49 protein-coding genes (1 of these 49 only partly in view) are annotated in these 54639 nt (G+C 71.3%); 18 read left to right on the top strand and 31 right to left on the bottom strand.

Annotated elements, in window-relative coordinates:
- Positions 1 to 143: 143 nt before the first annotated feature.
- The 6 genes from typA to ACFW3L_RS19555 form a co-directional block, all read right to left on the bottom strand.
- Positions 144 to 2036 carry a translational GTPase TypA gene (typA, locus tag ACFW3L_RS19580; RefSeq protein ID WP_378742445.1) on the bottom strand — a complete coding sequence of 631 codons (1893 nt, stop codon included), beginning with the start codon at positions 2034 to 2036 and terminating at the stop codon, positions 144 to 146.
- A gap of 168 nt (positions 2037 to 2204) precedes the next feature.
- Positions 2205 to 2633, bottom strand: a complete 429-nt coding sequence (locus tag ACFW3L_RS19575) for a (deoxy)nucleoside triphosphate pyrophosphohydrolase (protein WP_378742443.1) — start codon at positions 2631 to 2633, stop codon at positions 2205 to 2207.
- Between the two features lie 136 nt (positions 2634 to 2769).
- Positions 2770 to 4677 (bottom strand): YncE family protein, encoded by a 1908-nt coding sequence (locus ACFW3L_RS19570; protein ID WP_378742441.1) that lies wholly within the window; start codon positions 4675 to 4677, stop codon positions 2770 to 2772.
- Between the two features lie 79 nt (positions 4678 to 4756).
- Positions 4757 to 5212, bottom strand: a complete 456-nt coding sequence (locus tag ACFW3L_RS19565; RefSeq protein ID WP_378742439.1) for a hypothetical protein — start codon at positions 5210 to 5212, stop codon at positions 4757 to 4759.
- A gap of 463 nt (positions 5213 to 5675) precedes the next feature.
- The gene (locus tag ACFW3L_RS19560; protein ID WP_378742437.1) at positions 5676 to 7901 is read right to left on the bottom strand and encodes an ATP-dependent RecD-like DNA helicase; all 2226 of its coding nucleotides are present in this window, start codon (positions 7899 to 7901) and stop codon (positions 5676 to 5678) included.
- Between the two features lie 16 nt (positions 7902 to 7917).
- Positions 7918 to 8325 (bottom strand): MmcQ/YjbR family DNA-binding protein, encoded by a 408-nt coding sequence (locus ACFW3L_RS19555; protein WP_352388416.1) that lies wholly within the window; start codon positions 8323 to 8325, stop codon positions 7918 to 7920.
- A gap of 164 nt (positions 8326 to 8489) precedes the next feature.
- Here ACFW3L_RS19555 and ACFW3L_RS19550 point away from each other — a divergent pair, with 164 nt between their 5' ends.
- Positions 8490 to 9569: a serine/threonine-protein kinase gene (locus ACFW3L_RS19550; protein ID WP_378742435.1), complete on the top strand. Its 1080-nt coding sequence runs from the start codon at positions 8490 to 8492 to the stop codon at positions 9567 to 9569.
- On the opposite strand, the gene ACFW3L_RS19545 is transcribed toward ACFW3L_RS19550, so the two are convergent.
- On the bottom strand, positions 9526 to 10017 hold the full coding sequence (locus tag ACFW3L_RS19545; RefSeq protein ID WP_378742433.1) for a hypothetical protein: 492 nt from the start codon (positions 10015 to 10017) through the stop codon (positions 9526 to 9528). The genes ACFW3L_RS19550 and ACFW3L_RS19545 overlap by 44 nt on opposite strands.
- 381 nt (positions 10018 to 10398) lie before the next feature.
- Between ACFW3L_RS19545 and ACFW3L_RS19540 the strand changes: the two genes are divergently transcribed.
- Positions 10399 to 12543, top strand: coding sequence for a 5'-nucleotidase C-terminal domain-containing protein (locus ACFW3L_RS19540; protein ID WP_378742431.1), 2145 nt, complete (start codon positions 10399 to 10401; stop codon positions 12541 to 12543).
- 103 nt (positions 12544 to 12646) lie between these two features.
- Here ACFW3L_RS19540 and ACFW3L_RS19535 read toward each other — a convergent pair whose 3' ends face one another.
- Both ACFW3L_RS19535 and ACFW3L_RS19530 read right to left on the bottom strand, forming a co-directional pair.
- On the bottom strand, positions 12647 to 13378 hold the full coding sequence (locus ACFW3L_RS19535; RefSeq protein WP_378742429.1) for a hypothetical protein: 732 nt from the start codon (positions 13376 to 13378) through the stop codon (positions 12647 to 12649).
- 178 nt (positions 13379 to 13556) lie between these two features.
- Positions 13557 to 14243: a hypothetical protein gene (locus tag ACFW3L_RS19530; protein WP_378742427.1), complete on the bottom strand. Its 687-nt coding sequence runs from the start codon at positions 14241 to 14243 to the stop codon at positions 13557 to 13559.
- Between the two features lie 217 nt (positions 14244 to 14460).
- On the opposite strand from ACFW3L_RS19530, the gene ACFW3L_RS19525 reads away from it, so the two are divergent.
- Entirely contained in the window at positions 14461 to 15129 is a 669-nt protein-coding gene (locus ACFW3L_RS19525) for a response regulator transcription factor (protein WP_026128827.1), read from the top strand.
- Between the two features lie 65 nt (positions 15130 to 15194).
- Positions 15195 to 16481, top strand: a complete 1287-nt coding sequence (locus tag ACFW3L_RS19520; RefSeq protein ID WP_378742424.1) for a sensor histidine kinase — start codon at positions 15195 to 15197, stop codon at positions 16479 to 16481.
- A gap of 51 nt (positions 16482 to 16532) precedes the next feature.
- On the opposite strand, the gene ACFW3L_RS19515 is transcribed toward ACFW3L_RS19520, so the two are convergent.
- From ACFW3L_RS19515 to wecB, 3 genes are all read right to left on the bottom strand, one after another.
- Entirely contained in the window at positions 16533 to 18722 is a 2190-nt protein-coding gene (locus ACFW3L_RS19515; RefSeq protein ID WP_378742483.1) for a glycosyltransferase, read from the bottom strand.
- Between the two features lie 136 nt (positions 18723 to 18858).
- The gene (locus ACFW3L_RS19510; protein ID WP_378742422.1) at positions 18859 to 20604 is read right to left on the bottom strand and encodes a hypothetical protein; all 1746 of its coding nucleotides are present in this window, start codon (positions 20602 to 20604) and stop codon (positions 18859 to 18861) included.
- Between the two features lie 109 nt (positions 20605 to 20713).
- Positions 20714 to 21823, bottom strand: coding sequence for a non-hydrolyzing UDP-N-acetylglucosamine 2-epimerase (wecB, locus tag ACFW3L_RS19505; protein WP_378742420.1), 1110 nt, complete (start codon positions 21821 to 21823; stop codon positions 20714 to 20716).
- Between the two features lie 235 nt (positions 21824 to 22058).
- Here wecB and ACFW3L_RS19500 point away from each other — a divergent pair, with 235 nt between their 5' ends.
- The 4 genes from ACFW3L_RS19500 to ACFW3L_RS19485 all read left to right on the top strand — a co-directional run bounded on the left by ACFW3L_RS19500 (position 22059) and on the right by ACFW3L_RS19485 (position 27448).
- Positions 22059 to 23813, top strand: a complete 1755-nt coding sequence (locus ACFW3L_RS19500; RefSeq protein ID WP_378742418.1) for a glycosyltransferase family 4 protein — start codon at positions 22059 to 22061, stop codon at positions 23811 to 23813.
- A gap of 112 nt (positions 23814 to 23925) precedes the next feature.
- Complete coding sequence (locus ACFW3L_RS19495; RefSeq protein WP_378742416.1) at positions 23926 to 25296, top strand: nucleotide sugar dehydrogenase; 1371 nt, start codon at positions 23926 to 23928, stop codon at positions 25294 to 25296.
- Between the two features lie 250 nt (positions 25297 to 25546).
- On the top strand, positions 25547 to 26728 hold the full coding sequence (locus ACFW3L_RS19490) for a glycosyltransferase (RefSeq protein ID WP_378742414.1): 1182 nt from the start codon (positions 25547 to 25549) through the stop codon (positions 26726 to 26728).
- A gap of 114 nt (positions 26729 to 26842) precedes the next feature.
- The gene (locus ACFW3L_RS19485; protein ID WP_378742412.1) at positions 26843 to 27448 is read left to right on the top strand and encodes a malonic semialdehyde reductase; all 606 of its coding nucleotides are present in this window, start codon (positions 26843 to 26845) and stop codon (positions 27446 to 27448) included.
- Positions 27449 to 27502: 54 nt separating this feature from the next.
- Here the strand turns inward: ACFW3L_RS19485 and ACFW3L_RS19480 are convergent, their stop codons facing one another.
- From ACFW3L_RS19480 to ACFW3L_RS19455, 6 genes are all read right to left on the bottom strand, one after another.
- Positions 27503 to 29176 carry a PP2C family protein-serine/threonine phosphatase gene (locus tag ACFW3L_RS19480; protein WP_378742410.1) on the bottom strand — a complete coding sequence of 558 codons (1674 nt, stop codon included), beginning with the start codon at positions 29174 to 29176 and terminating at the stop codon, positions 27503 to 27505.
- Positions 29173 to 30219 (bottom strand): SpoIIE family protein phosphatase, encoded by a 1047-nt coding sequence (locus tag ACFW3L_RS19475; protein ID WP_378742408.1) that lies wholly within the window; start codon positions 30217 to 30219, stop codon positions 29173 to 29175. Before ACFW3L_RS19475 ends, ACFW3L_RS19480 begins: the two co-directional genes overlap by 4 nt.
- On the bottom strand, positions 30216 to 30653 hold the full coding sequence (locus tag ACFW3L_RS19470) for an anti-sigma regulatory factor (RefSeq protein WP_378742407.1): 438 nt from the start codon (positions 30651 to 30653) through the stop codon (positions 30216 to 30218). The genes ACFW3L_RS19475 and ACFW3L_RS19470 overlap by 4 nt, the downstream gene beginning before the upstream one ends.
- Positions 30650 to 31066, bottom strand: a complete 417-nt coding sequence (locus tag ACFW3L_RS19465; RefSeq protein WP_352388145.1) for an STAS domain-containing protein — start codon at positions 31064 to 31066, stop codon at positions 30650 to 30652. The genes ACFW3L_RS19470 and ACFW3L_RS19465 overlap by 4 nt, the downstream gene beginning before the upstream one ends.
- Positions 31067 to 31086: 20 nt before the next feature.
- Positions 31087 to 31965, bottom strand: coding sequence for an STAS domain-containing protein (locus tag ACFW3L_RS19460; protein WP_378742404.1), 879 nt, complete (start codon positions 31963 to 31965; stop codon positions 31087 to 31089).
- A 105-nt stretch (positions 31966 to 32070) separates the two neighbouring features.
- Complete coding sequence (locus ACFW3L_RS19455) at positions 32071 to 33237, bottom strand: PP2C family protein-serine/threonine phosphatase (protein ID WP_378742481.1); 1167 nt, start codon at positions 33235 to 33237, stop codon at positions 32071 to 32073.
- 169 nt (positions 33238 to 33406) lie between these two features.
- Between ACFW3L_RS19455 and ACFW3L_RS19450 the strand changes: the two genes are divergently transcribed.
- Positions 33407 to 33904, top strand: a complete 498-nt coding sequence (locus ACFW3L_RS19450) for a MarR family winged helix-turn-helix transcriptional regulator (protein WP_378742402.1) — start codon at positions 33407 to 33409, stop codon at positions 33902 to 33904.
- Between the two features lie 253 nt (positions 33905 to 34157).
- Here ACFW3L_RS19450 and ACFW3L_RS19445 read toward each other — a convergent pair whose 3' ends face one another.
- The 8 genes from ACFW3L_RS19445 to ACFW3L_RS19410 all read right to left on the bottom strand — a co-directional run bounded on the left by ACFW3L_RS19445 (position 34158) and on the right by ACFW3L_RS19410 (position 41246).
- Positions 34158 to 34988 (bottom strand): glycosyltransferase family 2 protein, encoded by an 831-nt coding sequence (locus tag ACFW3L_RS19445; RefSeq protein WP_378742479.1) that lies wholly within the window; start codon positions 34986 to 34988, stop codon positions 34158 to 34160.
- Positions 34989 to 35277: 289 nt separating this feature from the next.
- Positions 35278 to 36048: a CDP-alcohol phosphatidyltransferase family protein gene (locus ACFW3L_RS19440; RefSeq protein WP_378742400.1), complete on the bottom strand. Its 771-nt coding sequence runs from the start codon at positions 36046 to 36048 to the stop codon at positions 35278 to 35280.
- The gene (locus ACFW3L_RS19435; RefSeq protein WP_378742398.1) at positions 36026 to 37075 is read right to left on the bottom strand and encodes an iron-containing alcohol dehydrogenase family protein; all 1050 of its coding nucleotides are present in this window, start codon (positions 37073 to 37075) and stop codon (positions 36026 to 36028) included. The genes ACFW3L_RS19440 and ACFW3L_RS19435 overlap by 23 nt, the downstream gene beginning before the upstream one ends.
- A 5-nt stretch (positions 37076 to 37080) precedes the next feature.
- On the bottom strand, positions 37081 to 37812 hold the full coding sequence (locus ACFW3L_RS19430; protein ID WP_378742396.1) for a sugar phosphate nucleotidyltransferase: 732 nt from the start codon (positions 37810 to 37812) through the stop codon (positions 37081 to 37083).
- A 33-nt stretch (positions 37813 to 37845) separates the two neighbouring features.
- The gene (locus tag ACFW3L_RS19425) at positions 37846 to 38487 is read right to left on the bottom strand and encodes a DUF5941 domain-containing protein (protein WP_378742477.1); all 642 of its coding nucleotides are present in this window, start codon (positions 38485 to 38487) and stop codon (positions 37846 to 37848) included.
- Positions 38488 to 38564: 77 nt separating this feature from the next.
- Complete coding sequence (locus tag ACFW3L_RS19420) at positions 38565 to 39302, bottom strand: hypothetical protein (RefSeq protein WP_378742394.1); 738 nt, start codon at positions 39300 to 39302, stop codon at positions 38565 to 38567.
- A 172-nt stretch (positions 39303 to 39474) separates the two neighbouring features.
- The gene (locus ACFW3L_RS19415) at positions 39475 to 40401 is read right to left on the bottom strand and encodes an ABC transporter ATP-binding protein (RefSeq protein ID WP_378742392.1); all 927 of its coding nucleotides are present in this window, start codon (positions 40399 to 40401) and stop codon (positions 39475 to 39477) included.
- Entirely contained in the window at positions 40401 to 41246 is an 846-nt protein-coding gene (locus tag ACFW3L_RS19410; RefSeq protein ID WP_378742390.1) for an ABC transporter permease, read from the bottom strand. Before ACFW3L_RS19410 ends, ACFW3L_RS19415 begins: the two co-directional genes overlap by 1 nt.
- Before the next feature lie 492 nt (positions 41247 to 41738).
- Between ACFW3L_RS19410 and ACFW3L_RS19405 the strand changes: the two genes are divergently transcribed.
- On the top strand, positions 41739 to 42485 hold the full coding sequence (locus ACFW3L_RS19405) for a 2-C-methyl-D-erythritol 4-phosphate cytidylyltransferase (protein ID WP_378742388.1): 747 nt from the start codon (positions 41739 to 41741) through the stop codon (positions 42483 to 42485).
- Positions 42482 to 43279: a glycerophosphodiester phosphodiesterase gene (locus ACFW3L_RS19400; RefSeq protein ID WP_378742386.1), complete on the top strand. Its 798-nt coding sequence runs from the start codon at positions 42482 to 42484 to the stop codon at positions 43277 to 43279. Before ACFW3L_RS19405 ends, ACFW3L_RS19400 begins: the two co-directional genes overlap by 4 nt.
- Positions 43280 to 43287: 8 nt before the next feature.
- Here ACFW3L_RS19400 and ACFW3L_RS19395 read toward each other — a convergent pair whose 3' ends face one another.
- A complete protein-coding gene (locus ACFW3L_RS19395; RefSeq protein ID WP_378742384.1) occupies positions 43288 to 44343 on the bottom strand; it encodes a DUF4429 domain-containing protein in 1056 nt (351 codons plus the stop codon).
- Positions 44344 to 44509: 166 nt separating this feature from the next.
- Positions 44510 to 45529 (bottom strand): glycosyltransferase family 2 protein, encoded by a 1020-nt coding sequence (locus ACFW3L_RS19390; RefSeq protein WP_378742382.1) that lies wholly within the window; start codon positions 45527 to 45529, stop codon positions 44510 to 44512.
- A gap of 341 nt (positions 45530 to 45870) precedes the next feature.
- On the opposite strand from ACFW3L_RS19390, the gene ACFW3L_RS19385 reads away from it, so the two are divergent.
- The 6 genes from ACFW3L_RS19385 (at position 45871) to ACFW3L_RS19360 (ending at position 52024) form a co-directional block, all read left to right on the top strand.
- Complete coding sequence (locus tag ACFW3L_RS19385) at positions 45871 to 47382, top strand: LCP family protein (RefSeq protein ID WP_378742380.1); 1512 nt, start codon at positions 45871 to 45873, stop codon at positions 47380 to 47382.
- Positions 47383 to 47402: 20 nt separating this feature from the next.
- A complete protein-coding gene (locus tag ACFW3L_RS19380; RefSeq protein ID WP_378742378.1) occupies positions 47403 to 48122 on the top strand; it encodes a YIP1 family protein in 720 nt (239 codons plus the stop codon).
- A gap of 403 nt (positions 48123 to 48525) precedes the next feature.
- Positions 48526 to 49857, top strand: a complete 1332-nt coding sequence (locus tag ACFW3L_RS19375; RefSeq protein WP_378742376.1) for a UDP-glucose dehydrogenase family protein — start codon at positions 48526 to 48528, stop codon at positions 49855 to 49857.
- Positions 49858 to 49988: 131 nt separating this feature from the next.
- Positions 49989 to 50687 (top strand): TNT domain-containing protein, encoded by a 699-nt coding sequence (locus tag ACFW3L_RS19370; protein ID WP_378742374.1) that lies wholly within the window; start codon positions 49989 to 49991, stop codon positions 50685 to 50687.
- Between the two features lie 141 nt (positions 50688 to 50828).
- Positions 50829 to 51254, top strand: a complete 426-nt coding sequence (locus ACFW3L_RS19365; protein ID WP_378742372.1) for an OsmC family protein — start codon at positions 50829 to 50831, stop codon at positions 51252 to 51254.
- A gap of 203 nt (positions 51255 to 51457) precedes the next feature.
- Positions 51458 to 52024: a TetR/AcrR family transcriptional regulator gene (locus ACFW3L_RS19360; RefSeq protein WP_378742370.1), complete on the top strand. Its 567-nt coding sequence runs from the start codon at positions 51458 to 51460 to the stop codon at positions 52022 to 52024.
- Positions 52025 to 52030: 6 nt separating this feature from the next.
- On the opposite strand, the gene purE is transcribed toward ACFW3L_RS19360, so the two are convergent.
- Entirely contained in the window at positions 52031 to 52564 is a 534-nt protein-coding gene (purE, locus tag ACFW3L_RS19355; protein WP_378742368.1) for a 5-(carboxyamino)imidazole ribonucleotide mutase, read from the bottom strand.
- Complete coding sequence (locus ACFW3L_RS19350) at positions 52561 to 53718, bottom strand: 5-(carboxyamino)imidazole ribonucleotide synthase (RefSeq protein ID WP_378742367.1); 1158 nt, start codon at positions 53716 to 53718, stop codon at positions 52561 to 52563. Before ACFW3L_RS19350 ends, purE begins: the two co-directional genes overlap by 4 nt.
- A gap of 198 nt (positions 53719 to 53916) precedes the next feature.
- On the opposite strand from ACFW3L_RS19350, the gene ACFW3L_RS19345 reads away from it, so the two are divergent.
- Positions 53917 to 54378 carry a GtrA family protein gene (locus ACFW3L_RS19345; RefSeq protein WP_378742475.1) on the top strand — a complete coding sequence of 154 codons (462 nt, stop codon included), beginning with the start codon at positions 53917 to 53919 and terminating at the stop codon, positions 54376 to 54378.
- Here the strand turns inward: ACFW3L_RS19345 and ACFW3L_RS19340 are convergent.
- Positions 54369 to 54639, bottom strand: partial view of a CPBP family intramembrane glutamic endopeptidase gene (locus tag ACFW3L_RS19340; RefSeq protein ID WP_378742366.1) — the 3' end only. 731 nt of this gene lie beyond the right edge of the window; the window shows 271 of its 1002 coding nt (coding positions 732-1002); its start codon lies beyond the right edge, outside the window; it ends in the stop codon at positions 54369 to 54371. The genes ACFW3L_RS19345 and ACFW3L_RS19340 overlap by 10 nt on opposite strands.

The raw sequence follows: 54639 nt of genomic DNA, 5'->3' as shown, positions 1-54639 counted from the left end.
GTCGTGGCCCGGTTCTTTTTTTAAAACTACAACGTCATCTTTTTTCCCCTGTGGTGTGTCTGCCCCCCGGGGGGGGGGGGGGGGGCCCCCCCCCCCCCCCCCCGCTCCGGGAACCGGAGGACCGACCGTCCCCCGTCCGCCGCCTACTGCTGCTGGCGCTTCCGGTTCGCCGTGATCCGGCCGCGCTCCTTCTGGTCGAGGATGACCTTGCGGATGCGGACGTTCTCGGGCGTCACCTCGACGCACTCGTCCTCGCGGCAGAACTCCAGGGCCTGCTCCAGGGAGAGCTTGCGCGGCGGCACCAGGCGGACGAGCTCGTCGCCGGTGGCCGAACGCATGTTGGTGAGCTTCTTCTCCTTGGTGATGTTGACGTCCATGTCGTCGGAGCGCGAGTTCTCGCCGACGATCATGCCCTCGTACACCTCGGTGGTGGGCTCGACGAACAGCGTGCCGCGCTCCTGGAGGTTGAACATCGCGAACGCGACGGCCACACCGGCGCGGTCGGCGACCAGGGAGCCGTTCGGCCGGGAACGGATGTCACCGAACCAGGGCTCGAACTTCTCGAAGACGTGGTTGGCGATGCCGGTGCCGCGCGTCTCGGTGAGGAACTCGGTCCGGAAGCCGATGAGGCCGCGGGACGGGACCAGCCAGTCCATGCGGACCCAGCCGGTGCCGTGGTTGACCATGTTCTCCATACGGCCCTTGCGGACGCTCAGGAGCTGGGTGATGGCGCCCATGTACTCCTCGGGCGCGTCCACGGTGAGGCGCTCGACCGGCTCGTGCACCTTGCCGTCGATGTTCTTGGTGACCACCTGGGGCTTGCCCACGGTCAGCTCGTAGCCCTCACGGCGCATCTGCTCGACCAGGATGGCCAGCGCCAGCTCGCCACGGCCCTGCACCTCCCAGGTGTCGGGACGCTCGGTCGGGAGCACGCGCAGGGAGACGTTGCCGATGAGCTCCTTCTCCAGGCGGTCCTTGACCAGGCGGGCCGTGACCTTGGCGCCCTTGACCTTGCCGACCAGCGGCGAGTTGTTGGTGCCGATGGTCATGGAGATGGCGGGCTCGTCCACCTTGATGAGCGGCAGCGCCACGGGGTTCTCGGGGTCGGCGAGGGTCTCACCGATCATGATCTCCTCGATGCCCGCGATGGCCGCGATGTCACCGGGGCCGGCCTTCTCGGCGGGCTTGCGCTCCAGACCCTCGGTCATGAGCAGCTCGGTGATCTTGACCTGCTGGGTGGTGCCGTCGGTGCGGATCCACGCGACCTGCTGGCCCTTGCGGAGCTCGCCCTGCTGGACCCGGACCAGGGCCAGACGGCCGAGGAAGGGGGAGGCGTCCAGGTTGGTGACGTGGGCCTGGAGGGGCGCGTCGGGGACGTACTCGGGGGCCGGGATCGTGTCCAGGATGGTGGAGAACAGCGGGACGAGGTTGTCGTTGTCGGGCACGGTGCCGTTGGCGGGGCGCTCCAGGGAGGCCTTGCCGTCACGGGCGCACGTGTAGACGATCGGGAACTCGATCTGCGACTCGTCGGCGTCCAGGTCCATGAACAGCTCGTAGGTGTCGTCCACGACCTCGGCGATCCGGCTGTCGGGCCGGTCCACCTTGTTGATCACGAGGATGACGGGGAGCTTGGCCGCGAGGGCCTTGCGGAGCACGAAGCGGGTCTGCGGGAGGGGGCCCTCACTGGCGTCGACGAGGAGGACGACACCGTCCACCATCGACAGACCGCGCTCGACCTCGCCACCGAAGTCGGCGTGGCCGGGGGTGTCGATGATGTTGATGACCACGTCCTCGCCCTCGGGCGTGGTGTAGTGCACCGCCGTGTTCTTCGCGAGAATGGTGATGCCCTTCTCGCGCTCCAGGTCGTTGGAGTCCATCACACGGTCGTCGACATCCTGGTTCTCCCGGAAGACTCCGGACTGCCAGAGCATGGCGTCAACGAGGGTCGTCTTGCCGTGGTCGACGTGAGCCACGATGGCGACGTTGCGCAGGTCACTGCGGCGGGCGGAGCCCTCGACGGGCGTAGCGCTGGACATGCTTAAGTCTCGATCTCCTGTACTGGGTAGAGACCGCAGAGTGCCACGGCCCGTAGCCAGTTTATGCGGTCATAGCGGGCTGGTTGGGATACGTACAGGCCACCCCGGTTAGTTTCGTCACCCTGGAAGGGGTGCGGCCCGGGGTCCTCGGATCGCCCGGAAACCCTGTCAGTACGGGGTTTCGCGCGTCCGGAGGAGCGGTGAGAGAGCCGCCAGGAAGGGGACGTCGGCGGGCATCCAGTCGAGGTCCCGGAGCCCCTCGTCGGGCACCCAGCGGACCGCCCGGTGCTCCAGCGCCCGGGGCTCCCCGGCGAGCAGCTCGGCCCGCAGCAGGCGCAGGACGGCGGGGCGGGTGTGGCCGTCGGAGGGCGCGGGGAAGGGCACGTCGGCGCCGACCGGTTCCCCGGCCCGGACGGTGACGCCCAGTTCCTCCCGGCACTCGCGCACCAACGCCTGGGCGGGGGTCTCCCCCGGCTCGGTCTTGCCGCCGGGGAACTCCCACAGGCCGCGCAGGCGCTCGGGTTCGGCTCGCTGGGCGGCCAGGACGTGTCCGTCTCGGATGATGGCCGCGCCCACCACGATCAGTGTCTCTCCCACGGGAAACCACCCTAGGGCCTCGCGGCCCGCCCGGGGCGTGGTCGGGAAACCCGTCCACCGGGTTCCCCGACCTCCGATCCCCTGTGGTGTCGGTGGGCTTCCGTGAGAAGCCGCGACGACGACCCAGGACCGCCCTCTACGCCTCCGGAGCGGAGGCGTTCAACACCCCGGAGATCCGCAGCAGCCTGCCCTGCCGGCTGCTGACGTACACAACGTCGCGGGCGTGGTCCAGCCCGACTCCGCAGACCGCTCCGAGGTCCTCGGCCGCGGCCCGCTGGAGGCCCCTGTCCTCGCCTTCGGTCAGGACGACCTCGTGCAGCCTGCCGCCCGCCGGATCGGCGACGTAGGCGTGGGCCGCGCCGTCCGAGGCCACACGGACGCTCTGTCCCAGGGCGGTGGCCACCCTCAGTGGGGTGGGGTCCTCCGCCGTCAGATCGATCTCGTAGAGCTCGCCCCTGTCGTACTGGCCGACATAGGCCCTGCCACCGCTCAGCGTCACCCCGGCGGCCCTCGGCACCGGCCAACCGCGCCGCTCCTCGACCGCACCGCCGCTCAGGTCGTACTCGATCAGCCTCCCGGCCGCGAGGTCACTGACGTACAGCCGCTCGTGTGACGGGTCCAGTGCGACGCCGTAGGCGTACGGACCCTCGACGACCGTGACGGGGGCGGCGGAGTGGTCGGAGAGGTTCACCGTGATCACGCGCCGGTGGTTGTGGTCGGCGAGGAAGGCCCTGTCCCGGGGCAGGTCCAGCGCCACGTCGTTGGTGTCTCCCAGGCCCTCCGCGACCCACTCCGTCGCGCCGCTGTCGAGGTCCACCTTGTGGAGCCGTCCACCGCGACCGCGCTCGACCACGTACGCCCTCCGTCCGTCCGGGTCCAGGGCGAGGCCCTCGGCCCTGCCCAGCCCCGTGGCGACCTCGTCGGGGGTCGCCTTCGGGGCCTCCGGTCGTGCCAGGTCGACCTGGTGGAGGGGGTGGTGCTTCTCCTCGAAGACGAGGTTCTCCAGCTCGAAGACCTCGTGCTCCCCCGCCAGGGTGGAGACGACCTCGGCCTCGCCCCTCTGCATGAAGGGCCTGCCGTCATCGGTGAGGTCGAAGGCCTCCGTCTCCTTGCCGGTCTCGTTGATCCTCCACGCGAGCACGTTGGAGTACCGGGGGTTCGTGGACTGCGGCCCGGCGGGACGCACCTCCTTCACCTCCACCGGCTCGGGATAGTACAGAGCGACCCAGCCGCCGAAGGTGATGGGGAACTCGTAGTCGAACCGGCGCACCTGGCGCCGTTGTGTGGCCAGCACGTCGACCCGGCTGCCGACCTCACCGCTCAGGGTGGAGGACGTCGTGAACCCGGTGGTCAGTGAGCCGCTGACCGAGCCGGTGATCCCGAGCATCAGCTGGGCCGACACCTCCCCGGTGCCCGTCGCGGTCCCCGTGGCCGTGGTCGTGCTCGTCGTCTGCGACTGGGACTCCGTGTCGACGCCCTGGTTGTCCTTGCTGTTCTTCAGGGTGGTCTTCTGGGAGTTGTTCAGGGCCATGCTCTTCTGGAGCTGCTGCTGCAGGGAGGCGGTGGCCTTCGCGCCGAAGGTGAGCTGGACCTGCCCCTGGAGCGACCAGCTGATCGTGTTCGAGATCGAGAACTGGACCGTGTGCGACCAGGTCGTGGGGGTGGGGTCGGTCCGGTTGACGTACGTCTGCTTGGAGACGACGTCAGGCGGCGGCTGCGTGATGTCCCCGCGCTCCTCGACGAGAGGCACACCCACCGTCATGTAGGCGCGCCACTCGCGTTGGTGGGCCGTGTCCTCCCGGCCCGGGTAGTCCCCGAACCGCCCCTTGTTCAGGGAGAAGCCGGTGGGGTACACGTACCGGTCCTTGCCGTCGGAGGTCCTGCGCTCCGCCCTGCGCCTCAGCTTCTCCCGGTCCCGCTCCAGGATGACCGGCGCCTTGGCGGCGATGTCGAGCTCCCTCAGATTCCGCCCCGTCATCGGGTGGCGGATGAAGCGTTCTCCCAGACGGGTCGTACTCACATGGTTCTTCGTGGGGCCGCCCATGGCCTTCTCCTTCTATGGTGACGGGACGCGATGTCAGTCGGTGCTGCCGGGGCCGTTCGCGAACGGCGCGGCCGCTGGGTCACTGTCCGGGCGGCCTGCGGTCGGAGCCACGGACGTTCGCTGTCGACTCCTCGTTGTCCTTCTTCAGCCCCTCCCGCTCCTCGGCGCTGATCCTCGGCTCGTCCTCCTCCTCGACCCGCACGCGCACCTTCGTGAAGGCCTGGTCCTTGGCGGAGGAGGCCATTCCGGTGGTCGACTCGGGGTTCTCGCTGGCGTCCCGCTGCTCGGTCGCGACCGTCCGGGTGTTCCCGAACAGGGGGGTGACGAAGTTGGTCAGGATCTCCAGCGCCTCCGGCGAGGTCTCGCGGACGAGCTTCGGATCGCGCTGGATCTCGGGGATCCCGTCGAGGAGCTCGGGGTCGACGCCCTCCCACTCGGGGCGGGCCCCCGGAACCCTGTCGTGCAGGTTCCGGGCGGACTCCTCGGCGGACCCCGCCTCGTTTCCTCCGTTGCCGAATATGTTCTTGAAGGTCATGGCGCTCCCTTTGTTGCGGCATTCCCTCATCGGCCCACTTCCACGAGGAAGGGGCCCGTTCGAGGCGCCGGGGGTCTTATGGAACGTGGGGTGCGATTCTCTTCGGTGGTTCCCGATCGACCCGGGGAACGGCGAAGGCCTGGGGTCGCCTCAGCCGAGACCACCACGGTGTTCGGGGGTCGAGGGGCCACCGCGAACCTCGGGGTCATCCGCGAACGTCGCGCGGACCAACCCGAACAGTCGTGGGCACTGCTCCTTGGCTTCATTTCCCGGACGGGGGTTCGAGTCCGTCCATACCCCCATGATGAACCATGTAATCGGAACAGTCAGGCGTTTCCCGGACAGAAATTCTCGGCACTGGAAAGTGGCGCACAAAGTCTGGAATAGGAAACTCACGAATGAAATACGCCTATGTCCATGAATGCGAGTTTCGGGACGGGTGAAGGGCTCCCCTGGGCGGGGCTCAGGCGGAGACGTCGGCCGGGGGTCCGATCAGTCGGTGGGCGAGGGAGGTGTACCGCCGTCCCGAGGAGGCGTTGGCGACCGCGCGGTCCAGGGCCCGGCGGGATCCCACCAGCACGACCAGTCTCCTGGCCCGGGTGATCCCGGTGTAGAGCAGGTTGCGTTGGAGCATCATCCAGGCCGAGGTGGTGACGGGGATGACCACGGCCGGGTACTCACTGCCCTGGGAACGGTGGACGGTGACGGCGTAGGCGTGGGCGAGTTCGTCGAGCTCCGCGAAGTCGTAGGTGACCTCCTCGTCCTCGTCCGTGCGCACGGTCAGTTCCTGGGCCACCTGGTCGATGCCGGTGACCACCCCCAGGGTCCCGTTGAAGACCCCGTTCGCTCCCTTGTCGTAGTTGTTGCGTACCTGGGTGACCTTGTCCCCCACCCGGTACACCCGGCCGCCCAGTCGGCGCTCGGGAACGTGTTCTCCCGGCGGGGTCAGAGCGTCCTGGAGCGCGGCGTTGAGGTTGACGGCACCGGCCGGTCCGCCCTTCATGGGGGTGAGGACCTGCACGTCACGACGGGGGTCCAGGGAGAAGCGGCGGGGGATGCGACGGGCGACCACGTCCACCACGGTCTCGGCGGCGTCCTCGGCCTCGTCGCAGTCGAACAGGAAGAAGTCGGACATCCCCTGGAACTCGGGCGCCTCCCCCTGGTTGATCCGGTGGGCGTTGGTGACCACACCGGACTGCTGGGCCTGGCGGAACACGTGGGTCAGGCGCACCCGCGGGACGGGGGAGCCCTCCTCCATCAGGTCGCGCAGGACCTGTCCGGCGCCCACCGACGGCAGCTGGTCCACGTCACCGACGAACACCACGTGCGCCCCGGGGGGAACCGCCTTGACCAGCTTGTTGGCCAGGATCAGGTCGAGCATCGAGGCCTCGTCCACCACGAGGAGGTCGCAGTCCAGGGGGTGGTCGCGGTCGTGCGCCGCCTCGCCGCCGGGGCGCAGTTCGAGGAGTCGGTGGACGGTGGAGGCCTCGTGGCCGGTCAGCTCCGTCAGCCGCTTGGCGGCGCGTCCGGTGGGTGCCGCCAGGATGATCCTGGCGTCCTTGACCGACGCCATGGCGACGATGGAGGCCACCGTGTAGGACTTGCCGCAGCCCGGGCCTCCGGTGAGCACGCAGACCTTCCTGGTCAGCGCGGTGCGCACCGCCTCACGCTGAGCCTCCGCCAGGGTGGCGTCGGAGCGCCGGTCGAGCCAGTCGAGGGCCCGGGGCCAGTCCACGTCGGTGAAGGCGGGCAGCCGCTCCAGCGGCGTCTCCAGCAGGGAGCGCAGCCCGGAGGCCAGGCCGATCTCGGCGCGGTGGAAGGGGAGCAGGTAGACCGCGCGGACCGGCGCGCCCCCCGGGTCGGGCACGGTCTCACGGACCACGCCCTCGGCGGCGACCAGCTCCGCAAGGCACTCGATCACCAGCCCCGCCTCCACCTGGAGGATCTTCACGGCGGCGGAGATGAGCCGTTCCTCGGGCAGGAAGCAGTGCCCGTCGCCGGCGGACTCCGAGAGGGTGAACTGGATGCCCGCCATCACCCGTTGCGGGCTGTCGTGCGGGACCCCGACCGCCCGGGCGATGGTGTCGGCGGTCCGGAAACCGATCCCCCACACGTCCGAGGCCAGCCGGTAGGGCTCCTCCTGGACGACCCGGATGGAGTCGTCGCCGTACCGCTTGTAGACCCGCACCGCCAACGAGGTGCTGACCTGGACCCCCTGGAGGAAGACCATCACCTCCTTGATCGCCTTCTGCTCCTCCCAGGCGTCGGTGATGAGCCCGGTGCGCTTGGGGCCCAGCCCGGGGACCTCGATCAGCCGGGCGGGGTCCTCCTCGATGACGTCGAGGGCGTCGACTCCGAAGTGGTCGACGATCCGCTCGGCCATCCGTGGCCCGATTCCCTTGATCAGACCGGAACCGAGGTAGCGGCGGATGCCCTGCACCGTGGCGGGCAGCACCGTGGTGAAGTCGTCCACGTGGAACTGGCCGCCGTACTGGGGGTGCGATCCCCAGCGGCCGTACATCCGCAGTGACTCGCCGGGTTGGGCGCCGGGAAGGGAGCCGACCACGGTCAGCAGGTCGTGGCCCCCGCGCCCGGTGTCGACCTTGGCGACGGTGTAGCCGTTCTCCTCGTTGGCGAAGGTGATCCGTTCCAGGACGCCCTGGACCACCGCCCCCGCGGGTGTCGGCATGGCGTTCCCCGTCCTCTCAGCGGCCGTCCGTGCCTGGGAGCGGCGGTGCCTCGTCCCCGAGGACGGCCAGCACGCGGTCGCGGTCCGCTCTGCGCAGCCCTCCGGCCACCCGGGTGTAGGAGTGCGCCAGCATCTCCAGCAGTTCGTCGTCGGGAACGGTGCCGTCCAGCCGCACGGAGTTCCAGTGCCGCTTGTTCATGTGCCAGCCCGGTGTGACGGCGGGGTACCGCCCGCGCAGCTCCAGGGCGAGTTCGGGGTCGCACTTGAGGTTGACGGTCGCACGCTCGCCGCCCGTGCCACCGGTGAGCAGGGCGAACATCTTCTGGTCGGCCACCTTGTAGACGAGTGCTCCCGGCCCGAAGGGCTCGCTCTCCCGGGCCTCGGGAAACCACAGCGCCGCGTCGATGAACTGTTCCGGTGTCATGTCCCTCCCCCTGTCCCCTTCGAGCCTGTCAGACCGCACCGACCTTCGGGAGTCCCCTCCCCCGGCCTGTGGACGACTCTCCCGGGGCCGCGCGGGGGCGGGCGCCGAACGGGGCGCGCGGATATGATCCGGCTCGAACCTCCCCACGTCCGGTTGGAGTGCCCATGAAGGCGCGCGGTGTACGCAGGCTCGCTCCGCTCGTACCGGGGGACCCCTGGGAAGTCGGCGGGCACCGGGTGCGCGGCCGGGTCGGCGCGGGGGGCATGGGCACCGTGTACGCCGCCGAGTCACCCGGTGCCCACGGCTACCTGGCCGTCAAGGTGGCCCACCCGGAGCTCGCCCACGACCGGCGCTTCCGAGAGCGGTTCACACACGAGGCGCGCCTGCTCGCCAGGGTGGACAGCCCCTGTGTGGCGCGGTTCGTACGTGCCGACGTGGGCGCGGAGCCACCGTGGATGATCACCGAGTACGTGCCGGGGCCGACGCTGCGCCACCACGTGGAACGGTTCGGGCGGCTGCGGGGCGGGATGCTGCTCGGGCTGGCGGCGGGCGTGGCGGAGGCCCTGCGCGCCGTGCACGCGGCAGGAGTGGTGCACCGCGACCTCAAGCCCGGCAACGTGGTGCTGTCCGCGCGGGGGCCCAAGCTCCTGGACTTCGGGATCGCGCACGCCGTGGAGGACCCCGACCCCACCAAGTGGCGGCGGCTGCGGCGGATGCGCCGGGCCTACCGGGCGCTCGGACTGCCCTCACCGGCGGGGCTGTCCGACGAGCGCACCGCCCGGATGCTCGACCGCCGGGGCACCCCCGGGTGGATCAGCCCGGAGCAGTACCGGCGCCGACCCACCACGCACGGGTCCGACGTGTTCCTGTGGGGCGCCACGGTGGCCTTCGCCTCCGTGGGCCACGATCCGTTCGGGACCGCGCCGCCGAGGGAGATGGCCCGGAGGGTGACCACCGAGGAGCCCGACCTGCGCTACCTGCCCGTGGGGCTGGAGAAGCTGGTGGTGGCGGCGTTGAGCAAGGACCCCGACGACCGCCCGCGCTCCGGGGAGCTGCTGCGCGCCGTCCTCGACCTGGAGGGCCCGGAGGGCGGGGTCCGTACCCCGGCGGGCGCCGGGGAAGCGGGGGTGCGCGGATTGCTGGACCGCCACTGGACCAGGGTCGCGGTGCGGCAGCCGCTGCCGCCCCGCGAGTGGTCGCTCAGAGCAGGCCGAAGTAGGCGCGGCTCTCCTTGGACCACATGAAGGCCAGCATGGCGGCGGCGAAGCCCAGCGGGACGATCGCGAGGAGCTCGCCCGAGAGCAGGGCCCACAGCAGGATGCCCGCGGCGGCCCCCTGGAACAGCAGGGCGCTCCAGAAGACCCCCACGGTGCGGCGGCGCAGCCGGGTGGCGACGAGCACCGACAGCGTCCCGTAGACGCCGGTCACCAGGGCCATCAGCCCCATGTACGAACGCATCATGTCGGCGTCGAAGGCCAGCGCCACGCCCTGCTCGGCGGCGAGCGCGGCCTGCTCGTCCAGGGCCTCCTCCATCACCTCGGCGGGCGCGGACAGCCCCATCACGAAGAGGAGCAGGAGCAGGAGGCCGCTGACGCCGCCGACGAGCATCAGCGTGCGGACGGTCACGACCCGGCGGGGCATGGGGGCGTCGGGACGCAGGGCCTCCAGATGAGGGGCGTCGAAGTCGGGCATCCCGCGTTGCGAGGGCACCCCACCCTGTCCCGAGTCGGGGTCGTACGGGTCCTGGCCAGAGGGAAACACGGACGTCCTCCGAGGGAATCGAGCCGACTGTCCCCTCCATGGTAGGGGCGTACCGTCGTGGGGGCGCGGGCCCGTGGGTGGCGCGGGCCCGGTTCGGTCCGAAACCAACTACGGAACGAGACCGCAATCGAACCCAGGTGACCCTGGGCTACCGTCTCGGGTCGAGAACCAGCACGCACACGGAGATTCCGCAAATCGTAACCCCCCGGCCCGTGTCCCCACACCCGTCCCCATCTAGGGTGAAAAAACTCCGACCCCTCCCGCCCCCGGGGCGGAATCCCCGCACAGTCCCCCAAAGGAGTCACAGCAGACATGTCCAGACTCGTGCGCGCGACCGGCGCACTGATCCTGACGGGCGCGCTGGTGGTGCCCCTGGCCCCCGCGGCCAGCGCGTACGCACCCACGGACACCCCTGTGGGCGAAGCCGCGTTCACCCTCACCCTGCTGCACGGCAACGACCCCGAGTCCGCGCTCCTGCACGCCTCGGCCGACCCGGACTTCGGCGGAGCCGCGCGGTACACGACGCTGCTCGACCAGCTCCGCGACAGCGAGAACGCGGGCACCGAGGCCGGAGACGGCGAGTCGGCCCACCGCGGCGTGGTCGCCGTGAACTCCGGAGACCTCTACCTGCCCGGTCCGGAGTTCGCCGCCTCCCGGGAGGAGGGCGCGCCGTTCTACGACGCGATCGCCACCTCCCACGCGGAGTACGACGCGATCTCCATGGGCAACCACGAGTTCGACTTCGGCCCCGACGTGTACGCCGAGTTCATCGGCGCCCTGCCCGAGAGCACCCCCGTGGTCGCCGCCAACGTGGACGTCTCCGGTGAGGCCGCACTGGCCGCCCTGGAGGCCGAGGGCCGGATCGCCCCGAGCACCGTCGCCGAGGTCGAGGGCGAGCGGATCGGCATCGTCGGCGCGCTGTACCCGCCGCTGGCCTCCATCACCAGCCCGCGCGACGTCGTGGTCGACGAGGTCGTCGGCCCGGTCCAGGCCGAGGTGGACCGTCTCACGGCGGAGGACGTCGACAAGATCATCCTCATCTCGCACCTCCAGAACATCACCTACGAGGAGCGGGTCGCCAAGGAACTGACGGGTGTGGACGCCATGGTGGCCGGGGGCGGCCACGAGGTGATGGCCAACCCCGACGACGCCCTGGTCCCCGGCGACGAGGTCACCGTCCACCCGGGCTCCGGCGAGCCGCTGTCCTACCCGCTGGTGGTGGACAACGCCGACGGCGACGCGGTGCCGATCGTCACCGCGGGCTCCAACTACAAGTACGTGGGCCGTCTGGTCCTCAACTTCGACGCCGCTGGCGACCTCCTGACCGTGGGCGACCGCTCCGGCCCGGTGCGGGTCTCCGGCACGGGCGACGACGCCGTGGAACCGCACCCCGAGGTCGAGGCGCAGGTGACCAAGCCGGTCACCGACTACGTCGCGGAGCTGGCCGAGACCGAGGTGGCGCGGAGCGAGGTCGCCCTGGACGGCACCCAGAACCCGGGCGTGCGCACGCAGGAGACCAACCTGGGCAGCCTCATGGCCGACGCCCTGCTGGACACCGGCAGGCGCAACGCTGACGAGTACGGCGTCCCCGAGCCGCGGATCGGTATCCAGAACGGCGGCGGCATCCGCAACGCGTCGGTGATCCCGGCCGGTCCGCTCACCGTGCTGGACACCTACTCGGTCGCGCCGTTCGCCAACCAGGTCGCCGTGGTCCCCGAGATCCCGCGCGGCCAGATCAAGGAGCTCCTGGAGCGCGGGGTGGCCTCCGCACCCGCCGCCGACGGCGGGTTCATGCAGGTCGCCGGGGTCAACTTCGCCTACGACCCGGAGCGGACCGCGCAGGTCGTCACCGAGGACGGCGAGGTGACGACCCCGGGAGAGCGGGTGCGCAACGCGATCCTGCACGACGGCACGGTCATCGTCGAGGACGGCGAGGTCGTGGACGGTGACGCCATCTCGGTCGTCACCAACGACTTCTCGGCGGCCGGTGGCGACATGTACCCGTTCCGCGACGCCGACTTCACCGTGGTGGGCTCCACCTACCAGGGGGCGCTGGAGCGCTTCCTCACCGGAACCCTCGACGGCCGGATCAGCGCCGAGGACTACCCGGAGGGCGGCGCCGGTCGCATCGTGATCGGGGAGAAGGCCACCGTGCCCTCCGGAGGTGACGACGGCGGTGACGACACGGACCCGACCGAACCGCCCGCTTCACCCAGCCCGAGCCCCAGTCCGAGTCCGAGCCCGACCGACGGCCCCACGGGTGGTCCCACCGACGGCCCGGGCAGCGGGAAGCCCGGAAGCCCGGACGACGGGAAGGGCGGCACCCTGCCGGTCACCGGTGGGGCCCTGACCAGCCTGATCGTCGCCGCCGTGCTCGCCATCGGCGCCGGTGGCGGCGCCCTCTACCTGAGCCGCAAGCGCCGGTCGGCCACGGGCACCGGGGAGATCGGGGGCTGATCCCCCACCGTCCGCCGCCGAGCGCGGGCGCACAGTGAACGCGGGCCCGCCCGAGTGGTGACTCGGGCGGGCCCGCGTCGTCGTGCTCGGGGCCGGGGAGGGATCAGCAGTGCGGCAGTCCCTCGATCGGCTTCCAGGGCTCGTTGTCCCGGAAGGCGGTGGCGCTGACGAAGACGTCGCGGTTGCCGGTGTCGTCGTCGGTCAGCGCCCACCAGGTCGAGTAGGCGTCCTCACCGTCGGAGTGCGGTTCGCCCTCCACCTGGCAGAAGAAGTAGTGGCGTCCGGTCCAGAGCCAGCCGCCCGTGGGGTACCGGCTCTCCTGGGACCAGTAGGTCCGCGCGTCACGCCAGGTGGTGTAGTAGTGGCGGCGGGAGAACGTCGTGGCCGCCGGCTCGTTGGCCGGTTGCGCGGTCGGTGCGGCCGTCGGCTCGGCGACCGGTGCGTCCGGTGGCGCCGTCGGCTCCGAGGACGGTCGAACCGGCGGTGGGGTGGTCGGTTCCGCCGAGGGCTCCGTCGACTGAGGGGGCGACCCGCCGGGGGATCCGTTGGTCGGCCCGGTGGGACGTCCGGTGGGTGGTCCGTTGGTCGGTTCGTCGTCCCGGGGGTTCACCGGGGTCTCGACCCGGACGGCCTCCGCCACGGTGAGCCCGGCGGCCGGGGACGCGAGAACGGTCGGCAGGCAGACCGCCAGGGCCAGGGCCAGCGTGAGTGCGCGGGGAGCGCCCCGACGCGTGCTCGGCTCCGGGAACGCCCCCTGTTCCCGCCACCCCCTCGGGCGGGTCGGCCCCTTCGGGCCGCCGGGTCGGTTTCCGGCCTTCTCGTCGCGACGCACCATCCGCACTCCTCGCGTGTCCCCGGACCGGGATCGGGGTCCGAGTTGAGTGACGGGCCCGGCGGGGACGACGCGTGCCCTGGGGCCCGTCAACCACCACCAACACCACCATTGCCACCCCTATCATCACCCAGAGTGTTCAAGTGGACACGTCACGACGCGGCGGATCATCGGAAGCGGCTCAGCAACCAGCGAAGGACCTGGCGTCCCGGGTCATGTCGTCGCGCTCGGACTGGTCCGTGTCGCCGCCCTCGAACCAGATGAACACGATGTGGCAGGCGTTCTGGGCGTCGACCATGTCGTTGTCGTCCTCCTCCGCCTGGGAGCGCAGGTTCACGATGACGATCGAGGCGGTCAGGATGTCGTCGAAGTCGATGACGCGGGCGACGTTGGTGTCCATCGCGCTCGTGCAGGAGAGGGTCTCCTCCTCGCCGCCGTCGCAGAGGTCGTCGGTCACGTCCCGACCCCCGTTCATGCCGTAGTCACCGCTGAGCTCGGAGATGACCTCCTCGACGGTCACCTTCTCCCGGGGCTCCTCCGTGGGGAGGTCACTCGGCTCCTCGGCCGGCTCCGATCCGGGGAGGGGGTCCTCGGTCGGACTCGGGGACTCCTCGGGTGCGGGCGAGGGGGAGGGTGACGGCGAGGGTCGCGGATCGGACTCCCGATCGGCGGCGATCCGGCTGGTCACGACGCCGCCCAGCGCGAGCCCGCCGCCGAGGAAGGAGGCCCCGGCGAGGATGGCGATGACGGCGAGCACCGCGACGAGGCCGGTGCCGTACCGGCCCCGGGGAGGAGGTGGGCCCTGCGGCGCGCCCCGGGGCGGAGAGCCGAATGCGTTTCCGCCCGGCGGCGGCGGGTGGGGATTCACGTCCTGGGGCTCCTCTGCTGTCCTGGAGTTCTTTCGAAGGGCACTCCTACACCCCGCCGTCGAGCCTCCCAGTTTCACCAAGAACATGCAAAGAAAGAGCTCCTGGTAACCATTTGCACTATTTGACCGGTATGTGATTCGCGTATTTTCGGCCAACCTTGGGCCATCCGGCGCGCATAATAGGGAAATGCGCCACCCTGGACCTACGATCGGCTCCATGACCTGCGTTTTGCTGGCCGAAGACGATGTCTCGATCTCCGAGCCTCTCGCGCGCGCACTACGACGCGAGGGCTACACGGTGGATGTGACCGTCAACGGCATTGAGACACTCGACCGCGCCCGTGCGGGAGACATCGACCTCATGGTCCTGGATCTCGGGCTCCCCGAAATGGACGGCCTTGAGGTGGCACGTCGGCTCCGCGCCGAGGGTCACGGAACGCCGATCCTCATCCTGACCGCCCGAGCGGACGAGGTCGACACAGTCGTCGGCCTCGACGCCGGAGCCGACGACTACGTGACCAAGCCGTTCAGGCTCGCCGAACTCCTGGCCCGCGTCCGCGCCCTGCTGCGGCGTGGCGGGGCCGAGGTGCCGGTGGTCCACGGAGTCCGCATCGACAACGACTCGCGCCGTGCCTGGCTGGGCGACCGCGAGCTCCAACTGACCACCAAGGAGTTCGACCTGCTGCGCGTGCTCGTGCGCGACGCGGGCAAGGTGGTCACCCGTGAACAGATCATGCGGGAGGTGTGGGACACCAACTGGTGGGGGTCGACCAAGACCCTCGACATGCACATCTCGTGGCTGCGCCGCAAACTCGGTGACGACGCCAACCAGCCTTCCTACATCACGACCGTCCGGGGCGTGGGGTTCCGGTTCGAACGAGACTGACACGACCTTGGGTTCGACGCGCTTGCCCGTCGACCGCCCAGGGGGTCGGACGGACGTGAGGTGACATGCGCAGGCGGATGGTTTTCTCCACCCTGGTGGTGACCGTCATCGCCGTCATGCTGCTCGGGCTGCCCCTGGGTGCGCTCACCTACAAACTGGTGCATGACGAGGCCAGCCGGCAGCTTGAGGGCGAGGCCGAGCTGATCGGTGCCGAGAGCGACAACATGCTGGAGCTCCACGGCGAGCTGGACCTGGCCGAGTTCGATCGGGAACACCCGAACCGGTTCGTCCGCATCACACCCGCGGGCGAACCGACCGCCGTGACGGCGGGAGATCCCGCGTTGAACCCCGAGGCCGTGGACTCACCGCGCCTGCTCAGGGCCACCGTCACCACCGGCCGCGACACGAGGGTCGAGGTGTGGAGTGACGGCGAGGAGGTCCAGGAGAGCGTGGTCCGCGCCTGGCTGGGCATCGCCTCGCTGTCCCTGCTGGCCATCGGGGTCGCCGTGGGCCTGTCCATGTTCCAGGCCCGGCGCCTCACCCTGCCGCTGGTCGACCTGGCCGCAACCGCCGAACGGCTCGGCTCCGGAGTCACCACGCCCTGGGGGCACCGCTACGGCATCCCGGAGGCCGACCGCGTCGCGGAGGTCCTGGACCGCAGCGCCGAACGCATCGCCGGGCTCATCGCCACCGAACGCCACTTCGCCACCGACGCCTCGCACCAGCTCCGCACACCGCTCACCGCGCTCACCATGCGGTTGGAGGAGATCATCGCGGAGTCCGACAACGCCCAGGTGGTCAGGGAGGAGGGCGAGGCCGCCCTCGCCCAGACCGAACGCCTCGTGGAGACCGTCGAGAGCCTGCTCGGCCGCGCTCGCAAGAGTCAGAACCCCGAGGTGGAACCGGTGGAGCTCGACCCGGTCCTCAACCACCTCCAGGCCGAGTGGTCGCCCGTCTTCCAACAGGAGAAGCGCCGGCTCCTCGTCACCGGAGACCCCGGACTGACCGCCATGACCGTCCCCACCGACCTCGCCCAGATCCTGGCCACACTGGTGGAGAACGCCTACAAGCACGGTGCGGGGACGGTGACCATCCGCCGACTCGACACCGGCCAGTCCGTGCGCGTCGAGGTCAGCGACGAGGGCGAGGGAGTCCCCGAGCACCTGTCCGGTCGCATCTTCGAGCGCGAGGTCAGCGGCGGCGGCGGTACCGGCCTCGGACTCGCCCTGGCCCGCCACATCGCCGAGTCGGAGGGCGCGAGGGTCGAGCTGGTCCAGACCCGGCCGACCACCTTCGCACTGTTCCTGCCCGCCGGGGCCGGAGGCCTGTCGAAGATGACGGGGCCGGTGTAGCTGTGTCTCTTTGGACCTCCGCTGCGCGGAGGCCCAAAGAGGTACGGACTCCTAGTTGGCGCTCGCGTGCGCCGTGGAACCCTGGGCGGCGGGGACCTCGCCCCGGACGACCAGATCACTCCACAGCCCCCGGACCCGCTCCAACCCGTAGACGGCCGTCACCTCCGCGCGGGCGCGCTCGCTCTCCTCACCGAACCGGCCCTCGGAGACGGTCGCGTGGATGGACTCGGCCATGGCCACCGCGTCGTCGTGGATCCAGTGCGGGTCGTAGATGGTGTCCGAGCCCGGCCACGCGAGGAGTGCCGGGAGCCCGCCGGAGGCCGCGCACTCGGCGGGGGCCAGGTGGAAGGACTCGTCGTCACTGGTGGAGAGCACGATCCCGACCCGGCGCAGCCAGGTGGCCACGTCCGGCCCGAATCCGTCGAAGACCACCCCGGAGGCCAGGCTCTCGTCACGCTGGATACGCCGGTACACCCGCTCGAAGTAGGCGCGCTCCTCCGGCCGGTTCCAGATCCACCAGTACTCCCACGGCTGCTTGGTCTTGACCGACAGCGTGTATCGGGGGTCCATCCGGCGCAGCTCCGAGAGCACGTCGAGTCCCCGGTCCAGGCGCTTGCGGGACGGCGCGATGCCGATCATGCCGAGCGAGTACTCGGCCCCGGCGAGCTTGGGGCGGTCCAGCTGGCGGTCGTCCACCCAGTTGGGCAGGACCACGACCTTCTCGGCGGGCCAGCCGGTGATCTCGCGGGTGAGGTCGGCGTAGTGCGGGCTCACGCAGACGACCGCGTCGACCTTGGCGATCTCCAGGCGGCGCGGCCACTCCGCGTACAGTTCGAAGCGGTGCAGACGGACGATCAGCCGCTGGTCCGGGCGCTTCCACTTGGCGTAGAAGAGCGCGTTGGGACCGCACCACTCGCAGATGACCACGTCGGCCCAGGCGGCGAGTTCCCGGGACCGGTACTGGTCGTGGGTGCTCAGCCCCTCCCACTCGTCGATGCGCACGTCCAGGCCGGGCAGCGAGTCCAGGTACTCGGCCAGGCGGGTGAAGAACTTGAGGTCGTGCCCGGCGATGACCACCTTGAGCGGACGTTCGGGGTCGGTGCCCTCGGGAGCGGCGGGGATGGCCTCGGCCAGGTATCCGCGCAGGCGCTCGGCCGCGCGTTCCAGGGTGTGGTTCGCGGCGGCGGCGCGGCAGCGTTCGGCGGCCTCGGCGTAGACGGAGCGGTCGTGGTAGGCGCGGGCGATCACGGCGGCCACGGAACCGGTGTCCTCACCGGCGAACAGCGGGTAGTCGGCGCCGAGCAGGGCCTCGTGCATGGGGGTGCGGTTGAGGACCACGGGCAGGCCGAGCGCACCCAGTTCCAGGACCTTGGTGGACAGCTCCAGGCTGGCGTCCATGTCCGGGTCGCGCCAGGAGAGTCCGAAGTCGCACTCGGCGGACTGGCGGAGGGCGTCGGCCCGCGCCATGCCGCCGCGCCAGTCCACGTGCGGGGTGCTCTCCAGGGCCCTGCGCATGCGCTTGGCCCAGTCGGCGGGCTCGGCGTGGATCTTGTCACCGATCATCACCAGTTCGGAGTCCACCCCGAGGCGGGCCAGCTCCTCGGGCAGGCCGGTCATCTCCAGGGTGTTCCAGCGGGGCGCGAACTTGCCGGTGTAGGCCAGGCGTGTGCGCGCGCGGGTCCGGCCGTCGGCGGCGATGCCCTCGGGCACCACCGCGACGGGCGGGAACAGGACGGAACGGCCACAGGCGGCGGGGACCGTGGACTCCAGGAAGGCCCGCAGCTCCTCGGTCTGGCAGAGCACGAACCGTGAGGCCAGCGCGATGTCGGTGAGCTCGGCGGTGGCGGTCGCGGAGAGTTCCCCGACGCTGTGCGGGAAGTCCGTGAGGTAGGTCCACAGCTTCCCGGACAGGCTCTCCTCCTGTGCGGCCAGACCAGCGAGTCGGCGGCCCCGGACCACGACGAGGTCGAAGGGCCTGCGTGAGTGCAGCCCGCCCATGAGCTCCACGGCCTGCTCGGGCGTGAGGCCGCGCGGTCCGAGGTCGGACAGGAGCTTGTCCTCGTAGGGGCGGATCAGTCTGACCCCGGGGGTCGCGGTGAGCGGCGCCGTCAGCCGGTCGGTGCGGACCTGGGCCTTGAGCAGCAGGGTGACCTCGCAACCCGCCGCCGCCAGGGCCTGCGCCATCGACTGCGCCCAGATCGCCGAGCCGTCGATGATGTTCAGGTCCACGTCCCCGTACAAGAGTGCGCGCGGAGGAGCTGTGCTCACGTTCTTCCCTTCGGATGCTGATGGGTGGCCCGAGTCTTGCGTACTACCGCGCCGCGCGCGTCCGTCGGGGGCGGACCGGCCGACGACTGGTCGGGCGTCGTCGGGGTGGTCAACCGACCGCGCCCGTCGAGGCGTCGGCGTGGGCGGGTCCCTCGTTGTCGCCGTCGGTGCCGGAGCCGTGGTCCGGGCCCAGGGCCAGGAGCCGGGTACCGCGCCGGTTCCACTCCGCCGGGAGCCAGCCCCGGCGCAGGAGGTCGGTGCGCGCCAGCTCCGGGGTGACGGAGGTGACGAACACGTACTGTCTGCCCCCGGTGTCGCGGTCGAAAAAGCCCCGCTCCCCCAGGCCCGGGACCCCGGGGTCGTCGGAGTCGGGGGTGCCGACCGCGTCCGCGTCCGAGCACTCGGCGGCGCAGGCGAGGTCGGCCAGGCGGTGGCGGCCGACCGGGCCGGTCCACAGGTGCGACCACGGTGAGGTGGCCCGTTCGGCCAGGGCCGCCCAGTGCTCCGGTTCGAACCCGCCGACCTGGGAGCGGGTGCCCTCCCGGGTGAGTTCCTCGGGAGTGTCGGGCGCGGTCGAGCGGACGGTGCGCACGGTGAGGCCCTCGGCCCGCAGGCGCTGGACCCCGGGCATGCGCGCGGCGGTGTCGGGGACGACCACCTCGGCGGGGCGCAGGCGTGAGCCGAGGAGGTCGGCGGCGAGACGTTCGGCCTCGGCCTCGGAGGCCGGGTCCGCCAGGACGGCGACCCCCCTGCCGCTCAGCGGGAGTTCGGTGCCGGGGGTGCCCGACGCGAAGTCGAGACCCTCCAGGAGGGCGGCCAGCCGGACGGGGGCCGCCTCGTCGAGGAACACCTGGCGCAGCATGGCCCGCACCTCGCGGGGCGTGGGTGGCTCCGCGCGCAGCCGTGGCACGGTGACAGCGAGGTCCTCGGTGTCGGGCGCGGGCACGGCCGGGTGCGAGACCACCCGGGTGCCACAGGCCCAGGCGCGGCGGCGCAGGCGCAGGTCGCCGTGGCCGGACTCGGGGATCACGGCGACGTTGGCCGCGCGCAGGGCGTCGGGCAGGTCCGGGGAGTCGGCGTCCACCACACCCGCGCCGAGGTCCACCAGGACGTCGGGGACCGGCTGGTCCGGGGAGGTGCGGACGAAGACGGCCTCGGGTCCGGAGACGAGTTCGGCGGCCACCGGGTTGAACTGGTGCAGCGGCACCCCGGCGTCGCCCTTGTGCACGCGGTCGAAGCCGAGCTGGCGCAGGGCGGGCGGGGCCGGTGCGTCGTCGAGCAGGACCGTGGGGATACCGCGTGCGGCCGCGGACTCCAGCACCCAGTGCAGGGCGCGGGTGCGGTCGACGGCGGCGGGGTCGCCCACGTGGGCCCAGGGAGAGCCGGGCGCGGCGGCGGAGGACGACACCAGGAGCAGGTCGACGTCGACCGCGTCCATGACGATCTGGGCGTCGTGCGGGCGCAGCGGCACCGTGCGGAGGTAGGGGTCCACGGCCTTCTCCACGGCCGGGCCGAGGACGGTGGCGACCACCAGCAGGTCCTCGCGGCCTCCGCTCAGACCGGTGAGGAGGCGGGCCTCCTGACGGTCGGCGTCGAAGGAGCGGACCGGCTCGACTCCGCGCCGCTGGGCGTGGTTGGTGGCGCCGCTGCGGCGCCACAGCCGGTAGAGGTCGCGCGGGAGCCTGACCAGGGAGCGGCCGGGCCGTTTGGCGGCGGCGGTGAGTGCGCGACCCACCTGGAGGGAGGTCGACCCCTCGAGCGAGGCCAGGCGGGCCTGGGCCTCCTGGAGCTGGGCCTCGCGCTCGGCCAGGGCTTGCCGAAGCTGTTCGGTCTGGCTCTGTTCACGCCGTTTCACGGTCTGCCACCTTGTGCTCGGTTCGGGAAACCTCGGGTCGGGACACCGGGGTGTCCGTGGTGTGGTCCGGGTGCCGGGGGGCGCCCGCGCGGAGGGGGGACACGGCCGCTCACCGCGACCACTGGGTGAGGACGGAGGCGATGCGCTCGCCCGAGCGGCCGTCCCACAGCGGTGGCACGTCACCGAACCGTTCCTCGGTCCGTCCGTCCAGGACCTTGCCGAGGGCCTGGAGGAGCTCGGCCTCCGTGACCAGCTGGTTGGTGCCGTGGGTGATGGTGATCGGGCGTTCCGTGTTGGGTCGCAGGGTCAGGCAGGGGACCCCGAGGATCGTGGTCTCCTCCTGGACGCCTCCGGAGTCGGTGACCACGGCGGCGGCGCCCCGGGTGAGGGCGACGAAGTCGAGGTATCCGAGCGGTTCGAGCAGGCGCACGCGCGGGTGGTCGCCCAGCCCGGCGCGGTCGAAGGCGGCCTTGCCGCGGGGGTGCACCGGCATGACCACGTCGGTGCGGTCCGCGATCTCGTGCAGCCGCTCGGTGAGGAGGGCGACGTTGGCCGGGTCGTCCACGTTCGCGGGCCGGTGCAGGGTCGCGGCCACGTACCGTTCGGGCAGGTCGAGTCGGGCGCGCAGGGCGTCGGCGTCGAAGCGGTCGAGGTTGCCCAGGAGCGTGTCGATCATCGGGTTGCCGACGAGGTGGACACGGTCCGGGGAGATGCCCTCGGTGGCCAGGTGACCGACGGCTTCGGGGCTGGTCGCGAAGAGGAGGTCGCTGAGCTGGTCGGTGACCCGCCGGTTGATCTCCTCGGGCATGGTGTTGTCGAAGGAGCGCAGGCCCGCCTCGACGTGCGCGACGGGGACGCCGAGCTTGGCGGCGACCAGGGCGGCGGCGACGGTGGAGTTCACGTCGCCGTAGACCACGACCATCCCGGGCGTGTTCGCGGTGAACTCGCGCTCCAGGCCGACCATGAGCGCGGCGGTCTGGGAGGCGTGCGAACCGGAGCCGACCCCGAGGTCGACGTCCGGCGTGGGCAGGCCGAGGTCCCGGAAGAAGACGGCGGACATGCGGTCGTCGTAGTGCTGACCGGTGTGCAGGACCGTCTGGTGCGCGCCCCGCCCGCGCAGGGCGGAGACGACCGGAGCGGCCTTCACGAAGTTGGGGCGGGCCCCGACCACGTGCACGATCCCGGTGTCCTGGCTGCCAAGAGGCGCACTCGTTGCCACGGCTGTTTCCTTCTGCTTCTGGTGGGGGTGTCTGCTGTGCTGGTGTGGGCCGGGGTCCGGCCGGGCGGTCGGTGCGCACGGCCCGGGTGACGGAGTTCTTTGCCCCAGCCGTCCCGTCCGTGTCGCCGTGTTGTCACCATCCGGCCACGTCCACGTGGTTGTGTGACTGACCGTGCATGACTCCCAGATTTCCGAACCCCGTGTTCCGCGTTCGCGCGTCCTCTGGCCGAGGGCGGTGACCTTCACCGCGTCGCTGGCCTGGCACCACCTGCGTTCCGATCCGGCCCGCCTGCCGCTGCTGGCGCTGCGGCTGATGCCCGGCCCGGTACGGACCTCGGCGCGTGCCGTGTCCGCCCGTTCGGGCGCGCTGCCGCGTGCCTACTCCCTGTGGGACCAGGGACGGCGCGAGGAGGCACGCGAGGTGCTGCTGTCCGCCGCCACGAACGCCTCGCCCCGCAGGGTGGGGCGCCTGGTCGCGGCCGCCCTCGCCGCCGGTGACGCCGACACAGCTCGTGACCTGGCCGAACGTCTTCCCCCGGGGCCGCACAGGACCTCGGCGGAGTACCGGACCGCCTTGGCCACGGGACGTGCCGTCCCCGCGTCCCCGTCCGTTTCGCCTGACCGTCACGGGTTCACGTTAACCCGCGGTGCGCCAACGCGGCCTGACGACACGGTGAACGCTCAGCGACCGGCCACCGGCGCGGATGACGGCGGGCGCTGGCGGGTGGCGGCCGACCCGGGGAGGCCCGGTGCGGGGATCCGGGTGCTGCATCTGGTCACCAACGCGCTTCCGCACACCAACGCGGGCTACACGCAGCGCACGCACCGGATCGCGGTGGCGCAGCGGGAGGCCGGGATGGACGTGCACGTGGCCACCCGGGCCGGGTATCCGCTGACCAAGGGGGTCCCGGATCCGCGCACGCTGGTGCGGCTGGACGGGGTGGCCTACCACCGGCTCCTGCCGTGGGCGGCGCCCCGGGACCACGTCGACGAACTGGAGTCGGGGCTGCGGCTGGCTTCGGAGTTGGTGGCGGCGGTGCGCCCGGACGTGCTGCACGCGGCCAGCAACCACCACAACGCGCGGCTCGCCCTGGAGCTGGGACGCCGGTTCGGGTTGCCGGTGGTCTACGAGGTCCGGGGGTTCCTGGAGGAGTCCTGGCTGTCCCGGGACACGTCACGCAGTGTGGACGACGCCTTCTACCAGGCCGAACGCGCCAGCGAGACGGAGTGCATGCTCGCCGCCGACCTCGTGGTGACGCTCGGGGAGACCATGCGGGCCGACATCGAGGCGCGCGGGGTGCCCCGGGAGCGTCTGCTGGTGGTCCCCAACGCCGTGGACGAGTCGTTCCTGGAGCCGCTGCCGTCGGGTGCGGAGGTCCGCCGCGGGCTGGGGATCGGGCCGGACGAGTTCGTGGTGGGCACCACCACGAGCTGCTTCGGCTACGAGGGGCTGGACGTGCTTCTGGACGCGGTCGCGGTCATGCGTGATCGGGGCGAACGGGCCCACGCCCTGGTGGTCGGTGACGGGCCGGATCTGGCCACGCTGCGTGACCGCGCCCGGCGGCTCGGGCTGGAGGGCGCGGCGCACTTCCCGGGGCGGGTCCCCGCCGACCGGGTCCGCCATCACCACGCCGCGCTGGACGTCTTCGCCGTGCCACGACTTGATGAACGCGTGTGCCGCTTGGTGACACCGCTGAAGCCGGTGGAGGCCATGGCTGGTGGGCTTCCTGTTGTCGCGAGTGATCTTCCCGCACTGCGAGAGATCGTGGAACCGGGGGTGTCCGGTGAGTTAATTCCGGCGGGCGAATCGGCACGTCTAGCTGATGTCCTCACAAATCTCGCCTACAGTCATCCAAAGCGGACGTCCTACGGTCAAGCTGGTCAGAAGCGTGTCGGAGCCAACCGAACGTGGACCGAGGCCGCATACCGCTACAGCCAGGCGTATCGGGTTCTTATTCGAAAAATGTCCGAACCAGGACAGATCCCGTAACCGGGGACGACGTCTACCTACACTCGGACGTCCAGCACTCCGAATGGTGGATCCATGGCAGTCCTCGACTATTTGCGCCCGTTCACGAAATGAATGCGAGTGTGACCGCGAAGTGGATGCCGCAGCCTCCAACCCAGTCCCTGTCCCCGAGCAGAGCTCCGGTTCGGCCAGCGACCTCGTCGTCCTCGGCCTCGGTTACGTCGGTCTCCCGTTGGCGGCTGAGGCCGTCTCGGCGGGACTGAGGGTGACCGGATTCGACGTGAGCACGAGAGTGGTCGACGGTCTCAACGAGTCCGTGTCGCACATCGACGACCTGTCGACGGACGACGTCGCCTCGATGCTGGCCAGAGGGTTCAGCGCGACCACCGACCCCGCGTGCCTCGCCACGGCCCGCACCATCGTCATCTGCGTACCGACGCCGCTCTCCCCGGAGGGCGGCCCGGACCTGGGCGCGGTCACCTCGGCCTCCAGGGCCATCGCCGCGCACCTGTCCCCGGGCACCCTGGTGATCCTGGAGTCCACGACCTACCCGGGCACCACCGAGGAGGTCGTCCGGCCGCTCCTGGAGGAGTCCGGCCTCGTCGCCGGTGCCGACTTCCACCTGGCCTTCTCGCCCGAGCGCATCGACCCGGGCAACCCGACCTTCGGCGTCGCCAACACCCCGAAGGTGGTCGGCGGCCTGACCGAGGAGTGCGGCGAGGCGGCCGCGGCGTTCTACGGGAACTTCGTGAACACCGTGGTCCGGGCGCGCGGCACCCGCGAGGCGGAGATGGCCAAGCTCCTGGAGAACACCTACCGGCACGTGAACATCGCGCTGGTGAACGAGATGGCCGTCTTCTGCCAGGAGCTCGGCATCGACCTGTGGGACTCGATCTCGGCGGCCGCCACCAAGCCGTTCGGCTTCCAGGCGTTCTACCCGGGTCCGGGCGTGGGTGGCCACTGCATCCCCATCGACCCGAACTACCTCTCCTACAAGGTCAAGACGCTCGGCTACCCGTTCCGGTTCGTCGAGCTGGCCCAGGAGATCAACGGCCGGATGCCCGCGTACGTGACCCAGCGCGCGCAGGAACTGCTCAACGAGTCCGGCCTGGCGCTCTCCAGGTCCAAGGTCCTGCTGCTGGGCGTCACCTACAAGGCCGACATCGCGGACCAGCGCGAGTCGCCCGCGCGTCCGGTGGCCCGCAAGCTGGCGGCCAAGGGCGCCACGCTCACCTACCACGACCCGCACGTGGACTCCTGGCAGGTGGACGGGGTGGACGTCCCGCGCTCCACCGACCTGGAGCGGGCGATGGCCGAGGCCGACCTGACCGTCCTGCTCACGGACCACGCCGACTACCGGCCCAAGCTGCTCACCGAGTACGCGCGGCTGCTGCTGGACACCCGCGGTGTCCTGCGGCGCTCCGACCCGGACGCCGAGGCCGTGGCCGAGGTTCCCTCACAGGCGCGCCGTCGCGTGCAGCGTGAGGGTGTCCAGGTCCTCTGAACGGCCCGGTAGACCCGGGACCACCAAGGCACGTCGCTTCGGACGCCATCGCGCGTTCGGCGGCGTGCCTTCGTGCGTTCACCGTGACCCAGCCAAGGGTTCACCGGATGCACCCCACGCGTCCACTCGGCTTTCCTCGGGCGGTTTCCGCAGGTGAATAGCGTGTCGCACAGCTGATACCGCACCCTCACAGCGGATCATCGTAATACGGACAAGTCGTACCAACTGGTGACATACGTAGGTGATCTCGATGCACGCGCTTGTGGCCACGATTGTGCACCACCCCGAGGACGCCCGGATCCTGCACCGACAGATCCGCGCCCTCGTGGACGCCGGACACACCGTGACGTACGTCGCCCCGTTCCGGGAGTGCGGAGTGACCCCTTGGGACCAGGTGCGTTCCGTGGACGTCCCCCGCGCCTCGGGCCGTGACCGACTGTCCTCTCTGAGGGCCGCCCGGGCCGCGCTGGCACGCCTGGCTCCGCAGGCCGACCTCCTGCTCTTCCACGACCCCGAGCTGCTGTTGGCCCTGCCGTCCAAGCGCCCGGTGACGGTGTGGGACGTGCACGAGGACACCCCCGCCGCGCTCCTCACCAAGTCCTGGATCCCGGAGCGGCTCCGCAGACCGCTCGGCTCCGTCGTGCGCGGTTTCGAGCGCCGCGCGGAGCGCAGGATGCGCCTGCTGCTGGCCGAGGAGGGGTACCGGCCCCGCTTCCGGGGCGCCCATCCGGTGGTTCCCAACACCACCGAGGTCCCCGACACCCCGCTCCGGCCGCCCGGCGACGACCGGGTCGTCTACCTGGGCCAGCTCTCCAGGGCCCGGGGCGCCCACGACCTGATCGAGATGGGCCGACGGCTGCGCGACCACGGGGTGCGCCTGGAGGTCATCGGCGGCGCCGACCACGAGATCCGGCCGCTGCTGCGGGACGCCCACCAGGAGAACGCGCTGCACTGGTACGGGTTCGTGCCCAACGACCGGGCGCTGCGCATGGCCGCGGGTGCCCTGGCCGGGATCAGCCTGCTGCACGACACCGACAACTACCGGCACTCCCTGCCCACCAAGGTCGTGGAGTACATGGCCCACGGGCTGCCGGTGGTCACCTCACCGAACCCGATGGCGCGGGCCCTGGTGACCCAGCGCCCGGAGGGCCCCGCGGGTCTGGTGGTCCCGTTCGAGGACCCGTCCGCCGCCGTCCGCGCGGTGCTGGAGCTCCGCGACGACCCGGGCCAGCGTGAGCAGTTCGCACGTACCGGTCACCGGATCGCGCGGACCTCGTTCCACTGGCCGGTACAGGCGCGCATGTTCGTCAAGCAGCTGGAGGAGTGGGTCACCGAGGCCAACGGGCCGAGGCCGACGATACCGCGCCAGCGCGTGCCGCGACCGAGCGGTCGGCGGCCGAGCGGTCGACGTCCGGCGCCGCTCGTGGAGTGAGTGAGCTCACCAATGGTTCTCTGTTGAAATATCTTCCTGGCAAACCAGGTTGTGCCCGGTAGCCGGCCCCCAGCGGCATGCCCTGAACCGCACGAGCACAGCTGAGGTTTCCCTATGAGTGACGCCCTCGTTCTGGCCAAGGACGCGCAGGACCTTCTGTTCCGCAGCGCGCGCACCGCCAACACCTTCACCGACGAACCGGTGACCGACGAGCAGCTGCGCGCCATCTACGACCTGGTCAAGTACGGCCCCACGGCGATGAACAACCAGCCGCTCCGGGTCACCGCCGTCCGCTCGCCAGAGGCCCGCGAGCGCCTCGTCAGGCACATGGCCGGGAACAACGCCCCCAAGACCGCCACGGCCCCGCTGGCCCTGGTGCTGTCGGCCGACAGCTCCTTCCACGAGCACTTCCCCACGACCTTCCCCGTCCTCCCGGACGCCCGTGAGAACTTCTCCGGTATGCCGGTCGAGGCCCGTGAGGACATGGCCATGCGGAACGCGTTCCTCCAGGTCGCCTACCTGATCGTCGGTGTGCGCGCCGCCGGTCTGGCCGCCGGGCCGATGACCGGCTTCGACGCCGAGGGCCTGCGCGAGGACCTCTTCGGCGCGGACTCCACCCAGACCCCGCTGGTCGTCATGAACATCGGTCGCCCCGGCCCCGACGCGTGGTTCGACCGTCTCCCCCGCCTCGACTACGAGGCCGCAGTCACCGAGATCTGATCCTCGGTGAGGGAAAGGGGGCGGGGTGCCCACACACGGCACCCCGCCCCTTCGTCATTCCGCGGGCGGCACGGGCCCGAGCACCAGCATGCACACGTCATCGTCGCAGGCGTGCCCGCGCAGCGCCGAGGCCAGCAGCCGGTCCGCGGCCTCCTCGGCCCCCCGGGAGCGTCGCGACGCGTCCCCGAAGCACGCCCGCAGCCGGGCGATCCCGGTGTCGATGGGCTCGCCCCGCCGCTCGACCAGACCATCGGTGTACAGCAGCAGGGCGCCTCCCGGGGGGACCTCCACGCGGTTGTCCGTGAAGGTGAGGTCGATGGGCAGGCCCAGCATTCCGCCCGAGTCCGCCTCGACCGGAGCCGCCTCCCCCGAAGCGTCGCGCAGCAGCGGTGGCGGGTGCCCCGCCGACGCCAGTGTCACGTGGGGGTCGCCCGGACGGAAGCGGACGATGACCGCCGTGGCGAACAGGTCCGGCTCCAACCGGTCCAGCAGGCGGTGCAGGAGCCCCAGGAGAGCGGCCGGGCTCCGCTCGTGGACCGAGTAGGCGCGCAGGGCCGTCCTCAGCTGGCCCATGGTGACCGCCGCGTGGATACCGTGACCGGTGACGTCACCGACCACCCCGACGTACTCGCCGTCCTCGACCGGGAAGACGTCGTACCAGTCGCCCCCCACGTTCATTCCGTCCTCGGCGGGCAGGTACCGCGCGGTCAGCTCCATCCCCGGCAGCCGGGGGAGCCGGGTCAGCATGGCGCGTTGGAGCGCCGCCGCGGTGTCCCGCTCGTGCTCGAAGCGCTGGGCGTTGTCCATCGCCGTGGCCACCCGCCGCGCCAGCTCCCCGAGCATGACGTCGTCGTCGGGGACGGCTCCGTCGGTCCGGTGCAGGACCATGGCGCCCAGCGAGCGGGACGCGAGGAGGAACGGGAAGGCGGTACCGACCAGGCCCTCGGGTGTCGCCTCGCCGCGCACGGGACGCCGCTCCGCGACCGCACGGACCGCGGCGTCCGGGGGCGCGCCGCTCCCGGACCCCTCCAGGGGCACCAGCGAGCCCTCCTCGACCACCCACAGGTCCACGGCGGACGCGTGGACGGGGATCAGCAGCTTCTCCAGACGCCCGTAGATCTCCGAGCGTTGGAGGGTGGCCATGAGCTGCGCGCTCGCTGCGGACAGGAAGGTGAGCCGGTTCCGCGCCGTCTCGGCCTCGTCCCTGGCGGCCCGCTCCGCCCGCAGCAGTCTGCGCTGTTCGTCGCTGGCCTGGGCGAGTTCGGCGTGCAGGGCCAGCACACCCAGGTTGGTCTCCTCCAGTTCCCGCTGGTGGGAGTCGAGTTCCCGGGCCCGCTGAGTCGCCAGCCCCGACAGCCTCCTCTGGTGCCGGTCGTCGTCCAACTGCTGCGCGACCAGCAGTTCGACCTCGGACTCGGGTGGTTCGAGGGCGGTGTCCGGCAGGGGACCGTCCAGGACCAGGGTGCGGGACCAGGCTCCGTCCGGCTCCGTACCGTCCCCGAGCACACTGGCCCGTAGTTCACGGAGGTCCCCCGACGCCTCCAGCCGCACGACGGCGGCCCGGCCCGCGCCGACCCGGTCCAGGGCGTGTTCGGTGGTGGCGGACAGGAGGTCCGCGCCCCTCTCCTTGACGTCACCGTCCGCGCGCAGGACGTGCCCGACCCGGGCACGGGCCAGCGCCACGTCGACGGCCGAGCGCACGTGCTCGTTCAGGAGACGGTGTCTCATGTCCTCACCCCCTGGAGGCGTCCGGTGTGCCGTACGACGGCGACGGCGGTGTCGTCCCGCAGGGGGCGGGCGGCACTGCCCGCGTCCCGGAACACCCGTGCGGCGATCAGCGCGGCGTCCAGGTCGGCCAGGCGTTCGATCCCCTCCGGAGACCACCGGCTGGGCAGCCCGTCGGTGCAGAGCACCAGGAGGTCGCCCGGGTGCCACTCCCGGTGCAGCGGCACCGGCGTGCGCAGGCCGAAGGCTCCGACGATCCCGGGGCGGGACAGGAGCGTCTCCCAACCGCCGCGGCTGTACAGCCGCGCACCGATGTTGCCCACCCCGCAGAAGCTGAGCCGGTGCGCCGACTCGTCGATGTCGGCCACGGCCACGGCCGCGCCACGGCTCGACCTCAGCTCCGAGTGCAGGAACCGCAGGAGGTCCTCGGGTCTGTCACCCGCCCTGCTCCGCACCGTCCGGGCGGCCAGGTCGCTGGCCTCGGCCGCCGCCGGGCCGTGCCCGAGGCCGTCCGCCAGCATGACGGTCCGGTGACCCGAGGCGCTGCGGAAGGCGAGGCCGTCGCCGGACTCGGGCGCGCCTCCCAGCGGCAGGTGCAGTCCCCCGGTCACGGCGCCCGAGGCGAAGGCCTCACGGGCCCCCTGCGGTGCGATCCGGGCGAGGGCCAGGGTGCCCTGCCCGGGGACGCTGTCCACCGCGAAGTAGTCGCAGGCCCGGAGGCACGCGCCCAGACCGGTGCCGAGAGAGCTCCCCGTGGTGAAGCCGTCGGTCATGGCCCGCCGCACGTCACGGATGCCCGGCCCGTGGTCGAGGGCGAGGATCTGGAGGGCCCGGGCGTTGCCCCACGGGTCACGGGAGATCTCGGCGACGAGTCTGCCCCCGCCCGCGTACTTGACCGCGTTGGTGGCCAGTTCGGTCGCCACCAGGGCGGCGTCCCCGGCGCGTTCGGGGTCCAGCCCCGAGGCGGCGGCCGCCGCCTCGGCCGCCTCGCGCGCCCGGCGGACCAGCGTGGAGTCGCTGACCGTCACGTCCCAGACCCTGGTCATCGGCGTCCGTTGAGCGGCGGGCCCGACCACAGGGTGGCGGTGACGGCGGTGCCCTCTCCCGGTGTGGTCTCGACCTCGAAGTCGTCGACCAGCCGCTTGGAACCGCTCAGCCCCATGCCGAGGCCGCCCGCCGTCGAGTACCCGTCACGCAGGGCGAGGGCGATGTCGGGGATGCCGGGTCCCTCGTCGGAGAAGACCAGGGTGATGCCGGTCCGACCGTCGCCGTCGGTGGAGAGTTCCACGGTCACGCTCCCGCCCCCGCCGTGGATCAGGGTGTTGCGGGCCAGTTCGCTGGCGGCGGTGACGAGCTTGGTCTGCTGGACGAGGCCGAACCCCTGCTCCTGGGAGAGGCCGCGCACGCGCTGGCGCACCGTCATGAGGTCCGCGTCGTTGCGGACCGGCAGACGGAAGGAGGTGCGCTCGTCGGTGCTCACGTCTCGTTCCAGTCCGTGCCCCTGGCGGCCGTCCGTGGTGCGGTGTCGCGGATCTCGATCCCGAAGCGGGCCGCCGCTTCCGAGACCGTCCGGGCGGTGTCGAGCCCGGGCAGCGCGAGACCGAGTTCGACCAGGGTGATGGCGACGCTCGGGCGCATACCCACGAGCACCGCCTGGGCGGCGAGGAGCCGGGCTCCCGCGGCCAGTTCCGCCAGGACCCGGGCGAGGAAGGAGTCGACCATGTCGAGTCCGCTGATGTCGATGATGACCCCCCGGGCCCCCGTCGAGGCGACGGCGCGGGTCACGTCCGTCCGCAGGTCGACGGCGGCGTGGTCGAGGAGTTCTCCCTGGATACTGATGAGCAGGATGCCACCCAGGTCCAGGACGGGGACGGGGGATGCTCCAGGCTGCACGGGCGGGTCCGATCGGTGAGTCAGGCGCGGGGCGGGAGCCCCTGGACGTTCGTGTTCTGCCGTTCCAACGCGAGTTCCAGCGCGTCCGCGAGGGTGGCCCGGGTGGTGACCGGGCCGAGGTCGAGTCCGAGCTGGACGATGGTCTGCGCGATGGCGGGCCGGATACCAGAGATCACGCAGTCGGCCCCCATGAGGCGGGCGGAGGCGACGGTCTTCATGAGGTGCTGGGCGACGAGCGAGTCGACCGTGGGCACACCGGTGATGTCGAGGATGGCCATGTTCGCGTTGTGTTCGACGATGGCCTCCAGGAGGTTCTCCATGACGACCTGGCTGCGCGCGCTGTCGAGCATGCCGATCAGCGGAACGGCCACCAGGCGGTCCCAGAGCTTGATCACCGGGGTGCCCATCTCCATCAGCTGCTGGCGCTGGCGGTCGACGATCTCCCGGTTCTCCTGGAGGGTGGTCTCGATGACGACGACCCTGAACGTGGACAGCAGCTCGGTCCACAGCAGCCGCGCGAGCAGCACCTCGCGTCCGTCGGCGTCCTCGGCCTCGCGTTCCAGGATCTCGACCGGGGCGGCCCCGAGCGCGCCGACCTCACGGTCGATCTGACCGACGGAGAGCCCGGACCGGCTCCGGGAGGCGCTCATCGCCGCCAACTGTTGCCGGATCGTTCCGAAACCGGGGGCCTCGATGTCGTCGACCCGTCCGGTCTCCGCCACCTGGGCCAGGGATTCGAGCACCGAGTGGCAGGCCTCCACGGCCTCGTCCCGGGTGACGGTGAAGACCGCCTGGAACAGCGGCAGGTCCGCCCAGCGCTGGGCGATCTGCTCGCTCCTGTCCCGCAGGACACGGGCCACGGTCCGCGGCGCGTTCCCCGTCGGGGAGTCGTCGGTCATGTCGTTTCCGTCCTCGATCGTTTGTCGCCCGACAACTGTCTACCAGAATGTCCCGGCCGGGGTCGGTTTCCTGCACCGTTTCCGGCGCCGTCCGCCCGTCGGAGCTCAGTCCTTGCCGCGCCAGTCCAGGCACACCACCAGTGCGTCGTCCTCGCTTCTCTCCGCTCGACGGTATCCGCTGAGATGGCGCAGAATCTCCTGGGGGACCGAGGCTGCGGGCAACAGCCGCGTCGCGAGGATGGAGCGGGCCAGCGAACGGTGGCCGAAGGTCTCGCGGCCGCGCCCCGACGCGTCGAAGACCCCGTCACTGACGAAGACCAGCCGGTCTCCCGGCTGGACGGTGAAACGCTGGGTCGTGTAGACGGTGTCCTCCGCCATGCCCAGCGGCATCTGGGCGTCGAACGGGAAGTGCGCCACCGCGTCGTCCCGCAGCAGGTACAGGCGCGGGGACCCCGCGTCGACGACCTCGACCTCCCCCGTGGCCTGGTCGAAGGAGAGCAGCAGCAGGTCCAGGTAGAGCTCTCCCTGGTGCTGCGCGAAGACGGCCTTGTCGGCGAGTGCGACCTGGTCGGCCAACGGCACCCCGGCCCGGCGCGCGTTGCGCAGGGCGTTCACCGCGAGGCTGGTGAGCAGGGACGCCTCGATGCCCTCCCCCATGCCGTTGGTGACGCCGAGCAGCAGGCGCTCTCCCCCGGCCGACCAGTCGAAGTTGTCGCCCCGAATGGAGTAGGCGGGCTCCAGCTGGGCTCCCAGCGCGTACTCCGGGCACTCGTAGGCCCGTCCCGCCAGGAGGTCCCACTGGATCTCCGCCGCCAGGGTGAGTCGGCCCCGGCGCCGTAGGACGCGGTAGTGGTCGGTGTCCCTCTCCGCGACGAGCAGTTCGTGCCCCAGGGCGCGGGCGACGCGCTCCAGTTCCCTGATCGACTCCGGGGTCGGCTCGGGGGTGGGCAGCTCGACCACGAGCACCCCCGTGCGGTCACCCCGGAGGGTCACGGGGAGGCGCACCACGGAGCGACCGGCACCGGGGAAACCCTCGACCATGGGTTCCTGGGAGCCGAAGACCCTCCCCTCGATGCTGTTGAAGAGCGAGAGCCAGCGCGGCTCCTCCCCCGGATCGGTGACGTGGCACAGGGACGTCATCCCGTAGTCGGCCAGCAGCAGGTTCGCCGCCAGCGCCTCGAAGTTCTCGGTCAGGGCCGCGCGCAACGCGGTCAGCAGACCGTCGGGCCTGGCCTGCTGGAGGGCCCGTACGACTGCCTCGTAACCGTTCAAAGTCGTCAACCTGTGTTTTCTGTCAGGGGGAGTAGACGTCCCCCGCCCGATCTGCGGGAGGGGACGGCGATCGGGCACGGAACCGGGCGTTCCGTTATGGTCTTGGAGATACCCGGCCGCCGACCAGGGCACGGGTCCTACTCACAACCGCGAGTGGTGAGGCTGGAAAGTGAGCGCTGAATCGCAGGAAAAGGCACATGACGCCACCCGGGCCGCCTCGGAGGCGACCGAACTGATGGAGGTGCTGTGGGGCCGTGGGCGCGAGTTGGCGACAGCGCCGGTCTCAGCGTCCCAACTCAAGGTCCTGTTCATCCTCGACGGCGAGGACGGCGTGAACCTGCGGACCATCACCGATCGTCTGGGCTCCACCCCTCCGTCCGTCAGCAGACTGTGTGACCGCCTGGAGGCGGTCGGCTTCGTACACAGGACCTCCAGCCCCAACAGCCGTCGTGAGCTGCGGGTCTGGCTGACCGAGAGCGGGCGCTCGTTCATGCGGGACCTTCGCGCCCGGAGGGAGCGTGAGCTCCACACCGTGATCGCCCGTATGCCCCCGAGGAAACGGGCGATGCTGCTGGAGGGTCTCGCCGCCTTCCAGGAGTCGGCGAGCCGGGTCGACGGTGACACCGGAGAGGCCGAGCACGAGCGACGGGGATTCCGCACGGCGTGAACCGCCGCCGTCCGGCGCCCCTCCCACCGCAAAACAATGCCCACATCGTCAACTATTGTCAAGAAGCAACAGTCTGGCCGGCCTCCGGTGATGACCGGGTGCACGGGCCCGCACACGAACGCTCCCCAGGAGTGGGACCGAGTAGGTCGGTCCGGCTCCTGGGGAGCGATCCACGGGGCGGGCACCGTGCGCGCCGACGCCCCGAACCCCTGTGTCCGTTGGCCTCGGCCCGCGCGCGGGCCGAAGCCAACCGTCAGATGACCGGGGGACGACCGGCGCGGGTCATCCGCCAGGCGGTGCGCCAGCTGATCGGCGTACGCCGCCCCGCGTCCTCGCGCCAGCCCTCACGGAAACCGGAGAACCACGACCTCAGGGCCTCGCGGTCGCGCTCGCGTAGGACGGTCAGCCCCACCCAGGTGCCCAGGTAGGCGAAGGCCAGGGGCCACGGCAGGTTGCGGCGGGCCAGCCACACCCGGTTCCGGGCGTTGAGCCGGTAGAAGTTCTCGTGCCGCGTCGGCGCCACCGCCGGGTGGTACATCACGGCGTCGGCGTCGTACTCGATCGTGTACCCGGCGTCCATGATCCGCCAGGCGAGGTCGGTCTCCTCGTGGGCGTAGAAGAACTCGCCGGGCAGGCCGCCGCCCTCGTCGAAGGCGGTGCGCCGCACGGCGCTCGCCCCGCCGAGGAACGTGGTCACCACGCTCGACTTACGGGAGTCGCCCACGCGCAGCCGGGGCACGTGACGGCGCTGGTCGGGGCCGCCGTCCGGGTCCGCGATCCGGAACGACAGCGCGCCCAGCGCGGGATCGGCCGCGAACCGCTCGCGCACGTGCCGGGCCAGGTCCATGGACCGGTACCAGCCGTCGTCGTCCAGGAACAGGACCACGTCGCCGCTGGTCGCCCGCACGCCCTCGTTACGTCCGGCGGGGATGCCCACGTTCTCCGGGAGCCGCACGGTGGTGACGCCCTCGGGCAGCTCGGGCAGGTCGGCGCCGTTGCCGACGACGACCACCTCGACGTCGGCGTCCTGCTGCTCGAACACGCTCGTGATCGCGCGCCGCAGCTCGGCCGGGCGGTTGCCCATGGTGAGCAGGACGCAGGACAGTGTGGGCTTTCCAGGCACCTGGGAACTGCTCCGTTCGGCTCTGGGCGCACGGTTGTCGTGCGCCGTGGGCGCGCCGGAGCCTTGCGATGGAGGGATCACGGGTGTGGCCATGGTTGCGACCGTTCAGTGGACGTCGTGCGGCTGACAGGTGGACACATGTCAACGTTCGCAGAAACAGACTAACGAAAGAATAAAAGCGACGTGTACGGAGCCGCGGACGGGGTAGCGTCCACGGCTCCGCCAGTGACGTCGAACGTGGGTGCTCCCGCTACTCCAGGCGGCGGGAGGCGAGCACGCTCACGAAGTGCGCGAAACTCATCAGCACCGCGACGGCGGCACAGGCCACCACCAGCACGCGGGTCGCCAGCAGGTCCCCGAGGAGGAGGTCGGCCACGGCCGCCACCACCACGATCAGGGACAGCTCCACCGCCTGGATCAGGCGGTGGACCTTCAGCGCCGAGGCCAGGCGGCGAGCCAGGCTCAGCCCCGAGGACTTCGGCCGCATGGCCTCCTCGGTGATGTTCTCCGGCAGCCCGGCCTTGGCCCGGGCCACCACCACGTTGTCGGTCTCGGCCTTGATCAGGACGACCCCCAGCGCGGCGGTCATGCCCAGGATCACCCAGCCGCCCGACTCGAACTCGCCCTGCGCACGGATGCCCAGGCCGACGAGCAGGGCCACCTCGGACACGTAGTGCCCGATGCGGTCCAGGTAGATCCCGGCCACGCTGGTGCGGCCCGTGTACCGGGCCACCTCGCCGTCGGAGCAGTCCAGCAGGAGGTAGACCTGCACGAACACGGCGGCGAGGACCGCCGACCACAGACCGCCGAAGGCCACGATCACACCGGCGAGCACACCGAACACCATCATCAGGTACGTGATGGGGTTCGGTGGCACGCGCAGCCGCACGAAGAGGGTCGACAGGTACGGGGAGACGTCCCTCATGTAGAGACGGCCCGCCCAGTGCTCCTCGTTGACGCGCTCCTTGATCCCCGCGGGCTGGCCGCCCGCGCGGACCTCAGCGACCGACGGCTTCGACATAGTCCGCGACACTCCGCCCGATCTCGTCCTCGGAGAGGTTCAGGTGTTCAAGGATGGTGAACCGGCCCGGGCGGGTGCCCGGGGCGTGGGCCACCGCACGCGCGAACGAGGCCTCGTCGAGACCCACGTCGGAGGGCACGATCGGCAGTGAGTGGCGGAGCAGGCAGTCCCTGATCTCCTCCAGCCGCGCCTGCGGCCAGTCCAGGTGCCTCACCCGCAGGTAGGACGCGAACAGCGCGCCCAGACCGGCGAGCTCGCCGTGGTTGCTGGTACCCGGGTACAGCTGGGTGACGGCGTGCAGGATCTCGTGGCAGGCGCCGCTGGCCGGACGGCTGGAACCGGCGACGGACATGGCCATCCCGGACAGCACCAGGCCCTCGGCCAGGACCTTGAGGAACCCGTCGGAGTCGATGGAGTCGGGACGGTGCAGGACCGCCTCCGCCGCCACGCGCGCGAAGGTGACCGCCATGCCGTCGACCGGCTCGCCGTTCACCTTCCCGGCCAGTTCCCAGTCCTCGATGGCCGAGATGTTGCTGACCACGTCACCGATGCCGGACCGGACCAGGTGCGAGGGGGCCGCCTGGACGTAGTCGACGTCGATCACCACGGCGATGGGCATGGTGACGCCGATGGACGGCTTGCCGCCCTCGTGCTCCAGGGAGCTGACGGGGGAGGCGATGCCGTCGTGGGCCAGGTTGGTGGCCACGGCCACCATCGGGATGCCCGCCATGGTCGCGGCGAACTTGGTGACGTCGATGGTCTTGCCGCCACCGATCCCGGCCACGGCCTCGTAGGCGCCGGAGCGCAGCTTCTTGCCCAGTTCGGTCGCGGCGTCGACGGTGCCTTCCTCGACCTGGAAGACCTCGCACTGCGGCAGGTCCAGGTCAGCGGCGATCTGCGCGCCCTGCCCCGGGCCCACGGCCACGGCGATGCGTCCCTCGGTCGCGATGCGGCGGTCGGCCAGCACGGTCCCGAGCGAGGCGATGGCTCCCCTGCGGACGTCGATCGCCAGCGGGGAGGGAAGCATTCGGGCTAGTAGTGGCACGCGATCTCCCTCGCCTTGGCCAGGTCGTCGTGGTTGTCGACCTCGACCCAGTCGACCTTGCCGATGGGGGCGACGGAGATCTTCTCGCCGCGCCGGACGAGCTCCTGGTAGCCGTCCTCGTAGTACAGCTGCGGGTCGCGCTCCCAGGTGGCCTTGAGGGCGTCGGCCAGACGCGGGGCCAGCGAACCCTCGATGAGGGTGGCGCCGATGTACTCACCGGCGGCGGTCGCGGGGTCCATGAGCTTGGTGATGGTGCTGAGGTGACCGTCCTCGTCGAGGGTCACCTTCATCTCCTCGTCGGCCAGGTTTTTCACGTTGTCCACCGCGAGGAGGAGTTCCGGTCCCCGGGCGGCCAGTAGCGTTTCCTCGACACTCACGGGGTGGACGGTGTCACCGTTCACGAGGAGGACGCCCTCGGAGAAGAACTCACGCGCGGTCCACAGGGAGTAGGCGTTGTTCCACTCCTCGGCCTTGTCGTTGTAGCTGAGGGTGAGCTTGACGCCGTGGCGCTTCTCCAGCGCCTCCTTGCGCTCCTCGACGGCCTCGGCACGGTAACCGACCACGACGACGACGTCGGTGAGCCCGGCGGCGGCCAGGTTGCGCAGCGAGATGTCCATGATGGTCGTCTCGCCGTCGACTGGAACCAGGGCCTTGGGCAGGGTGTCGGTGTAGGGACGCAGACGGCGCCCCGCGCCTGCGGCGAGAACCATTCCGAGCATGAGGGCGTGTTCCTCCTTAGTTCGAGGAGGCTCTCACGCCTCCCCGTTCGTTCCGGCGGCCGGTTGGCCCCCGTCTCCCTGGCGGGTGATCGGGTGATCCCCCAGGACGTCGGTGCCGTCGCCGCCTTCCGTCGCGGTGCCGACGCGGACGTCGGACACCGGTGTGGCGCTCCAGGTGCGCACGGCCTCGCGAACGAGCAAGATCGCCAGGTATGCGGCGAGTATGCCGTAGGCGGCGGTGAGGGCGGACAACGCGCCCCCGACCGCGATGACGAGCATGCGGCCGTCCCAGCCGAGCGCGGCGCGCCGTACCCGTTCCGACCGGCGCACACCGACCGCGGGACGAGCGACGTCGTCACGGTGGTGGCAGACGATCGTTACCAAGAGTACGAACACCAGGAGACCGGGCACACCGGACGCGAGCCCGACCACCGCCAGGTAGCTGTACTCGGTGACGCGCAGGAGCGGGGGTACGAGCCAGTCGTACCGCCCGTCGTGGGGGTGGCCCGAGGCCAGACCGGACAGTAGCAGGGCAGCGACCGGTGCGAACAGGGTAATGCCTGTCAGCCGTCCCCCGTCCGCCACGATCAGGACGAGCACGACGACGGCCCCGGCGACCGTGGTGAGCAGCGGTGGTGCGAGGCCCGGCGCCACCCTTCCGAGCAGAGCCCCCATGTGACTGTCATCACGGAGGAACCGGAGGTCGGGGACGGTCGGCAGGAACCTCTCGCGCGCGGGCGTCTCCCCCGCGCTCACGGACGGGGCTCCCGCGAGGAGGGGTCGACCAGTTCGCCGGTGATCGCGACGACGCAGCCGACCACGAGGCTGAGGAACGCGATCCGCGCGTCGAAGGCGACGGTGGCGACCGCGATGACGAGGAACCGGGTCGGCTGGCCGAAGACCATGATCCGCCGGGCCAGGTGGATCAGGGAGAGGCTCTCGGACGTCTCGGCGGGCTCCGCCCCGGCCACCGGCCGGACCCGGGTGACGGTCTCCGAGGAACCGTCCCGGGGCGGTGGCACCCTGGGACCGGGCAGCCGGAGGCCCTCAGGACGACGCTGTGAGGGCAGGGCGAGAGGATTCGGGTTCGAGGACGCGGGAGGGGCCGAGCGGGCCACCAGGAGCGCGTCACGCAGGGCCAGGGCGATCAGCGCGCCAGCAGCCCACCCCCAGGCGCTGGCGAACCCGGCGGCGGCCGCCCCGAACGCCAGGCCGACGTAGACGACGTACTCACGGAGCGGCGCCACCATGGACACCGTCCAGACGGTGAGGGCGTCCCGACGGTGGGCGCGCATCCGGGCGCGGACGGCGTCACAGCACAGGACCAGCCCGAGCAGGGCCGATCCGGCCGCCGCGCCGACGGCGTCGGCCCGGCTGAACCAGACGGCCGCGGCGACCGCCGCCACGAGACTGATCCGGGTCACCCCCGAACGGGTGACGTGCCTGCGCTCCAACATGCGCGCGGTCACCCGCGTCACTGTGCCAGTCATGTCCGTGCCCTCCCAGTATCAACTGAGAGTCACCGTCACCCACGCTCTGTGTACAATCAACCACTGACACGCGTATGGCGCCCGTCGTCCCCTCTTCGGCCTTTACGGACAGTTCCGGACACGAAAGAGCGCACCTCCGGAACAGTCCGGGATGCGCTCTTTCAGGGGTGAGTCAGGCGGCCTGTCCGCCGTCCTTGCCCTCGTTGCCGTCCTTGGGCTCCTCCGGAGCGGGGTCCACGGCCTTCTCCTCGGCCTCGACCTTCTTCTCCGCCGCCTCGGCGCGCTTCTTCTTGGCGGCGTCCTTCTTCTTGCGCTCCTCGATCTCCGCCTTGGTGTCCTCGTTGTAGGCGGCCAGGGCGGAGTCGATGTCGGTGTCCAGGGCGAGCGCGCCGCCCTTGATGTACAGACCCCGGTTGCAGAAGCGGCGCAGGTCCTTCTCGTTGTGCGAGACCAGCACCATGGTGCGCTCGTTGGCGAGCATGCGGTCGATGGCCTCGTAGCACTTGCGCTTGAAGGCCTTGTCCCCGACCGCGAGGACCTCGTCCACCAGCATGATCGGGTGCTCCAGCTGGGAGATGAGCGCGAAGCCCAGGCGCACCTTCATGCCGCTGGAGTAGTGCCGGACCGGGGTGTCGATGAACTTCGGCTTGACCTCCGCGAAGTCGACGATGTCCTCGAAGCGCTCGTCGATCTCCTTCTCGCTCATGCCGTGCAGCGAGCCGACCAGGTACACGTTCTCGCGCCCGGTCAGGTTGTCGTTGAACCCGGCGCGCAGCTCCAGCAGCGGGGCCACCTTGCCGTGCACGCTCACCTTGCCCTCGTCGGGCAGGAGCACCCCGGCGATCATCTTGAGCAGGGTCGACTTGCCGGTGCCGTTCTTGCCGACGATGCCGACGCAGTCGCCCTTGCCGATCTCGAAGGAGACGTCGCGCAGCGGCCAGAACTCGTTGCCCTCGGCGTTGGGGTCGCGCTTGTTGCCGTGGATGAACATCTCACGGAGGCTCCGCTTGCGGCGGCGGTTCACGGCGAACTTCACACCGAGGCCCTGGGCCTCGATGACCGGACCGCTGGCGACCGCGGCCTCGTAGGTGGACGCCATCACAACTCCTTCAGAACGGACATCTCCAGGCGCCGGAACGTCCAGTACCCGATGACGAGCATCAGGAGGGAACCGACCACCGCAGAGGTCAACGCGAGAGGACTGGGCGTAAGTTCCTCGAATCCGGCGAACCACACCGTACGGTGCATCTGGAAGATACCCATCAGCGGGTTCAGCTCGTAGATCGTCTTCGCCCAACCCGGGGCGCCCGATTGCAGGACCATCGTGGCCGGGAACAGGATCGCCGACCCGTAGAACAGAATCCGGGTCAGGATACGCGTCAGTCGTTCCACGTCACGGAGCAACACGTTGACCGCGGACAGGAACAGGGTCACGCCCAGCCCGAACATGAAGGTCAGCACGATCGCGAGCGGCAGCCAGAAGAGCATGCCCTCCCAGCTGAACCGGCCGCCCAGCGCGAACACGAAGATCAGCAGCACCGGCCAGGTCAGCAGGTACTCGACGAACTTGGTGCCGACGGTGGCCATGGGGAAGATCTCACGCGGGACCTTCATGGTGGTGATCAGCTTCGAGTGCGTGATCATCGCGCGCGGGGCCTCGCTGAGGATCGCCCCGAAGGTGGTCCACGGGAGGATGCCCGCGACGAGGAAGAGGATGTAGCCGCCCTGCGCCTTGGCGTCCTCGGGTATCCCGCGGTCGGCCTGGAGCACGTAACCGAAGATGAAGAAGTACACCAACGTCAGTGCGAGGGGTTCCAACATCGTCCAGGCGTATCCCAGCACGGACTGCTGGTACTTGACCTTCAGGTCGCGCCGGACCAGGAGGCCGACGACCTTCCGGTTCTCCCAGACGGCCAGCGTCCTTGACGCCACCGCCACCTCCAAGGTTTGAGATCGTCCGGATCACGATGTGCCGGACGTCGCGTCTACGAACTCGCCTGCGCGCACCGACCGTCTGCCCGGTCGGTTCCTCACCGGACCGGAAGAGGGGGCATCCGGGCGACCGGGGGAAGTCGCGCACCGCGCCCGGCTCCGCTACCGGATCAGAGGAGGTAGCGACCGGGCACGCCCAACAGGCGTCCATAGGTTACCGCTGCATGGGACAGACCGTGCCAACCACGTGCCGCGCCCGCCTCATTCGTATGGTTCGCGGACGGGCCGGCGGTCCCGTCGATCCGACGCGACCGCCGGTCACACCCCCACTCGGCCCGATCCCCCAGCAATCCCCATCACGCGCAAGGGGCCCAACAGACACCTCGCTCACCACCCCGCTGGGGCGGAACGAGCGCCGGGCGTGGACGAGGATGAGGAATCCCTCTGCGAAGGCGCCGAACACGGGCCGAAGCGAAGCGGAGGCCCGAGGAGAAAGGTTCAAGCATGCCCACACGCGTGATCGCGGCGGTCCTGGCCGGAGGGGTCGGCTCACGGATGGGTGCCCCTTCACCCAAGCAGTTGCTGCCGTTGGCGGGACGGCCGATCATCGAGCGTTCGATCGCGGCGTTCGAGGCCAGTCCCGAGGTGGACGAGATCGTCGTGCTGATGGTGGACGGGTTCGTGGACCGGGTCGAGGAGATCGTGGCCGACGCGGGTTTCACCAAGGTGTCCCGCGTCCTGCCGGGCGGGGCGACCCGGACCGACACCTCGGTCGCGGCGCTCGCGGCGATGGCGGGGGCGGCCGACTCCGACCTGGTCCTGCTGCACGACGCGGCGCGTCCGTTGGTGCGTCCGGAGACGATCGCGGCCTGTGTCGCGGCCCTCGGGTCGGCCGGGGCGGTCGGGGTGGCGGTGGCCAGCGCGGACACCGTGGTCGAGGTGGCGCCGGGGAGCGACGGCGGTGAGGTGATCGCCCGGACCCCCGACCGTTCACGGCTGCGCAGGATGCAGACGCCCCAGGGGTTCCGGCTGGGGGTGGCCCGCCGGGCCTACGAGCTGGCGACGGCCGATCCGGGGCTGGTGGCCACCGACGACTGCGGGGTGGTGCTGCGGTACCTGCCGGAGGAGGAGGTGCGGATCGTGCCGGGGGACGAGACCAACATCAAGGTGACCAACCCGGGTGACGTGGAGATCGCGGAGACACTGCTGCGCCGGGCTCGGGAGGACGCCGGTCAGGGGGCCGCGTCGTGAGCGGGGTGTTCGAGGCGACCGAGGTGATCGGCCATCGGGGCGCGGGCCGGGGTGTGGTCGGTGGTGCGCTGGAGAACACGCCCGCGTCGTTCGAGCTGGCGGCGCGTACCGGCGCGGACTGGATCGAGATCGACGTACGCCGCACGGCCGACGACCGGCTGGTGCTCTTCCACAACGCGGCGTTGGACGACGGCCGGGCGATCGTGGAGCTGACGGAGGCGCAGTGCCGGGCGGAGGGTCTGGTCGGCCTGGAGGAGGGGCTGGCCGCGATCCCGCCCGAGCTGGGGTTGGACGTGGACGTGAAGACGGTCATGGAGGACGGGGTGGACGCCGCGTCGCGGCGGACGCTCTCCCTGGTCCTGCCGTTCCTGCGCCGCGAGGCCGGGCGCCGGAGGGTGTTCGTGTGCTCTTTCGACCCCGGGCTGTTGCTGGGGGTGCGCGAGGGTGCGCCGGGGGTGGCGACGGCGTGGATGCCGTACGTGCGCAACCCTGCGGACACCGCGATCCCGGGCGCGGTGGGGCTGGGCTGTCCGATCGTGGCGGTGGACGCCCGGGCCCTCGGTCTGGCGGACGACGGTCCGAGGCCGGGGCGCCGGGCTCTGGAGTACACCGTGGAGACGGCGCACCGGGCCGGGCTGGAGTTGATCTCCTGGTGCCCGGCCCCGGTGGACGCGGCGCGGTTCGCGGCGGCCGGGATGGACGCCGTGGTCGTGGACGACGTTCCGGGCGCGGTGGCCGCCCTCGCCCGCCCCGGGGGCGCCGGGGGTGCCGGGGGTGCCGGGGGTGCCGAGTAGGGGCTCGCTCAGATCCGGTCGAGGAGTTCGGCCTTCTTCTCGCTGAACTCCTCGTCGGTGAGCAGGCCCTTGGCGTGCAGGGCTCCGAGCCGTTCGATCTGCTCGAAGATCCACGTGGTGTCCGCGCCCGTCGCCCCTGCGGCGGCGGGTGCGGGGCCGGTTCCCACCGGAGCCACCGCACCGTCGTCCGGCCGGGGGTCCCCGCCTTCGGGCAGGTCCGCGTTGAGCCGGGGGGCGCGCACGGCCTCCATGGCGTTGCGGGCCGCGTCCTTCCACCACTCCGGGTCGGCCGGGCCGGGCCGGGCGTCGCCGTCGGCGACCTCGCCGGAGCCCAGTGCGAGCCGGTCCGCGCCGCGCGCCCAGCGGTGCGCGGTGACGGTGGCCGCGAGCAGGAAGACCTGGTGGATCTCGTTGCCCTCCTCGCCCGCGCGCAGCAGGTTGAGGTCGTTCCTGGGCTTGGCCGAGGCCTCCTTGGCGCTCTGGTCCGTGACGAACCGCACGAAGCCCCAGCCCCAGTCGTCGAGGGGCGCCCACTCCACGCCCCGGATCTCCGCGAGGTCGTACTCGCGGCGCTGTTTCTTCTTCTTGTAACCGCTCGCGTAGCTGCCCGCCCAGACGAGGGTGAGGCGGTCGCCCTCCAGGCGCGCGGTGCCCTCGCAGGTCATGATGTGCAGTGGCAGGGCGGGGACCAGGCGGGTCGGGATCGCGGGGTGGGGGTCCTCCGCCTGGCTCGCGGCGAAGCGGAGCTGGTCGGCCAGGTACTCCGCGACCAGTTCGGTCTTGGCGGGGCCGGTGAGCCGGAAGGGCTGGGCCTTCTCGTCGAGCATCGCGCCGACGGCCTCGTAGGGGTCCATCCGCTCGTGCAGCCGCAGGTGCATCACCCAGCCGTTCTTGCGACCGGCTCCGGGACGGAAGTCGACCTCGCGGACGGCCGCGACGGGTACCTCCAGGGTGCCGAGGAGTCGGAGGAGCGGGCTTTTGAACCAGCCCTTCGTCTCGTAACGGATGGAGACCGACTCCCCGTCGAAGACCCAGGCCGCCTGGTCGCCACGCAACTCGTCCATCGACACCTTCTCCGGTTCTCCGCCGCCCCGCCGACCCGGGGCCGCCGCCTGAACCCTGCCTAGCAGAACGTCCGCCCCCGATCGAGGGCGGACGTCGTCCAGTTGTGGCCGATGCGGCCGCGGCGCGCCGGGCGCCACGCGAACGCGGCGGACGCGGCCGTACCCGTCAGGCGCCGCCGGAACCGCTCGCGGGCTCGCTGCTGGTGCGTGCGGTGCGGGAGTCGGCGCCGAGCCCGGGAGGGCTGGTGATGAAGCCGACGCCCCACGACATGTGCATGGTGGCGAGCGCGACCGGGATGAGCGGCCACGAGGACGCGGGCAGGCCGCGGGCGAGCGGCACCGACGCGGCGGTGATCAGGGCGAGGTAGGCCGCGGGCACCAGCAGGAGCGGCCAGAGGAACACGCCGCCGACCAGTCCGAGCACGATCCCCGCCACGGCCACCGGCGGGGCCAGGTACCGCAGGTTGATGGTGCCCTTGTGCTGGCGGGCGACCACGCGCCGCCAGCGCCCGTAGTGGAAGTACTGCTTGGCGAGCAGTCGGACGTTGCGGCGCGGACGGTAGGAGACCCGCATCCGGGGCTGGAACCAGACGGTGCCGCCGGTGGTGCGGATGCGGTGGTTCATCTCCCAGTCCTGCGCCCGCAGGAACGCCTCGTCGTAGCCGCCGACCCGCTCCAGGGCCGAACGACGGAAGACGCCGAGGTAGACGGTGTCGGCGGGGCCGCCCTCACCTCCGGTGTGGAAGCGGGCGTTGCCCACCCCCACCTTGGAGGTCATGGCGGCGGCCACGGCCCGCTCCCAGGGGGTGGTGCCCTCGGCGGCCATGATGCCGCCGACGTTGTCCGCCCCGGTCTCCTCCAGGGTCTCCACGGCCACCCGGAGGTAGTCCGAGGGCATCATCGCGTGCCCGTCGATCCGGGCGACGACGTCGTGCGTGGAGGCGCCGATGGCGGCGTTCAGCCCGGCGGGGGTCCTCCCCGTCGGGTTGTCCACCACCTTCACGCGCGGGTCGGCCGCGGCGAGGCCGTCGGCGACCTCGCGGGTGCGGTCCGAGGAGGGGCCCACACCCAGAACGACCTCCAGCTCGCCCGGGTACTCCTGGGCGAGGACGTGCTCCACCGCTGCGGCGAGGTGGCGCTCTTCGTTCAGTACGGGCATGACGACGGAGACAGGCGGCCAGGACACGGGCACTTCCCAAGGTCAAGACTGTCGGGACTGCGTGACACCGTGAGGGCTCCAGGGGCGCGGGGCCCCGGGCTCGCTCGACGGTGGCGCGGGCTCAACGGTACTGCACGCGGGCCGCCGGACGGCCGGGTCGCGGGGCGCGCGGGAGCGACGCGCGGGGAGGGAGTGTCGAGACGTTCGGGTCCCGGAGAACTCCTCCGCTGATCACGGCGTCTCACCCAAAGGGGAGAACAACACGCCGAGGGTTGACATCTCGCACCCTTCGGCCGATCGGGTGACAACCTAGATACCCAGGTACCGGATGCCTAGGACACCGTGGAACGGGTGGGACGGGGACGCCGATGAGCGACGAGGACGCCGGAAGGCAGAGGAAGCCGGGCGAGTTCCGACGGGAGCGCTCGCAGCCTCAGCCACCCGGTCGGCGGCGCTCGTCACGGTCCGGTCGGTTCACCGTCCCCGAGCCGCGTGTGCGCCGCCGTCGCAACGGCCTGGTCCTGATGAGCGTGCTCTCCGTGCTGGTCCTGCTCGCCTCGGGGACCTCGTGGGCGATCACGGGGTGGATGTCGGGGTCGCTGAACCGGTTCGACGTGTTCGGCGGGCTGGCCGACGGTGACCGGCCGGAGGAGACCGGCGGACTCACCTTCCTCGTCATCGGCTCCGACAGCCGCGACGAGATGAGCAAGGAGGACAAGAACGCGCTCAGCGTGGGGTCCACGCCCGGGCAGCGTTCGGACAGCATGATGCTGGTCCGGCTCAACCACGAGCGTGACCACCTGACCGTGGTGGGCCTCCCCCGCGACCTGTGGGTGGACATCCCCGGCGAGGGCGACGACAAGATCAACGCCGCCTACGCCTACGGTGGCCCGCAGCTCGCCGTCCAGACGGTGGAGTCCGTCACCGACGTGCGGATCGACCACTACGTCGAGGTGGACTTCACCGGGTTCGTGGAGGTCGTGGACGCCCTGGAGGGGATCGACGTCTGTCTGCCCGAGGCCATCAACGACCCCAAGGCACACCTGGACATGCAGGCCGGGACGCACCGGGTGGACGGCGCCGAGGCCCTGGCCTTCGCCCGCACCCGGGCCACCCCGCGCGGTGACCTGGACCGGATCGACCGGCAGCAGCAGGTGCTGTCGGCCATGCTAGACCGGGCCATGAGCACCGAGACGCTCTCCGATCCGCGCAAGCTGACCGCGTTCCTGGACAGCGCGCTGACGTCCGTGACGGTCGACGAGGGGCTGGACACCAGCACCATCAACGACCTCGCGTACCAGATGCGCGACGTCGACCTGGGAAACGTCACGTTCGCGCAGGTGCCCATCGCGGACATGGAGCACTGGACACCGCGAGGCGACGTGGCCCTGCTGTGGGACGAGCCCGCCGCGCGGGAGATGTTCGCGACCATCAACGCCGACCGCCCGTTGTCGGAGCCCGAGGAGGAGCCGGAGGCCGCCGAGGAGGACGCTGAACCGGCGCCGTCCGAGATCAGTCTGCGGGTGTTCAACGGCACGGCCACCCCGGGGCTGGGGTCGCAGTTGGACTCGCAGCTGGCCACGGCCGGGTTCGACGTGACGGACGTGGCCGAGAACTGGAGCAGCCGCGACGTCCCCACCACCGAGGTCAGGTTCGGGCCGGGCCAGGAGGAGGCGGCCGAGTTCCTGGCGTCCACCCTCCCGGGTTCGCGGACCGTGGAGGACCGGACCCTGGACGACGACCTCCAGGTCGTGATCGGATTCAACCACACGACGTTCGAGGCCCCCCGGGTCGAGGCGACCGAGGCGGCACCGCAGGAGGAGCCCTCCGCGAGCGCCGAACCGGGCACCACGACCGCGAAGGACAACATCTGCGGGTGACCCCGCCAAGGAAGGGAATCGTGCTCCGCCACCTGGTCGGTCTGCTCTCCGGAATAGCCCTCGCCCCCGTGCTGTGGGTGGGTGTCGCGTGGTCGGCCGACCTCCTCCCGAAGATCACCGAGGGTGACGTGAGCGTCGCGACGGTGTTCTCCGTGGTGGTGCTGTGCCTGGTGGGGATCGTCGGCGCCGCTCTCGTGGCGTCCAGGTTCTCCCCGATGGCGGCGGGCGCCTCCGGGCTCCTGCTCGTGGCCCTGTGCCTGTGGCCGGTGGTCGCGCTCGACTCGGTGGGTCCGGCCCTGTACTGGCTCAACGAGGAGAGCTTCCTGTACCCGAGCGGCGCGGGGCTCGGCGTCGCGCTCCCCCTCGGCGTGCTGCTGCTGGTCTCCGCCACGACGCCGACCCGGTGGCGGGCGGCCGCCGACACCGGCCCGGCGGGCCTCCCGGCCGCCCGTGTGGTGGCCAGCCACAGCCGCGAGGACTTCCAGAGGGGCGGGCGGCCGCCCGAGCCGGAGTTCGACGGTGAGTCGGTCACGCTGGTCGACCCGAAGCGGATCTGGAACGACGGCGGCCCGGCGGGCGACACCGTTCCGGACGTGCCGCCGCCCTCCTCCCCCGTGCGGCGTCTCGACGATCCCAGCAGGACGACGACACCGTTCCGTCGCGGGGAGAGCGGCGCGGTGTGGACCCCGGTGGACGAGGATCCCGGTCACAGCGGGTCGTTCGGAGACGGGCGCTACTAGGGCGATTTTTCCGGATGCTCTCGCCGGTGGTGGCGGAGCCGCCACCGGTTCGAGCGGCCGTCTCCCCTGCTGTGCGCTGCCACGAAGGCTCCGCGGTGTCGCACACTGAGCCCCGGCGATCCCTCGCGGGACGAGGAGTGAAGGTCAGCCCGCCACGCCGCGTGAATCCCGACACTCCTCCCCCGGTGCGTACCGCCCCCCACCCGCCGGTAACCTGACCGCCTGACTGTTCACGTGTTGTTCGGTCACGCGCCAGACCCCGACGCGTAGGGTGATGCACCGTCCCCCACGGACTACCCGTCGGCCGAACCATGTCCGTTTTCTGCCCTCATGCGGGATGTGAGCCGCCTCCAGCGGGCACACCAGCTGGTGAGGCGCGTGCGGAAGCAAGGAAGGAACACCAGTGGTCGAAGCGGAACGTATGCGGGTCTCCGTCATCGGAACCGGCTACCTGGGCGCCACCACGGCCGCCTGCCTGGCCGAGATGGGCTACGAGGTCATCGGCCTCGACGTCGACGAGGCCAAGATCAGCATGCTGCGCTCCGGCAGGGTCCCCTTCTTCGAGCCCGGACTCGACGAACTGCTGACCGCCAACCTGGAGACCGGTCGGCTGCGCTTCACCACGGACTTCGCGGAGACCGCCGAGTTCGCCGACGTGCACCTGATCTGCGTGGGCACTCCCCAGCGGGACGACTCCGGCGCCGCCGACCTGCGGTACGTCAACTCCGCCGTGGAGCGGCTCGCCCCGCACCTGACCCGGCCGACCGTGGTCGTGGGACGGTCCACCGTGCCGGTGGGCACCGCCGCCACCCTGGCCGCGCGCCTGGCCGCGCTCGCGCCGGTCGGCGCCGAGGCCGAACTCGGCTGGAGCCCGGAGTTCCTCCGTGAGGGCTTCGGCGTGGAGGACACCCTGCGGCCGAACCGGATCGTGATCGGCACGGACTCCTCCCGGGTGGAGAAGACCGTCCGCGCGCTCTGGCAGCAGCAGGTGGACGAGGGCGTCCCGTTCCTGGTCACCGATCTCCAGACCGCCGAGCTGGTCAAGGTGTCCGCCAACGCGTTCCTGGCCACCAAGATCTCCTTCATCAACGCGATGGCCGAGGTGTCCGAGGTCGCGGGCGCCGACGTCATCCAGCTGGCCGAGGCGCTGTCCTACGACGACCGCATCGGCGGCAAGTTCCTCGGGCCGGGCCTGGGCTTCGGCGGAGGGTGTCTGCCCAAGGACATCCGGGCGTTCATGGCCCGCGCCGACGAGCTCGGGGTGGAGCCCGCGCTGTCCTTCCTGCGCGAGGTGGACGCGATCAACCAGCGCCGCCGCGCGCGGACGATCGACATCGCCCGCCAGCTGATCGGCGGCAACTTCGCCGGGCGCACCGTGACGGTCCTGGGCGCGGCGTTCAAGCCGAACTCGGACGACATCCGCGACTCCCCGGCGCTGGACGTGGCCTCCACCATCGCCTCCCTGGGCGCACGGGTGACCGTGTACGACCCGGCCGCGCTGGAGCGTGCGCGCGAGGAGCACCCGGAGCTGAACTACGCGGACTCCATGCTGGAGGCCGCGCGCGGCGCCGACGTGGTCCTGCTGCTCACCGAGTGGGCGGAGTTCCGCGAGGCCAACCCGGAGGAACTGGCCACGGTGGTGGCGCAGAAGAGGATCGTGGACGGGCGCAACGCCCTGGACCCGACCTTCTGGCGCGCCTCGGGCTGGACCTACCGCGCGCTGGGCCGCCAGTAACCGACGTACCGAACGGCCGCTCCCGGGGGGGAGCGGCCGTTCGTCGTGTACGCCACACCCGTGGTTGACTGCGTTCGGTAGTTTTCCCGTGACCCTTGGTGTCGACCGAGGGTCCAGCCGAACGGAGTCCCATGTCGAAGTTCCCCCTGGTGGTCGGTGCCGCCCTCGCCCTGGTGGTCGCCGCCGCTGCTCCCGCCTCCGCCGAGCCCTCGGGCTGCCCGGTCCTGACCCCGCCGCCCAGCGCGGAGGACCTGGACCGCTACCTGTGCGGCGACTCTCGGCTGGGCCCGTCCGAGCTGCCCGAGGACGGCCCGGTGGGAAGCCTGGTCGAGGGGTACGACCGGCTCGGCGGCCTGTCCCCCGTGGAGTTCCTGGACCGCTGGTGGACCGTCGACGGCAGCTGGGACTACCCGGAGCACGACGGTTTCGTGGTCGTCGACGGTCAGCCCCTGAAGGAGCTCCAGGAGTTGCCCTCGGGCTGGATGCTGGATCGCTTCGGTTCCCCGGGGGGCTCGTTCCTCGCTCCGGCGGGCGCCCCCTACGCCGAGCGCGCGCTGCCGCCGAACTCGCTGAACACCTGGCCGGACGGGCCCGAGCACAACTACAACTGCTACGAGGTCACCGAACCCGTCTCCGCCTGGGTCGGCCCGATCGCTCCGCACTTCGAGCAGCCCGGCGGCGGCGAGCAGCTGCTGGTCCCCGCCGAGGAGGTCCCCGAGGCCGAGGGTGAGGGCAACGTGCCGGTCAACGACCTCCTGGAGTGGGGCTACCTGGAGCAGCGCCCCACGGAGGAGTGCGTCGCCCCGGACGGCTACGGCCTGGGAGCCTGACGGCCCAGGGGCGTGTCCCCGCCCGCCGGGGACGGCGGACGCGTTCCCGCTTCCGGATTGCGGGGCGTCGTGGCGCCACGAACGCCCCCGGGCTGCGAGGCTGACTGCGACCGTTCGACCAGTACACACGAGGAGCACGCCATGGCGACCACACGCAACGCGACCGCGCACTGGGAGGGAGCGCTCCTGGACGGGCAGGGGCAGGTCTCCCTGGACTCGTCCGGGGTCGGGACCTTCGACGTCACGTGGGCGTCCCGCGCCAACGCCCCGGAGGGCCGGACCAGCCCGGAGGAGCTGATCGGCGCCGCGCACGCCACCTGCTACTCGATGGCGTTCTCGCACGCCCTGGCCGGTGCGGGCACACCTCCCCGGAGTGTGGACACCCGGGCGGCCGTGACCTTCCAGCCCGGTGAGGGGATCACCGGTGTCCAGCTCAGCGTCGAGGCCGACATCCCCGGGATCTCCGAGGAGGACTTCCAGCGGATCGCCGAGGACGCCAAGGAGAACTGCCCGGTCAGCCAGGCGCTCAGGGGAACGACCATCACCCTCACGGCCACCCTGCGCTGAGGCCCCGCGCTCCCGGGGGCCGGGAGCGGGCACGAGGGCCCGGGGCGACGAAGGGGCGTCGCCGCGGGCCTCGGCCCGCCCGGCGTCCGGGAGTCGAGGGCCCCGTCCGGTCGGCACTGGCGTCGTCCACGGCCGTGTCCGCCGCCGGCCCCGACCGGACGGGACAGCGGTATGTACGTACGTCAAAATGCTAGGCTGGCGGCATGAGCCAACGTGAGGACCTGCTGGTGGGCGCGAGGAAGTGCCTGGCGGAGAAGGGCTACGCCAAGACCACTGCCCGGGACATCGCCGCCGCCTCCGGCGCGCACCTGGCGTCCATCGGATACCACTTCGGGTCCAAGGACCGCCTCATGAACACCGCCGTGATCGAGGCGACCGGCGAGTGGGGCGACGTCTTCGCGGAGGCCGTAGCCCGGTCCCGCCCGGAGACCGCACGGGACCGGGCGCGGCTCCTGCTCACCACGCTGTTCGAGACCCTCCCCCAGCACCGCGACCTGATGGTCTCCAGCGTCCAGGTCTTCGGCCAGGCCCAGTTCGACGAGGACATGCGCGCGCACCTGGCCGAGGGGATCGCGGAGGCCCGCCGGGAGTTCGGCGCCCTGATCCTGGGCGTCCCCGTGGCCGAGGTCGACCCCGGCACCGCCGCGGGCCTGGGGTCGATGGTCTACAACCTGGTCACCGGATACGTCCTCCAGTACCTGGTCGACCCCGACTCCCTGCCCACGGTGGACCAGGCGATGGACGGGCTACGCGCGCTCCTGCCCGAGTGAGGCTCCCTACCGGCCGAACCCCATGGTCCGGCCGCCGTCGGCCACCTCGCGGCGCAGCCGCTCGCCCTTGGCGTGCGCCTGCTCCCTGAGCTCCTCCTGGAAGGCGGTCATGCGCTCGGCCAGCCGCTGGTCGTGCGCGGCGAGCTGGCGCACGGCCAGCAGACCGGCGTTGCGCGCGGCGCCCACCGCCACGGTGGCCACCGGCACCCCGGCGGGCATCTGCACGATGGACAGCAGCGAGTCCATGCCGTCGAGGTACTTGAGCGGCACCGGGACACCGATGACCGGGAGGGTGGTCACCGAGGCCAGCATCCCCGGCAGGTGGGCCGCGCCGCCCGCGCCGGCGATGATCGCCTTGAGCCCGCGCCCCGCCGCCTCCGAACCGTAGGAGATCATCTCGTGCGGCATGCGGTGCGCCGAGACCACGTCGGCCTCGAAGGGGACCCCGAACTCGGTGAGGGCCTCGGCCGCGTCACGCATCACGGGCCAGTCGGAGTCGGACCCCATCACGATGCCCACCAGGGGCTTGCTGTCGGTCACTTCTGGTCTCCTCGCAGGTAGGAAGCGGCGTCGCGGGCGCGCTCCAGCAGGTCCTGGTAGTCGTCGCCCATCACGGTGACGTGCCCGATCTTGCGGCCCGGACGCACGTCCTTGCCGTAGAAGTGCACCTTCACCTCGGGGTCCTTGGCCATCACGTGCAGGTAGCGGCGGTAGACCTCCGGGTCCTCGCCGCCGAGCAGGTTGGCCATGACGGTGTAGGGGGCGTTGGTGCGCGGTGAGCCCAGGGGCAGGTTCAGGACCGCGCGCAGGTGCTGCTCGAACTGGGACGTGCGAGCACCCTCGATGCTCCAGTGGCCGGAGTTGTGCGGGCGCATGGCCAGCTCGTTGACGACCACGTCGTCGGCGGTCTCGAACAGCTCCACCGCGAGCACGCCCGTGACGTCCAGGGCGTGCGCGATCTCGATGGCCAGCTTCTGGGCGCGCAGGGCCCTCTCATCCGCCAGGTCCGGCGCGGGGGCGATCACCTCGTGGCAGATCCCGCCGCGCTGGACGGTCTCCACGACGGGGTACACGGCGACCTGCCCGTGCGGCGAGCGGGCCACCTGGACGGCGAGCTCGCGGGAGAAGTCCACCTTCTCCTCCACGAGCAACGGGACGTCCTCGGCGGCGGCGCGGTCCACGACCTCGCGGGCCTCCTCCGGGCCGTCGGCGATCCACACGCCCTTGCCGTCGTAACCGCCGCGCGCGGCCTTGAGCACGACCGGCCACCCGGTGTCCCCGGCGAACCCGGTGACGTGTTCCAGGGTGGTCACCGCCCGCCAGCGCGGGGACGGTGCGCCCAGCTCGGCCATGCGGGTGCGCATGCGCAGCTTGTCCTGGGCGAAGCGGAGGGCGTCGCGACCGGGCCTCAGCAGCCCGCCCGCCTCCTCCACGGCCCGCAGGACGGGTTCGGGCACGTGCTCGTGGTCGAAGGTGACCACGTCGTTGGCCTTGGCGAAGGCCAGGACGTCGTCGAGGCCTCGGTCGTCGCCCAGGGTGACGTCGCCGCAGACCAGGGCCGCGCTGTCCCGGGGGTCGGCGGCCAGGACGGAGAAGTCCACGCCCAGCCCGATGCCCGCCTGGTGGGTCATCCGGGAGAGTTGGCCTCCGCCCACCATTCCCACGCGGGGGACGATGCGGTTACGCTCGCTCACAGTTCCTCAACTCAATGCTCGTCAACCGCGGATGCGGGGCGGCCCCGCGCACGGCGGAACCTGGCCGTTCGGCTCGGAACCCGCGGCCGGGGTGTCTCTCGAAGGCCCCGGATAGAGTCTAGGGTGTGCGGGTGCACCACCCCCAGGGCCCACTCCCCCGCCGCCGTGACCCCCACCAGGACCCGGAGGGCGCAGGCCATGCGCGAGTTCCTCTCCCGCCGCCCCAGGCTGGCCCGGCTGGCCTCCGAGGTCGGCAAGTTCGGCTCCGTCGGCGCGATCGCGTACGTGGTGCAGCTGACCGCGACCAACCTGCTGTGGGCGGGCGGCATGGGGTCGATGGCGGGGCAGGTGGTGGGCACCTCGTGCGCCATCGCGGTGGCCTTCGTGGGCAACCGGTTCTGGACCTTCAACGACCGGGCCAGCACCGGCCTGGGGCGGGAGACCTTCCTGTTCCTGGTGATGAACGGCGTGGGGATGCTCATCCAGGTGGGCTGCCAGGCCTTCTCGCTGTACGTGCTCGGCCTGGAGGGCGCCCTGGCGCAGAACGTCTCCGGGAACGTGGTGGGGGTGGGACTGGGGACGCTGTTCCGCTTCTTCGCCTACCGCACCTGGGTGTTCCCGCCGGACCCCGTGCCGGACGCCGCGCGCTCTCAGACCTGAGAGGTGGCGCTGCGGCGTCGCACTCCGTGGCGGCGCGCCATGGCGCCGACCAGGAGAAGGTAGAGCCCGACCTGGACCACGGCCAGGGCCAGGGTCATCGGGGTGTTGGTTCCCAGGGGCAGGCCTCCGCCGAGCACGACCCCGGTGCCCACCTCGTCCAGGCGGCCCTCCACGGCGCACACGCCGAACTGGACGAGGCTGTTCACCACGTGCAGGCCGATCGCGGCCTCCAGGCCGCCGGTGCGCCAGGTCACCCAGGCC

The sequence above is a fragment of the Nocardiopsis sp. NPDC058789 genome (assembly GCF_042745575.1).
In the GTDB taxonomy this organism is placed as follows: Bacteria; Actinomycetota; Actinomycetes; order Streptosporangiales; family Streptosporangiaceae; genus Nocardiopsis; species Nocardiopsis eucommiae.
Note: the sequence above shows the minus strand (reverse complement) of the source record. Positions and strands in the feature narration are given on the sequence as shown.

What these genes read in the sequence shown, in the direction of transcription:
- typA (WP_378742445.1), bottom strand. Translation starts at nt 2,036, where the DNA reads ATGTCCAGCGCTACGCCCGTCGAGGGCTCCGCCCGCCGCAGTGACCTG.
- ACFW3L_RS19570 (WP_378742441.1), bottom strand. Translation starts at nt 4,677, where the DNA reads ATGGGCGGCCCCACGAAGAACCATGTGAGTACGACCCGTCTGGGAGAA.
- ACFW3L_RS19565 (WP_378742439.1), bottom strand. Translation starts at nt 5,212, where the DNA reads ATGACCTTCAAGAACATATTCGGCAACGGAGGAAACGAGGCGGGGTCC.
- ACFW3L_RS19560 (WP_378742437.1), bottom strand. Translation starts at nt 7,901, where the DNA reads ATGCCGACACCCGCGGGGGCGGTGGTCCAGGGCGTCCTGGAACGGATC.
- ACFW3L_RS19555 (WP_352388416.1), bottom strand. Translation starts at nt 8,325, where the DNA reads ATGACACCGGAACAGTTCATCGACGCGGCGCTGTGGTTTCCCGAGGCC.
- ACFW3L_RS19550 (WP_378742435.1), top strand. Translation starts at nt 8,490, where the DNA reads ATGAAGGCGCGCGGTGTACGCAGGCTCGCTCCGCTCGTACCGGGGGAC.
- ACFW3L_RS19545 (WP_378742433.1), bottom strand. Translation starts at nt 10,017, where the DNA reads ATGCCCGACTTCGACGCCCCTCATCTGGAGGCCCTGCGTCCCGACGCC.
- ACFW3L_RS19540 (WP_378742431.1), top strand. Translation starts at nt 10,399, where the DNA reads ATGTCCAGACTCGTGCGCGCGACCGGCGCACTGATCCTGACGGGCGCG.
- ACFW3L_RS19535 (WP_378742429.1), bottom strand. Translation starts at nt 13,378, where the DNA reads ATGGTGCGTCGCGACGAGAAGGCCGGAAACCGACCCGGCGGCCCGAAG.
- ACFW3L_RS19525 (WP_026128827.1), top strand. Translation starts at nt 14,461, where the DNA reads ATGACCTGCGTTTTGCTGGCCGAAGACGATGTCTCGATCTCCGAGCCT.
- ACFW3L_RS19520 (WP_378742424.1), top strand. Translation starts at nt 15,195, where the DNA reads ATGCGCAGGCGGATGGTTTTCTCCACCCTGGTGGTGACCGTCATCGCC.
- ACFW3L_RS19490 (WP_378742414.1), top strand. Translation starts at nt 25,547, where the DNA reads ATGCACGCGCTTGTGGCCACGATTGTGCACCACCCCGAGGACGCCCGG.
- ACFW3L_RS19485 (WP_378742412.1), top strand. Translation starts at nt 26,843, where the DNA reads ATGAGTGACGCCCTCGTTCTGGCCAAGGACGCGCAGGACCTTCTGTTC.
- ACFW3L_RS19480 (WP_378742410.1), bottom strand. Translation starts at nt 29,176, where the DNA reads ATGAGACACCGTCTCCTGAACGAGCACGTGCGCTCGGCCGTCGACGTG.
- ACFW3L_RS19475 (WP_378742408.1), bottom strand. Translation starts at nt 30,219, where the DNA reads ATGACCAGGGTCTGGGACGTGACGGTCAGCGACTCCACGCTGGTCCGC.
- ACFW3L_RS19460 (WP_378742404.1), bottom strand. Translation starts at nt 31,965, where the DNA reads ATGACCGACGACTCCCCGACGGGGAACGCGCCGCGGACCGTGGCCCGT.
- ACFW3L_RS19445 (WP_378742479.1), bottom strand. Translation starts at nt 34,988, where the DNA reads ATGGGCAACCGCCCGGCCGAGCTGCGGCGCGCGATCACGAGCGTGTTC.
- ACFW3L_RS19440 (WP_378742400.1), bottom strand. Translation starts at nt 36,048, where the DNA reads ATGTCGAAGCCGTCGGTCGCTGAGGTCCGCGCGGGCGGCCAGCCCGCG.
- ACFW3L_RS19435 (WP_378742398.1), bottom strand. Translation starts at nt 37,075, where the DNA reads ATGCTTCCCTCCCCGCTGGCGATCGACGTCCGCAGGGGAGCCATCGCC.
- ACFW3L_RS19430 (WP_378742396.1), bottom strand. Translation starts at nt 37,812, where the DNA reads ATGCTCGGAATGGTTCTCGCCGCAGGCGCGGGGCGCCGTCTGCGTCCC.
- ACFW3L_RS19425 (WP_378742477.1), bottom strand. Translation starts at nt 38,487, where the DNA reads ATGGGGGCTCTGCTCGGAAGGGTGGCGCCGGGCCTCGCACCACCGCTG.
- ACFW3L_RS19420 (WP_378742394.1), bottom strand. Translation starts at nt 39,302, where the DNA reads ATGACTGGCACAGTGACGCGGGTGACCGCGCGCATGTTGGAGCGCAGG.
- ACFW3L_RS19415 (WP_378742392.1), bottom strand. Translation starts at nt 40,401, where the DNA reads ATGGCGTCCACCTACGAGGCCGCGGTCGCCAGCGGTCCGGTCATCGAG.
- ACFW3L_RS19405 (WP_378742388.1), top strand. Translation starts at nt 41,739, where the DNA reads ATGCCCACACGCGTGATCGCGGCGGTCCTGGCCGGAGGGGTCGGCTCA.
- ACFW3L_RS19395 (WP_378742384.1), bottom strand. Translation starts at nt 44,343, where the DNA reads ATGGACGAGTTGCGTGGCGACCAGGCGGCCTGGGTCTTCGACGGGGAG.
- ACFW3L_RS19385 (WP_378742380.1), top strand. Translation starts at nt 45,871, where the DNA reads ATGAGCGACGAGGACGCCGGAAGGCAGAGGAAGCCGGGCGAGTTCCGA.
- ACFW3L_RS19370 (WP_378742374.1), top strand. Translation starts at nt 49,989, where the DNA reads ATGTCGAAGTTCCCCCTGGTGGTCGGTGCCGCCCTCGCCCTGGTGGTC.
- ACFW3L_RS19365 (WP_378742372.1), top strand. Translation starts at nt 50,829, where the DNA reads ATGGCGACCACACGCAACGCGACCGCGCACTGGGAGGGAGCGCTCCTG.
- ACFW3L_RS19360 (WP_378742370.1), top strand. Translation starts at nt 51,458, where the DNA reads ATGAGCCAACGTGAGGACCTGCTGGTGGGCGCGAGGAAGTGCCTGGCG.
- ACFW3L_RS19345 (WP_378742475.1), top strand. Translation starts at nt 53,917, where the DNA reads ATGCGCGAGTTCCTCTCCCGCCGCCCCAGGCTGGCCCGGCTGGCCTCC.